This is a genomic window from Photobacterium makurazakiensis (assembly GCF_050336715.1).
Taxonomy (GTDB): Bacteria; Pseudomonadota; Gammaproteobacteria; order Enterobacterales; family Vibrionaceae; genus Photobacterium; species Photobacterium makurazakiensis.
On record NZ_JAKJSJ010000009.1, the window covers coordinates 403,701 to 461,371 of the forward strand.

Annotated in this window: 51 protein-coding genes and 1 other RNA gene (1 of these 52 only partly in view); 24 read left to right on the forward strand and 28 right to left on the reverse strand. The window is 44.7% G+C overall.

Annotation, left to right across the window (positions count from 1 at the left end; all coding sequences use genetic code 11):
• The 5 genes from nagB to asnB all read left to right on the forward strand — a co-directional run bounded on the left by nagB (position 1) and on the right by asnB (position 6,935).
• Complete coding sequence (nagB, locus tag L4D09_RS02130; protein WP_428455836.1) at positions 1 to 801, forward strand: glucosamine-6-phosphate deaminase; 801 nt, start codon at positions 1 to 3, stop codon at positions 799 to 801.
• A 15-nt stretch (positions 802 to 816) separates the two neighbouring features.
• Positions 817 to 1,953, forward strand: coding sequence for an N-acetylglucosamine-6-phosphate deacetylase (gene nagA / locus L4D09_RS02135; protein WP_428455837.1), 1,137 nt, complete (start codon positions 817 to 819; stop codon positions 1,951 to 1,953).
• A 2-nt stretch (positions 1,954 to 1,955) separates the two neighbouring features.
• Entirely contained in the window at positions 1,956 to 3,170 is a 1,215-nt protein-coding gene (gene nagC / locus L4D09_RS02140; protein WP_428455838.1) for a DNA-binding transcriptional regulator NagC, read from the forward strand.
• Between the two features lie 207 nt (positions 3,171 to 3,377).
• Positions 3,378 to 4,964 carry a cation:proton antiporter domain-containing protein gene (locus tag L4D09_RS02145; RefSeq protein WP_428455839.1) on the forward strand — a complete coding sequence of 529 codons (1,587 nt, stop codon included), beginning with the start codon at positions 3,378 to 3,380 and terminating at the stop codon, positions 4,962 to 4,964.
• 300 nt (positions 4,965 to 5,264) lie between these two features.
• The gene (gene asnB, locus L4D09_RS02150; protein WP_428455840.1) at positions 5,265 to 6,935 is read left to right on the forward strand and encodes an asparagine synthase B; all 1,671 of its coding nucleotides are present in this window, start codon (positions 5,265 to 5,267) and stop codon (positions 6,933 to 6,935) included.
• A gap of 64 nt (positions 6,936 to 6,999) precedes the next feature.
• Here the strand turns inward: asnB and L4D09_RS02155 are convergent, their stop codons facing one another.
• The 4 genes from L4D09_RS02155 to htpG all read right to left on the reverse strand — a co-directional run bounded on the left by L4D09_RS02155 (position 7,000) and on the right by htpG (position 12,346).
• Positions 7,000 to 8,304, reverse strand: coding sequence for an inosine/guanosine kinase (locus L4D09_RS02155; RefSeq protein WP_428455841.1), 1,305 nt, complete (start codon positions 8,302 to 8,304; stop codon positions 7,000 to 7,002).
• A gap of 177 nt (positions 8,305 to 8,481) precedes the next feature.
• Positions 8,482 to 9,474 carry a ferrochelatase gene (hemH, locus tag L4D09_RS02160; RefSeq protein WP_428455842.1) on the reverse strand — a complete coding sequence of 331 codons (993 nt, stop codon included), beginning with the start codon at positions 9,472 to 9,474 and terminating at the stop codon, positions 8,482 to 8,484.
• A gap of 155 nt (positions 9,475 to 9,629) precedes the next feature.
• Positions 9,630 to 10,274, reverse strand: coding sequence for an adenylate kinase (gene adk, locus L4D09_RS02165; protein ID WP_428455843.1), 645 nt, complete (start codon positions 10,272 to 10,274; stop codon positions 9,630 to 9,632).
• Between the two features lie 173 nt (positions 10,275 to 10,447).
• The gene (htpG, locus tag L4D09_RS02170) at positions 10,448 to 12,346 is read right to left on the reverse strand and encodes a molecular chaperone HtpG (protein ID WP_428455844.1); all 1,899 of its coding nucleotides are present in this window, start codon (positions 12,344 to 12,346) and stop codon (positions 10,448 to 10,450) included.
• Between the two features lie 258 nt (positions 12,347 to 12,604).
• Here htpG and L4D09_RS02175 point away from each other — a divergent pair, with 258 nt between their 5' ends.
• Both L4D09_RS02175 and L4D09_RS02180 read left to right on the forward strand, forming a co-directional pair.
• Entirely contained in the window at positions 12,605 to 13,465 is an 861-nt protein-coding gene (locus L4D09_RS02175) for a winged helix-turn-helix domain-containing protein (RefSeq protein WP_428455845.1), read from the forward strand.
• Entirely contained in the window at positions 13,456 to 14,001 is a 546-nt protein-coding gene (locus L4D09_RS02180; RefSeq protein ID WP_428455846.1) for a regulatory protein ToxS, read from the forward strand. Before L4D09_RS02175 ends, L4D09_RS02180 begins: the two co-directional genes overlap by 10 nt.
• A 111-nt stretch (positions 14,002 to 14,112) precedes the next feature.
• Here L4D09_RS02180 and recR read toward each other — a convergent pair whose 3' ends face one another.
• The 5 genes from recR to L4D09_RS02205 form a co-directional block, all read right to left on the reverse strand.
• Positions 14,113 to 14,715, reverse strand: coding sequence for a recombination mediator RecR (recR, locus tag L4D09_RS02185; RefSeq protein ID WP_428455847.1), 603 nt, complete (start codon positions 14,713 to 14,715; stop codon positions 14,113 to 14,115).
• A 3-nt stretch (positions 14,716 to 14,718) separates the two neighbouring features.
• Complete coding sequence (locus L4D09_RS02190) at positions 14,719 to 15,048, reverse strand: YbaB/EbfC family nucleoid-associated protein (RefSeq protein WP_428455848.1); 330 nt, start codon at positions 15,046 to 15,048, stop codon at positions 14,719 to 14,721.
• 28 nt (positions 15,049 to 15,076) lie between these two features.
• The gene (dnaX, locus tag L4D09_RS02195; protein ID WP_428455849.1) at positions 15,077 to 17,338 is read right to left on the reverse strand and encodes a DNA polymerase III subunit gamma/tau; all 2,262 of its coding nucleotides are present in this window, start codon (positions 17,336 to 17,338) and stop codon (positions 15,077 to 15,079) included.
• A gap of 125 nt (positions 17,339 to 17,463) precedes the next feature.
• Entirely contained in the window at positions 17,464 to 18,009 is a 546-nt protein-coding gene (gene apt / locus L4D09_RS02200; RefSeq protein WP_428455850.1) for an adenine phosphoribosyltransferase, read from the reverse strand.
• A gap of 177 nt (positions 18,010 to 18,186) precedes the next feature.
• On the reverse strand, positions 18,187 to 18,564 hold the full coding sequence (locus L4D09_RS02205; protein WP_428455909.1) for a YbaN family protein: 378 nt from the start codon (positions 18,562 to 18,564) through the stop codon (positions 18,187 to 18,189).
• 459 nt (positions 18,565 to 19,023) lie between these two features.
• Between L4D09_RS02205 and L4D09_RS02210 the strand changes: the two genes are divergently transcribed.
• Complete coding sequence (locus L4D09_RS02210) at positions 19,024 to 19,389, forward strand: conjugal transfer protein TraR (protein WP_428455851.1); 366 nt, start codon at positions 19,024 to 19,026, stop codon at positions 19,387 to 19,389.
• A gap of 100 nt (positions 19,390 to 19,489) precedes the next feature.
• On the opposite strand, the gene L4D09_RS02215 is transcribed toward L4D09_RS02210, so the two are convergent.
• Positions 19,490 to 20,131 carry a YccT family protein gene (locus tag L4D09_RS02215; protein ID WP_428455852.1) on the reverse strand — a complete coding sequence of 214 codons (642 nt, stop codon included), beginning with the start codon at positions 20,129 to 20,131 and terminating at the stop codon, positions 19,490 to 19,492.
• 96 nt (positions 20,132 to 20,227) lie between these two features.
• Complete coding sequence (locus L4D09_RS02220) at positions 20,228 to 21,202, reverse strand: porin (protein ID WP_428455853.1); 975 nt, start codon at positions 21,200 to 21,202, stop codon at positions 20,228 to 20,230.
• A gap of 540 nt (positions 21,203 to 21,742) precedes the next feature.
• On the opposite strand from L4D09_RS02220, the gene dinG reads away from it, so the two are divergent.
• The 5 genes from dinG to L4D09_RS02245 all read left to right on the forward strand — a co-directional run bounded on the left by dinG (position 21,743) and on the right by L4D09_RS02245 (position 27,169).
• Positions 21,743 to 23,824 (forward strand): ATP-dependent DNA helicase DinG, encoded by a 2,082-nt coding sequence (gene dinG / locus L4D09_RS02225; RefSeq protein ID WP_428455854.1) that lies wholly within the window; start codon positions 21,743 to 21,745, stop codon positions 23,822 to 23,824.
• Positions 23,825 to 23,875: 51 nt separating this feature from the next.
• On the forward strand, positions 23,876 to 24,427 hold the full coding sequence (gene priC / locus L4D09_RS02230) for a primosomal replication protein PriC (protein ID WP_428455855.1): 552 nt from the start codon (positions 23,876 to 23,878) through the stop codon (positions 24,425 to 24,427).
• Positions 24,427 to 25,344: a histone deacetylase family protein gene (locus L4D09_RS02235; protein WP_428455856.1), complete on the forward strand. Its 918-nt coding sequence runs from the start codon at positions 24,427 to 24,429 to the stop codon at positions 25,342 to 25,344. Before priC ends, L4D09_RS02235 begins: the two co-directional genes overlap by 1 nt.
• Before the next feature lie 79 nt (positions 25,345 to 25,423).
• The gene (rsmS, locus tag L4D09_RS02240) at positions 25,424 to 25,591 is read left to right on the forward strand and encodes a pleiotropic regulatory protein RsmS (RefSeq protein WP_428455857.1); all 168 of its coding nucleotides are present in this window, start codon (positions 25,424 to 25,426) and stop codon (positions 25,589 to 25,591) included.
• A gap of 261 nt (positions 25,592 to 25,852) precedes the next feature.
• Positions 25,853 to 27,169: a hypothetical protein gene (locus L4D09_RS02245; protein WP_428455858.1), complete on the forward strand. Its 1,317-nt coding sequence runs from the start codon at positions 25,853 to 25,855 to the stop codon at positions 27,167 to 27,169.
• Between the two features lie 85 nt (positions 27,170 to 27,254).
• On the opposite strand, the gene L4D09_RS02250 is transcribed toward L4D09_RS02245, so the two are convergent.
• The 4 genes from L4D09_RS02250 to L4D09_RS02265 all read right to left on the reverse strand — a co-directional run bounded on the left by L4D09_RS02250 (position 27,255) and on the right by L4D09_RS02265 (position 31,720).
• The gene (locus L4D09_RS02250) at positions 27,255 to 27,758 is read right to left on the reverse strand and encodes a glycine cleavage system transcriptional repressor (RefSeq protein WP_428455859.1); all 504 of its coding nucleotides are present in this window, start codon (positions 27,756 to 27,758) and stop codon (positions 27,255 to 27,257) included.
• A 184-nt stretch (positions 27,759 to 27,942) separates the two neighbouring features.
• Entirely contained in the window at positions 27,943 to 29,406 is a 1,464-nt protein-coding gene (locus tag L4D09_RS02255) for a methyl-accepting chemotaxis protein (protein ID WP_428455860.1), read from the reverse strand.
• Positions 29,407 to 29,680: 274 nt separating this feature from the next.
• The gene (locus tag L4D09_RS02260; RefSeq protein WP_428455861.1) at positions 29,681 to 30,169 is read right to left on the reverse strand and encodes a hypothetical protein; all 489 of its coding nucleotides are present in this window, start codon (positions 30,167 to 30,169) and stop codon (positions 29,681 to 29,683) included.
• Positions 30,170 to 30,484: 315 nt separating this feature from the next.
• The gene (locus tag L4D09_RS02265) at positions 30,485 to 31,720 is read right to left on the reverse strand and encodes a Zn-dependent hydrolase (RefSeq protein ID WP_428455862.1); all 1,236 of its coding nucleotides are present in this window, start codon (positions 31,718 to 31,720) and stop codon (positions 30,485 to 30,487) included.
• A gap of 377 nt (positions 31,721 to 32,097) precedes the next feature.
• Here L4D09_RS02265 and L4D09_RS02270 point away from each other — a divergent pair, with 377 nt between their 5' ends.
• The gene (locus L4D09_RS02270; RefSeq protein WP_428455863.1) at positions 32,098 to 32,469 is read left to right on the forward strand and encodes a hypothetical protein; all 372 of its coding nucleotides are present in this window, start codon (positions 32,098 to 32,100) and stop codon (positions 32,467 to 32,469) included.
• Between the two features lie 181 nt (positions 32,470 to 32,650).
• Here the strand turns inward: L4D09_RS02270 and ahpF are convergent, their stop codons facing one another.
• The 4 genes from ahpF to L4D09_RS02290 form a co-directional block, all read right to left on the reverse strand.
• Positions 32,651 to 34,243, reverse strand: coding sequence for an alkyl hydroperoxide reductase subunit F (gene ahpF, locus L4D09_RS02275; protein ID WP_428455864.1), 1,593 nt, complete (start codon positions 34,241 to 34,243; stop codon positions 32,651 to 32,653).
• 219 nt (positions 34,244 to 34,462) lie between these two features.
• Positions 34,463 to 35,020, reverse strand: coding sequence for an alkyl hydroperoxide reductase subunit C (ahpC, locus tag L4D09_RS02280; RefSeq protein WP_428455865.1), 558 nt, complete (start codon positions 35,018 to 35,020; stop codon positions 34,463 to 34,465).
• Positions 35,021 to 35,411: 391 nt separating this feature from the next.
• An RNA gene (ffs, locus tag L4D09_RS02285) (signal recognition particle sRNA small type) lies at positions 35,412 to 35,508 on the reverse strand.
• A 173-nt stretch (positions 35,509 to 35,681) separates the two neighbouring features.
• A complete protein-coding gene (locus L4D09_RS02290; protein WP_428455866.1) occupies positions 35,682 to 36,416 on the reverse strand; it encodes a VP0952 family biofilm-associated protein in 735 nt (244 codons plus the stop codon).
• Between the two features lie 96 nt (positions 36,417 to 36,512).
• Between L4D09_RS02290 and L4D09_RS02295 the strand changes: the two genes are divergently transcribed.
• Positions 36,513 to 36,818, forward strand: a complete 306-nt coding sequence (locus L4D09_RS02295) for an MGMT family protein (RefSeq protein ID WP_428455867.1) — start codon at positions 36,513 to 36,515, stop codon at positions 36,816 to 36,818.
• Between the two features lie 31 nt (positions 36,819 to 36,849).
• Here L4D09_RS02295 and L4D09_RS02300 read toward each other — a convergent pair whose 3' ends face one another.
• Positions 36,850 to 37,269 (reverse strand): YbaY family lipoprotein, encoded by a 420-nt coding sequence (locus tag L4D09_RS02300; RefSeq protein ID WP_428455868.1) that lies wholly within the window; start codon positions 37,267 to 37,269, stop codon positions 36,850 to 36,852.
• Between the two features lie 140 nt (positions 37,270 to 37,409).
• Here L4D09_RS02300 and tesB point away from each other — a divergent pair, with 140 nt between their 5' ends.
• Positions 37,410 to 38,288, forward strand: a complete 879-nt coding sequence (gene tesB / locus L4D09_RS02305; protein WP_428455869.1) for an acyl-CoA thioesterase II — start codon at positions 37,410 to 37,412, stop codon at positions 38,286 to 38,288.
• Positions 38,289 to 38,345: 57 nt separating this feature from the next.
• Here tesB and L4D09_RS02310 read toward each other — a convergent pair whose 3' ends face one another.
• The 3 genes from L4D09_RS02310 to L4D09_RS02320 form a co-directional block, all read right to left on the reverse strand.
• Entirely contained in the window at positions 38,346 to 40,133 is a 1,788-nt protein-coding gene (locus L4D09_RS02310; RefSeq protein ID WP_428455870.1) for an ABC transporter transmembrane domain-containing protein, read from the reverse strand.
• A complete protein-coding gene (locus L4D09_RS02315) occupies positions 40,130 to 41,872 on the reverse strand; it encodes an ABC transporter transmembrane domain-containing protein (RefSeq protein WP_428455871.1) in 1,743 nt (580 codons plus the stop codon). The genes L4D09_RS02310 and L4D09_RS02315 overlap by 4 nt, the downstream gene beginning before the upstream one ends.
• 172 nt (positions 41,873 to 42,044) lie before the next feature.
• Entirely contained in the window at positions 42,045 to 42,518 is a 474-nt protein-coding gene (locus L4D09_RS02320) for an Lrp/AsnC family transcriptional regulator (RefSeq protein WP_428455872.1), read from the reverse strand.
• Between the two features lie 143 nt (positions 42,519 to 42,661).
• Here L4D09_RS02320 and L4D09_RS02325 point away from each other — a divergent pair, with 143 nt between their 5' ends.
• The 4 genes from L4D09_RS02325 to L4D09_RS02340 all read left to right on the forward strand — a co-directional run bounded on the left by L4D09_RS02325 (position 42,662) and on the right by L4D09_RS02340 (position 47,191).
• Entirely contained in the window at positions 42,662 to 43,735 is a 1,074-nt protein-coding gene (locus L4D09_RS02325; protein ID WP_428455873.1) for a PLP-dependent cysteine synthase family protein, read from the forward strand.
• Positions 43,736 to 43,964: 229 nt separating this feature from the next.
• Complete coding sequence (gene queC / locus L4D09_RS02330) at positions 43,965 to 44,663, forward strand: 7-cyano-7-deazaguanine synthase QueC (protein ID WP_428455874.1); 699 nt, start codon at positions 43,965 to 43,967, stop codon at positions 44,661 to 44,663.
• Between the two features lie 246 nt (positions 44,664 to 44,909).
• Positions 44,910 to 46,154 (forward strand): BamA/TamA family outer membrane protein, encoded by a 1,245-nt coding sequence (locus tag L4D09_RS02335; RefSeq protein WP_428455875.1) that lies wholly within the window; start codon positions 44,910 to 44,912, stop codon positions 46,152 to 46,154.
• Between the two features lie 14 nt (positions 46,155 to 46,168).
• Positions 46,169 to 47,191 carry a hypothetical protein gene (locus L4D09_RS02340; RefSeq protein WP_428455876.1) on the forward strand — a complete coding sequence of 341 codons (1,023 nt, stop codon included), beginning with the start codon at positions 46,169 to 46,171 and terminating at the stop codon, positions 47,189 to 47,191.
• A gap of 58 nt (positions 47,192 to 47,249) precedes the next feature.
• On the opposite strand, the gene prmB is transcribed toward L4D09_RS02340, so the two are convergent.
• Complete coding sequence (prmB, locus tag L4D09_RS02345) at positions 47,250 to 48,182, reverse strand: 50S ribosomal protein L3 N(5)-glutamine methyltransferase (protein WP_428455877.1); 933 nt, start codon at positions 48,180 to 48,182, stop codon at positions 47,250 to 47,252.
• A gap of 53 nt (positions 48,183 to 48,235) precedes the next feature.
• Between prmB and smrB the strand changes: the two genes are divergently transcribed.
• Positions 48,236 to 48,766, forward strand: a complete 531-nt coding sequence (gene smrB / locus L4D09_RS02350; protein ID WP_428455878.1) for an endonuclease SmrB — start codon at positions 48,236 to 48,238, stop codon at positions 48,764 to 48,766.
• Positions 48,767 to 48,853: 87 nt separating this feature from the next.
• Here smrB and L4D09_RS02355 read toward each other — a convergent pair whose 3' ends face one another.
• Positions 48,854 to 49,216, reverse strand: a complete 363-nt coding sequence (locus L4D09_RS02355) for a hypothetical protein (RefSeq protein WP_428455879.1) — start codon at positions 49,214 to 49,216, stop codon at positions 48,854 to 48,856.
• Between the two features lie 113 nt (positions 49,217 to 49,329).
• The gene (gene sixA / locus L4D09_RS02360; protein WP_428455880.1) at positions 49,330 to 49,803 is read right to left on the reverse strand and encodes a phosphohistidine phosphatase SixA; all 474 of its coding nucleotides are present in this window, start codon (positions 49,801 to 49,803) and stop codon (positions 49,330 to 49,332) included.
• 311 nt (positions 49,804 to 50,114) lie between these two features.
• Here sixA and L4D09_RS02365 point away from each other — a divergent pair, with 311 nt between their 5' ends.
• Together L4D09_RS02365 and L4D09_RS02370 are read left to right on the forward strand one after the other, a co-directional pair.
• Positions 50,115 to 52,880 (forward strand): insulinase family protein, encoded by a 2,766-nt coding sequence (locus tag L4D09_RS02365; RefSeq protein WP_428455881.1) that lies wholly within the window; start codon positions 50,115 to 50,117, stop codon positions 52,878 to 52,880.
• Between the two features lie 317 nt (positions 52,881 to 53,197).
• Positions 53,198 to 53,497 carry a hypothetical protein gene (locus tag L4D09_RS02370; RefSeq protein WP_428455882.1) on the forward strand — a complete coding sequence of 100 codons (300 nt, stop codon included), beginning with the start codon at positions 53,198 to 53,200 and terminating at the stop codon, positions 53,495 to 53,497.
• Between the two features lie 53 nt (positions 53,498 to 53,550).
• Here the strand turns inward: L4D09_RS02370 and fadJ are convergent, their stop codons facing one another.
• Positions 53,551 to 55,659: a fatty acid oxidation complex subunit alpha FadJ gene (fadJ, locus tag L4D09_RS02375; protein WP_428455883.1), complete on the reverse strand. Its 2,109-nt coding sequence runs from the start codon at positions 55,657 to 55,659 to the stop codon at positions 53,551 to 53,553.
• Positions 55,659 to 56,969 (reverse strand): acetyl-CoA C-acyltransferase FadI, encoded by a 1,311-nt coding sequence (gene fadI, locus L4D09_RS02380; protein ID WP_428455884.1) that lies wholly within the window; start codon positions 56,967 to 56,969, stop codon positions 55,659 to 55,661. Before fadI ends, fadJ begins: the two co-directional genes overlap by 1 nt.
• A gap of 636 nt (positions 56,970 to 57,605) precedes the next feature.
• Here fadI and L4D09_RS02385 point away from each other — a divergent pair.
• Positions 57,606 to 57,671, forward strand: the beginning of a protein-coding gene (locus L4D09_RS02385; protein ID WP_428455885.1) for a sigma-70 family RNA polymerase sigma factor. 501 nt of this gene lie beyond the right edge of the window; the window shows 66 of its 567 coding nt (coding positions 1-66); its start codon is at positions 57,606 to 57,608; its stop codon lies off the right edge, out of view.

The window sequence follows — 57,671 nt, forward strand, 5'->3', positions numbered from 1 at the left end:
GTGAGACTAATCCCACTGAATAAAGCGAAAGAAGTAGGTTTGTGGTCAGCACGCTATATTGCTGATCGTATTAACAAATTTGAGCCAACAGCGGAACGTCCTTTCGTGCTAGGCCTGCCAACAGGTGGCACCCCCCTCGCAACTTACAAACGCCTTATTGAGCTTTATGAGGCTGGAGAAGTAAGTTTCAAGCATGTCGTAACGTTTAACATGGATGAATATATCGGTATCCCATCGGATCACCCAGAATCATACCACAGCTTCATGTTCAACAATTTCTTCAAGCACGTTGATATCCAAGAAGAAAACATCAACTTACTTAACGGTAATACTGATGACCATGACGCTGAATGCCAGCGTTACGAAGATAAAATTAAGTCTTATGGCCGTATTAACCTGTTCATGGGTGGCGTTGGTAACGATGGCCATATCGCATTTAACGAGCCAGCATCTTCTCTAGCATCGCGCACTCGTATCAAAACGTTAACAGAAGATACTCGTATCGCTAATTCACGTTTCTTCGATGGTGACATGAACCAAGTACCAAAGTACGCACTAACAATTGGTGTGGGTACTCTATTAGATTCTGCTGAAATCATGGTTCTGGTTACAGGCCATAACAAAGCCCTTGCACTAGAGGCTGCTGTTGAAGGTTCAGTAAACCACCTATGGACAGTTTCAGCACTTCAACTTCACCCTAAATCATTGATTGTTTGTGATGAGCCTTCAACGCAAGAACTGAAAGTGAAGACTGTTAAGTACTTCAAAGAACTAGAAGCTAATAACATCAATAACCTGTAATAAAAGGATTTGTTCATGTACGCGCTAACCAATTGCCGCATTTATACCGGTAGCGATGTGCTGAATAACCACGCCGTCATTATTGACGGCGTGAACATTCACGCTGTCTGCCCAATTGCAGAATTACCCGCTGATATTGAAACCCGTGATCTTAATGGTGCAAATCTAACAGCAGGCTTTATCGATCTACAGCTAAATGGCTGTGGTGGTGTCATGCTTAATGATGAAATTAACGCAGATACCATCCATACCATGCACCGTGCCAACCTGAAATCAGGTTGTACAAGCTTCTTACCGACACTGATTACATCGTCTGACGAAGACATGAAAGCAGTCATTGCTGCCGAGCGTGAGTACCAAAGCCAATACCAGAATCATTCATTAGGTCTGCACCTTGAAGGTCCTTACCTTAATGTCATGAAAAAAGGTATTCACTCTGTTGACCATATCCGCCGCTCTGACGACGCGATGATCGATACAATCTGCGCTAATGCTGATGTTGTCACTAAAGTGACGCTCGCACCCGAGCTAAACTCGCACGAACATATCGAAAAACTGGTCGATGCCGGTGTTGTTGTATCGGCAGGACATACCAACGCAACTTATGTTGAAGCACGTAAAGGCTTTGCATCTGGTATTAGCTTTGCCACCCACCTGTTCAATGCCATGACCCCTATTGCTGGTCGCGAACCGGGAATGGTTGGTGCGATTTACGATACGCCAGACGTCTATACAGGCATTATTGCCGACGGTTTTCATGTCGATTATGCCAATATTCGCATGGCCCACCGCATGAAAGGCGAGAAGCTTGTTTTAGTTACCGATGCAACTGCACCTGCAGGAGCAGACATGGATCACTTTATTTTTGTCGGTAAGAAAGTATATTATCGTGATGGGAAGTGTGTTGATGAAAATGGCACACTCGGTGGTTCAGCACTAACAATGATTGAAGCAATTCAAAATAGTGTCGAACATGCAGGTATCGCCTTGGACGAAGCGATTAGAATGGCCACTCTGTATCCTGCTCGCGCGATTAGCGTTGACAAGAAGTTGGGTGCCATCAAAAAAGGTATGGTTGCAAACCTTGCTATTTTTGATCGTGATTATAATGTTCGGGCGACTGTAGTTAACGGTGAATACGAGCAGAACTAACTATGACAGGCGGACAAATTGGTAATGTAGATCTGGTAAAACAGCTGAATAGTGCAGCTGTTTACAGACTAATTGACTTGCAAGGCCCTATTTCACGCATTCAGGTGGCTGACGTTAGTCAACTCGCGCCTGCAAGTGTTACTAAAATCACCCGCCAATTGCTTGAGCGCGGCCTGATCAAAGAGGTCGCGCAGCAGGCTTCTACTGGAGGTCGGCGTGCGATATCGCTGACGACAGAATCAGCCCCTTTTCATTCAATTGCAATACGCCTAGGGCGTAATTATATTGAATTAACCCTCTACGATTTAAGCGGTAAACACGTAGCGGGCTCGGCACATCCATTCCATTATGGTAACCAGCAAGAGTTGACCGACGGCTTATTTGAGCATATTCGTCAATTCATGGCTGATAATCAAAATACCATGCGTGAACTTGTCGCATTTGGTATCACGCTTCCGGGATTAATTGACCCAGAGAGCGGTGTTGTTGAGTATATGCCGCATATCGATGTCGAAAACCTTCCACTCGCCGATATCATTAGTGAAAAGTATGGTGTTGCTTGTTTTGTCGGTAATGATATCCGTGGCTTAGCCTTGGCAGAGCATTACTTTGGCTCAAGCAAAGATTGTAAAGACTCCATTTTAGTCAGTGTCCATCACGGTACTGGCGCTGGAATTATTGTAAATGGCCAAGTCTTCCTGGGCTTTAACCGTAATGTGGGCGAAATTGGCCATATTCAAATAGATCCTCTTGGGGACAAGTGCCAATGTGGTAATTTTGGCTGCCTTGAAACCGTTGCAGCCGATCCTGCGATTGTTAAGCATGTCCAGAACCTACTCGATCAAGGCTACCCAAGTACTCTACGCGAGCTAGAAGACGTTACAATGCCAGCAATTTGTGAAGCTGCGAATAAAGGTGATGAGCTGGCAACCCAAGCGTTGATTAAAGTGGGAAACCAGTTAGGTAAAGCGCTCGCAATGACCATAAACCTGTTTAACCCACAAAAAATCGTGGTTGCAGGTAATATTACTCAAGCGAAAGATGTCATTTTCCCGGCAATCCGTCGCTGTGTCGAAACACAATCGCTGTCGACGTTTAATAAAGATCTACCGATCGTAACGTCTGAACTTTACACTCAACCGACGATTGGTGCTTTCTCGATGATCAAGCGTGCAATGCTCAACGGTGTACTGCTGCAACGTTTGCTGGAAGACTAAAATACCGATTACCTTAGCCAGTGTTACGTGGCTAATTTGTAACAATACCAAAGGGCGTGTTCCAGACAGGAATACGCCCTTTGTGTTATATTTCACAAATAATTATTACTATTACTTCCAAATTCAGCCCCCTTAGTGCCATAGGCCATGCTCAAAACGCCCTAGCACTTTAAACAGGGACAAGTAAAAAGGATTGTCAGTCTAACCATGGAACTCATCTTTATTATTGCCGCCTTTCTCGCAGGCTACATTGCGTTGAGGTGCAAACTCCCCCCGCTTGTTGGCTTTCTTGTTGCCGGCTTTGCACTGAATACTGCGGGTTATGAATCCACAAATATACTCAGTAGTCTTGCCGATCTCGGCGTAACGTTATTACTCTTTACCATCGGCCTTAAGCTCGATGTTAAAACACTGCTTTCCAAAGAAATTTGGGGCGGGGCAACGCTGCACAACATACTCACCACTGGCCTTTTCACCCTTTGCTTATTAGTTCTAAAGCAATTAGGGATCGGTATGATGGCAGAGTTGGATATCATGCAACTTGCACTCATGGGGTTTGCGCTCTCATTTTCCAGTACTGTTTTTGCCATCAAAGCATTACAAGAAAAAGGTGAGCTCAATGCGACCTATGGTACGTTGGCTATCGGTATCTTGGTTATGCAAGATATCTTTGCGGTTCTCTTCCTAACCGTTTCAACCGGGAAAGTACCTGAAATTACCGCACTTGCGTTATTTGCCCTACCGCTGTTACGCCCTTCATTGTTTAAGATTTTAGACCGAGCAGGCCATGGTGAGATGCTGGTCTTGTACGGGGTATTTCTTGCCCTTGTTGCAGGCGCAGGACTTTTTGAAGCCGTTGGTCTAAAAGCCGACCTTGGCGCATTGATAATGGGTATGATGCTTGCCGCTCACCCTAAATCATCAGAACTCTCGAAGTCGTTATTCAATTTCAAAGAATTGCTACTCGTCTGTTTCTTCCTCAATATAGGACTGTCAGAAGAACCCACCATAGATGGTTTTCTGATGGCGCTGCTACTACTCGTGCTCTTGCCTATCAAAGGCATTCTGTACTACGTCATATTCAACCTGTTTAAATATCGCGTACGTACTTCGCTACTTGGCACCCTCACCCTATTTAACTACAGTGAGTTCGGCCTAATTGTCGGTGGACTTGCTTACAGCATGGACATGTTACCAGGAAGCTTTTTGGTTGCTATTGCCATTGCAGTATCACTCTCTTTCTTGATTGCTGCCCCACTCAACAGCATGGGGCACAAACTCTATAAAGATGCCTCTAAATGGCTGAAAGAATTTGAACCGGAGCAACTGAACGCAAGTGATCAGCTTATTGATCTTGGCGACAAACAAATCATGATCCTGGGTATGGGCCGAATTGGTAGTGGTGCCTATGATGAACTTGTTAGCCGCTACGGTGAACAGGTTATTGGGGTTGAAGCCAGAGAGGATTCGGTCGAATATCACCAAGAGCAAGGCCGAAATGTCATCCATGGCGATGCCACTGACTCCGATTTTTGGGCGAGGGTAATATCCAAGCGTAATACAAAGCTTATTTTGCTCGCTATGCCGCACAGCCATGCGAACACCTTTGCGTTAGAGCAAATAAAAGAACGTAACTATCAAGGTCAAATCGCCGCCATCGCTAAATACAGTGACGACGAAGAGCAGTTACAAGCACTTGGCATTGATGCCGCGTTCAATATTTACAACGAAGCTGGTAGCGGTTTTGCTCGTCATGTTTGTGACCATTTATCGCCTCAAATAGACCAGAAATAAATATCGCCCCTTTCCTTACTAATGGCAGCTTCGGCTGCCATTTTTTTTCGAGCTCAAAATATCATCGCGCATTAGAAAATATTCACTTAAAGTGAGTTAAATTAAATAATATTCAGCACATGGCCTTTTTGTGTATTGATCTGAAATTAGTTGTTGCTTTTAATTGTTGAATACGCAATTTTAACATTAACGAAGGGATAACAGTTTCATAGCTTGAGTTACGTAACATTCAACATCATAGCTAAAACTGGCTCCCAAGATTTATGGATAGCAACAATGTTTTAATTTGGGGTAAGAAGTATGTGTTCAGTATTCGGTATCTTAGACATTAAAGGTGATGCATCAGCATTACGTCAAACCGCATTAGAAATGTCTAAAAAAATGCGCCATCGTGGACCAGACTGGTCAGGAATTTACTCATCGGACAAAGCCATTTTAGTTCATGAGCGTCTGGCTATTGTCGATTTAAACAGCGGTGAGCAACCACTGTATAACCAAGACAAAACACATGCCCTTGCCGTCAATGGTGAAATTTACAACCATAAAGAATTACGTGCAGAACTTGCCGCAGACTACCCATTCCAAACAGAGTCTGACTGTGAAATCATCTTGGCACTTTATAAAGAAAAAGGCCCAGAGCTACTCGATTACCTAAACGGTATTTTTGGCTTCATTCTTTATGATGAGCAAGAAGATGCTTACCTGATCGGTCGTGACCACATCGGTATTATCCCGCTTTATCACGGCTATGATGAGCATGGTAACTACTATGTGGCTTCTGAAATGAAGTCATTGGTACCCGTTTGTAAGAGCATTAGCGAATTCCCTCCTGGCCACTACCTATGGAGTAAGAAAGGTGAGCCAGTTCGCTATTACAAGCGTGATTGGATGGAGTTTGATGCCGTTGCTGATGCAAAAACAGATAAAGTGGCACTAACTGATGCATTGGAAAGTGCTGTTAAGCGTCAACTAATGACTGACGTTCCTTATGGCGTATTACTGTCTGGTGGTTTAGATTCTTCGGTAATCTCAGCCATTACTAAAAAGTTTGCCGCAAAGCGAATTGAAGATGATGAACAGTCTCAAGCTTGGTGGCCAACGCTTCACTCTTTTGCTGTTGGCCTTGAAGGTGCGCCTGATCTAAAAGCCGCGAAGATTGTTGCAGACAGCATTGGCACCGTTCACCATGAGCTTACTTATACGGTTCAGGAAGGCTTAGATGCAATTCGCGATGTGATCTATCACATTGAAACCTATGATGTGACAACTATTCGAGCATCAACGCCAATGTACCTAATGTCGCGTAAAATCCGCGCCATGGGCATCAAAATGGTATTGTCAGGTGAAGGGGCAGATGAAGTCTTTGGTGGCTACCTGTACTTCCATAAGGCACCTAATGCAAAAGAATTCCACGAAGAAACCGTACGCAAGCTGCTTGCCCTTAACATGTTTGATTGTGCGAGAGCGAACAAATCTATGGCTGCTTGGGGTATTGAAGCCCGAGTACCATTCCTAGATAAAGATTTCCTAGAAGTCGCAATGCGCATTAACCCAGAAGATAAAATGTGCGGCAACGGGAAAATGGAAAAACACATTCTTCGTGAGTGTTTTGAGCATTACCTACCAGAATCTGTTGCTTGGCGTCAAAAAGAGCAGTTCTCAGATGGTGTTGGTTATAGCTGGATTGACTCACTTCGCGACGTTGCAGAAGAGAAAGTCTCTGATCAACAACTAGAAACGGCTAAATTCCGCTTCCCATACAATACGCCAACAACCAAAGAAGCGTACGTTTACCGTGAGATTTTTGAAGAGCTATTCCCACTAGAAGATGCGGCTAAATGTGTCCCTGGTGGCCCATCAATTGCCTGCTCAAGTGCAAAAGCAATCGAGTGGGATGAAAGCTTCAAGAACAGTGCAGATCCATCAGGCCGAGCGGTTGCAGCAATTCACAATGAAGCATACAAGAAATAGTTTTTCTTATAGATAACAAAAAACCGCCAAATGGCGGTTTTTTTATAAGCAAAACTTAAAACAATTAACGTTCCCAGTATGCTTCTTCCAAGCTATCTTCACGCTCTGGTAAACCGCGAGATAAACGAGGCGAGTGCTGAGCCAATACTTCATAACTTACACGGTTTGAGTATAGGCACACCTGTGAGAACGAAGAGTACGTTAAGAAGCTAAACTGATGCTTACTCGACTTAGGTACATTTTCTTTATGGTAACGGTTAGCTGACATGTCATGCAGTAATGCCGATAGCGCACCATCACCCGCACCATTGGTATTTTTAATGCGCTCAGGACCACCCATATAAGGGGCAATATGAGAGTACACTTTGATCGGATTAGTACAATCGTCTTTTAGCATCGGGCGGCTGAATTCATAACGGTTGAACTCAGGAATTTCACCGGGTAGTAGCGGTAAGCTTGTTTCTCGCTTCGCTTCATCTTCAGTGTAACCCGCAGTATACAAACCAACAGGGCCTGCAGTACAAAGAATAAGATCAACCCACTCAAGCGTCTTCTCAGAAGCCATTAAAGGATCAGACTCACCCGTTAACGCTTCTGCTTCATCTTCGTTCATCGCCACAACAGTGACATGTTCACGTAAGAAGTCACGCCACCACTGCGGATCATCTTGGATCACAAATTTTGTACCAAGCGTCAATACAACTGGCACATCATGCTTTTTCGCATACTCAATCGCACGCATTGTTGCTTCAGGCATTGGATCGCCCTCTTTACAACGAACCAAATACGCCGTAAGTACCAATGCAGAAGCATTTTCAAAGACTGACTCAGGAATGCTATCAGGGTGAAGCTGATTCATCTTGCCTTCGTTGATTGCAAAAGTACGTTCGCCGTCTTTTGAAATCAAAGCAAAACAACGCCCTATAGGCCCATCAACTGGCTGTAAATAGTTCATGTCCATGCGGCTAGATGTATTACACAGATAGCGATAAGCGTAGCTGCCGATCTCGATATCTTTACTCATTACACCTAGCAATACTGATTTATCATCAGCCAGTACCGAATAGTTGTGTAATGTATTACCAATTGTGCCACCAGCAAACTCATGGCTGATCAAATTTTTATCTTTCAGCTCTTTATACAAGGCTTCAGCCTGTTCGTCAGTAATAACCAACGAGTGGCCCTTGCTCAGCTCATAGCGTTCCAGGAATTCATCTTCAACACACGCTTCGATATCAACCAGAGTCTGATCAATACCCACAGCATGTGTGCGTGTTAGTCGTTTTTCTTGTTTCGCTTGACTAAGAAGGGGATCCCGCGCATGTACAGGAAAGTAATGCTTAGATTTACGTTGGCCTGGAAATTTCATGTCAATGAGCTGTCTGTTGAGAAATTTTTGCGAATTCTATCACAGAATATAGAACATAAAAGAAAAAGCTCTCATAGAAAATGAGAGCTTTTATGCCATAAAGGCAAGTTCTGACTACACGTGTCTACTTAATTAAACACTTAGGTTATTTCTTTTCCGCCATGACTTAATCGTAACCTATGCCCAGCCTTGGCTATGCTGTTGCACAAGGTTCGCCATTAACTTGATATGTGCAGGATTGTCATTCAAACATGGGATAAGGTTAAATTCTTTTCCCCCCGCTTTGATAAACGTCTCTTTACACCCTTCAGCAATCTCTTCCAGTGTTTCTAAGCAATCAACGGAAAAAGCTGGGCACATCACATCCAAACGCTGGACCCCTTTTTTGGCCAGTGCTTCAATGGTGCCTTCAGTATAAGGTGTCAGCCACTCTTCTCGTCCAAAAATAGACTGGTAGCTCATGCTCATTTTTTCACGCGGCATATCCAGTGCCATCGCCAGTTGAGCGGTTGTGCCATTACAATGCTCAGGATACGGATCACCATTATCAGCAAAACGCTTAGGAATGCCATGATAAGAACATAATAGGTAATCTGGCTGGCCGTGTTCCTGCCAGAATGAGGTCGCCGAATCTGCCAGCGCAGAGATATAATCCGGATGTTCGTAATAATCGTTCACGAATCGAAGTTCAGGAATTTCAGCTTGGTTTTTGAGTACCTTAGCAACTTTATCAAACACCGCAGCAGTGGTAGTACGCGAATACTGCGGATAAAGCGGCAAGACCAAGACACGCTGACAACCTTGTTGCTTCAACGATTCTAGGCCAGAACTAATACTCGGGCTGCCATAGGTCATCCCAAGCTCAACGGGGACATTCAGCAATTGTGCTAATGATTGCTGCTGCCGCTGTGAGTAAACCAATAGCGGTGAGCCATCGTCCATCCAGACCGATTGATACAACTTCGCCACCTTCGGTGCACGGATCGGCAAAATCACCCCATGAAGGATTGGACACCATAACCAGCGGGTCATATCAACCACACGCTTGTCATGCAAAAATTCAGATAAAAACCGCTTCACGCCTTGAGGCGTTGGCTCTTCAGGGGTGCCTAGGTTAACCAGCAACACGCCATATTTTTTGTTGTTCTTGTCTGCCGTTAATTCGCTCATGCTGTCCTTCATGATTTAGTCGTTCAGGTTGACGGTAACAGTTTTCGTTTCAGCAAGTTATACCACAATAATCCACATTACGATCACTGCCATTATTTTACACATAAAAAAACGGGCTGGCACAAGGCCAGCCCGTTTTAAAAAAGCAAAATAGATTAAGAAAGTGCTTTTTCTAGTTCTGCGCTTACAGCAGCAACAGGCTGAGTACCGTCAAATTTCAGGTACTTAGTGTTACCTGCTTCCGCTTCTTTGCTGTAGTAAGCAATTAGCGGTGCAGTTTGGTTGTGGTAAACACCTAGACGAGCACGAACAGTCTCTTCTTTGTCGTCTTCACGAATAACAAGGTCTTCACCAGTAACGTCATCTTTACCTTCAACCTTTGGTGGGTTGTAGATGTTATGGTAAGTACGACCTGATGCTAGGTGAGCACGACGGCCCGCCATACGCTCAACAATAACACTGTCAGCTACGTCAAATTCAATAACGTAATCAACTTCAACACCGATTTCTTTCAGACCATCAGCCTGAGGAATCGTGCGAGGGAAACCATCTAGTAGGAAGCCTTTTGCACAATCGTCTTCAGCAATACGCTCTTTAACCAAGCCTAGGATGATGTCGTCAGACACTAGTTGACCAGCATCAATGACGGATTTCGCTTGTTTACCTAGCTCTGTACCTGCCTTGATTGCTGCACGTAGCATGTCACCAGTAGAAATTTGAGGAATACCAAATTTTTCCATGATGAATTGTGCCTGAGTACCTTTACCAGCACCTGGAGCGCCCAGAAGAATGATGCGCATCTTGATCCCCTTTAAATTTTGGAGTTTTCAAAAAAAAGAAAAAATACACTGATTAGCACAGACTCGCAAGCCCAGTACAGGCCACAAGCCGTGATTACATGCTGTATCAGAATACAATTAGACATAGACAAAGCGCGATTAGACCTTAGTCATATCGCGCTATGCCTAAAAAATTAAGCCAATAATTTGTTTACTGCGGCTAGGAACTGAGAAGGATCATCCATCGAACCCTTCTCTGCCAGCATTGCTTGACCTAGCAACATTTCAACCCAACGGCCAAACGCTTCTTCGTCAGCTTCATCTGCCATCTTATTGACTAGCGGGTGTTGTGGGTTCAGCTCAAAGATGTAATTAACTTCAGGCGCATCGTGACCAGCAGCCGCAAGCAGCTTAGCCATTTGCGTGCCCATCTCATGCTCATCAGTAACCACTACCGCTGGTGTACCTTGTAGCTTAAACGTAGGGCGAACATCTTTAACACGATCGCCCAAGTACGTTTTAGTACGTTCAACCACAGACTGGAACGCTTCTTCTGTTTCTTTCTGCTTCTCTTTATCCGCTTCGTCTTCAAACTTTGATAGGTCAAGATCGGCTTTAGTAATCGCTTGGAATTGCTTGCCGTCAAAGTCAGCTAGGTGACCCATCAACCACTCGTCAATGCGGTCGTGCATTAGGATAACTTCCAGACCTTTAGTGCGGAACTGCTCTAGGTGAGGGCTGTTCTTCGCCGCCGTGAAAGTATCAGCAGTAATAAAGAAGATTTTATCTTGCTCTTCTTTCATGCGTGAAACGTAATCAGACAGCGATACCGTTTGTTCAACTGTTTCTGCATGCGTTGAGCTAAAGCGTAATAGCTTCGCGACTTTCTCGCGGTTAGCCATGTCTTCAGCCGGGCCTTCTTTTAGTACCTGACCAAATTCATTCCACAGGCTCTGATATTTTTCGGCATCATTGTTTGCCAAGCGCTCCATCATCGTCAGTGCACGTTTAGTACATGCCTTACGTAATGACTGAGTCACTTTGTTATCCTGCAGGATTTCACGCGACACGTTTAGCGGTAAATCATTCGAATCAATCAAGCCACGCATAAAGCGCAAGTACGAAGGCATAAATTGCTGCGCATCATCCATAATAAACACACGCTGTACGTATAGCTTCAAGCCATGCTTACTATCACGGTTGTTCATATCCCAAGGTGCTTTTGACGGGATATAAAGCAAGCTAGTGTAATCTTGCTTACCTTCAACACGGTTATGGCTCCATGTCAGCGGCTCAGCAAAATCGTGCGATACATGATTGTAGAATTCTTTGTATTCTTCTTCGCTAATATCAGATTTATTGCGGGTCCATAACGCTTGCGCCTTATTGATTTGCTCCCACTTGCGACCAGTTTCATTACCTTCGTCATCACGCTCAACCGTTTGGATATGAACGGGAATACCAATGTGATCAGAATATTTTCCGATAATGTCACGCAGGCGGTGCTCGCTTAAGAACTCTTTTTCATCTTCACGTAAATGAAGAACGATATCTGTACCACGGCTTGCTTTCTCGATATCTTCGACGCTGTAGTCACCTTCACCACCAGACTGCCAAGATACGGCTTGATCAGCCGCAGCACCTGCTGCTCGTGTATTAACCGTAACCGAATCAGCCACAATAAATGCAGAGTAGAAACCCACACCGAATTGGCCAATTAGCTGAGAGTCTTTTGACTCATCGTCATTTAGTTTGGCAAAAAAATCTTTCGTGCCCGATTTTGCAATTGTGCCTAAGTGCTCAATCACGTCATCACGGCTCATACCAATACCATTATCACTAATCGTTAGTGTGCCAGCTTGCTCATTGAACGACAGCTTAACCCCTAACGTTGCATCATCTTCGAATAAATCAGGTTGAGACAACGCACGAAAGCGCAATTTATCTGCAGCATCCGACGCATTTGAAATTAACTCTCGTAAGAAAATCTCTTTATTTGAATACAGAGAGTGAATCATCAGGTGCAGAAGTTGCTTTACTTCAGACTGAAAACCACGTGTTTCCTTGTTTTTATGGATAGTTTGATCGCTCATCTCAACTCCAAAGCTCATACATTTGTAACTAATTAAGGACTGCCTTTTTAGGCAGAAAGTAGTTCAAGTAAAAAAGTTCATCTTTACCATGAAGATTTATCTAAATAGATATGGTCAAAGTTACCGTTTTCAACCTAAAATACCCGCTTTTATATTCTTTATGTTTTTTCAGTGCCTTTTTTTATGTTTTTTATGTTCAGAGATGATTAAGGGGCGACATGCTATATATGCTTGTAGGTTGTACCGTTGGTGCTAAAAATGAATAAAATTGAAAATAAATTCCTAATTGGGCAACGTTTTTTGTTTGACCCATATGATAACAGCTTGCTCGATCAGCAAGAAAACGATGAACTCACTCGACTTGGTAGTAATGAAAGCCGAGCGTTGAGCCTGCTGATTGAAGATCCTGGGGCGATTATTACCCGTAATCGCCTTCATGATTATGTCTGGCGTGAACAAGGTTTTGAAGTTGATGACTCAAGCCTAACGCAAGCTATTTCGACTCTTCGCAAGGCCCTGAAAGACTCGACAAAATCACCTGAATTTATTAAAACCGTGCCTAAGCGTGGCTACCAAATGATCGCGAATGTCGACTCGTTATCTGACCAAGTGAATGTCAGTGACGCCGAGTTACATGAAGCTCAAGATATCGACGCCGATACTCACACCGTCACAGAGAGTGAGTTAGACGAACAAGAACAGCCAAAAACGCCAGTAAGTCGTACCCAGCCGGCACAAAGTAAAAAAACTAAAAAATTATCATGGCCATTGATTAATGGCTTGGCTGTACTCTTCGCCCTCTTGCTGCCTATTTTAGTTAACATTAGTGTGCCGCCTAAATCAGAAGCCTTTGAACAATTAAAAACGGTCGAGGGCGTAAGGGTACTCGTACCTAAAAATCACCCAAATGTCTCACAATGGCACGCGATGATCACACAATGTGTTGAGTCTTACTTAAAGCACCATGAAGGTGACAAGCACCCTGTGGAAGTCATTGCGACAGGGGGGCAAAGTAACCAGATTTGGCTTAACTATATACATAGCAGTGATACACCTAGCGAAAACGTGACACTTCGTTTGCTTACAAGCCAAAAGGACAGTACTAAGTTATGCCAGTAACGACTACGCACAACCCAGCGCTCGCGCAAATGAAAAAGTACTGGGCAATTATTTTATTAGCACTGTCTACGGTCTTTAGCGTCTGGCTTTATTACTCGAGTAATTACAAGCAAGAACAACTTCTAATGTCTCGTGAGTGGCAGTCAGTATCCGTCAGCCGTATTGAAACAGAAATCGATGAACTTGGTATGCTTCGTCGTGTCGAACAAAACAGCCATGTCGTTTATCTGCCTAATAAAACCTATTCACGCATTACGTTGGTAAAGCTATTTAGTGATAGTGAACAGCCACTAACGCTACACATCTCGGAATCCGGTGAGTGGAGTGTTAGCGGTGGCTACTTACTAACAGAGCCTAAAGAGTTTAAAGACATTACTTCAGGCCAAAACAATGACTTTAAAAATAGTCATTTAGAGATCGTAAAACAGCTTATTCGAATGGATGCCCAACAGAGCCGCCGTATCGATGTAATGAACGAAAAATCGATTTTATTGACTAGCTTGAGCTATGGTTCGAGTATTTTATACTCGCTCTAGTTCAGCCTGCTATACCAATCTGGATAGTTGCAAGTACGAAAAAGCCGACATGTGAAATTCACAATGTCGGCTTTTTAATAACTTATTGAGTACAATATCGGTCTATATCTATCAATATAGACGTTGTCGCCCTGCTAGTGAGTGAGACAAGGTTGTCCCGTCGACTAATTCAAGCTCTCCACCAACCGGTACGCCATGAGCAATACGTGTCGCTGGAATATCATATTCACTGCATAGCTCAGCAATATAGTGAGCTGTTGCTTCACCTTCTACCGTCGGGTTCGTTGCCAAAATCAATTCCGCAATGGATTCATTCTGCATTCGAAACTCAAGGCTATCTAAACCGATATCTGAAGGACCAATACCGTCTAATGGTGACAAATGCCCCATTAATACAAAGTATCGCCCTGAAAACTGACCAGTAGATTCAACCGCGACAATGTCAGCAGGACTTTCAACGACACAAATCTGGCCATTTTCCTGACGACGAGGATTAGCGCATATAGCACACACTTCTTCTTCAGTGAAGGTGCGGCAATCGCGACAATGACCGATATCTGTCATTGCACGACTCAGAGCATCTGCTAGCTGCAAACCACCCTGACGATTTCGCTGTAACAAATTGAAGGCCATACGCTGCGCCGACTTGGGGCCAACCCCAGGCAGGCAACGTAAGGCCTCCATTAATTGTTCCAGTAAGTGACTGGTACGCATTAATTAGAATGGCATTTTAAAGCCAGCAGGCAAGTTCATGCCGCCAGTTACACCAGCCATCTTTTCTTTTTGAGTTTCTTCAACACGACGTGCAGCATCGTTAAATGCCGCCGCAATGAGATCTTCAAGCATGTCTTTGTCGTCTTCCATTAGGCTGTCATCCAACTCAACGCGACGTACACTGTGGCTACCAGTAATGGTTACTTTCACAAGGCCAGCACCAGACTCGCCAGTGACTTCCATATTTGCGATCTCTTCTTGCATCTCTTGCATGCGCTCTTGCATTTGCTGCGCCTGCTTCATCATGTTAGCCATACCGCCTTTACCAAACATATTATCTCTCTCTATTGGTCTGGTTGATCTATAAGGGTCTTACGCTCTCTTCATCTAGAACAGCGGCAAACCGCTGACAAATAAAGTTCACGTTCGGATCAGACTGCAAGCTGTGCTTGGCCTGTTCCAATTTCTGCTGATAAATTGCTTCTCGCCACTCAAGCGGCGAATGCCCTTCATCACTCAATTCAATGTTTAATGATACAGGCTCTTCAAACAACACCGATAGCGCTTGCGCTAACTGTTCGCGAGCCTTTGGTGTATCAAGGTGCTTCTGCGCCGGTCGCAGCAATAATGTCGCTGCATTACCATCACGAGTAAATGCAGAATTAAGGGCAAGTTGCTGTACTAACCGACCTACATTAAGTTTAGTCACCCAATCCGACCAACTATCCTTATTTGCTGCTTCCTTGACAAGCAATTTTGCCATTTCAGGCGTTTTTTCATGCTCCAACGCCTGCTTTAAGGCCGTTGGTGCAACCTCTAGCACCGCTTCTTGGGTGTCTTCTACGTTTATCGTTGCTCGCCATTGATACTCATCGCTTTGCGCGGGTTCAAGTATCGGTGCCGTTGACACGCCCGGTACAGGCATCGCTTGAGCGGTAGATACCGCTTGGCCATTTTGCTTATTGGCGATGCGCTCTAGCACGCCTGATGTGCTTTTTTTCGCCCGTACCGGTTCACCCTTTTTTGAGGTGGTTGGTGCTTGTGGATCACGTTTCGCTTGGCTACGCAACTTATTGCGTGCAGCCATTAAGCCTGATGCTGCAGAAGTAGCAGGACGGGCTGCTGGCGCCGTTTGCTGCATCGGTTGTTGCTGCATCGGCGGTGGTTGTAGCGGCTCTTGCGGCGCTACATCATAAGCTTGAGCCGGATGTTGTGGCTCATAACCTTGGGGAGCAGCATCATACGATGGCGGCGGTGTCTGTTGAGGCTCAGCCGCTCTGCTAGGTTGGTACTGCCCATGCTGAGGCATATTTTGCGCCTGCGTACCTTGTGGTTGAGGCGTTAGGGGCTGGTTTAGCATCTGTTGCGGTGATGGCAAAGGAGCCTGAGCCGAAGCTTGACCACCATTCATTTGCGCTTTCAGTGCTTGCACCCGCTGCATGCCCTGACCTTGCGGTTGAGTTGCAGCCGTTTGCGAAACCACAGCCGCTGGCTGAGAGCTCGGGATAGCAATCGGTTGTGGCGTAACAGCCGAAACCGAAACCGGTCGAAAAGCCAGCATTCGTAGCAGAACCATCTCAAGCCCTGTACGGCCATCAGGTGCAAAAGACAGATCTTGTCGGCCTTGTAGTGCAATTTGATAGCATAGCTGCACTTCCTGTGGTGAAACAGATTTACTTAATATTTCGATTCGCTCAGCATCTGGTGCTGCGCTATCAAGCGAAGCCGGTAATGCTTGATGCATCGCGACACGGTGCAGTTGAGTTGCTAATTCACGTAATAGGCTATCCCATTCAACACCCACACCGGCAAGCTCTTCAAGACAAGCCATTGCAGGCTGCGCTTCACCTTTCGCAACAGCTTCTAGCAAATACAATGCTTGCTCGGTATTTAGCGTACCCAGCATTTCAGATACCGACTGGGCGACAACTTGACCATTACCAAGAGCAATGGCCTGATCGGTCAAACTCAATGCGTCTCGCATACTGCCTTCTGCAGCTCGTGCTAGTAAACCTAACGCACGCGGTTCGAATTCAACTTGCTCTTGTGTCAGTACATTTTCAAGCTGAGATTGAATTTGGGTATTATCGAGATGTTTAAGGTGGAACTGTAAACAGCGCGATAGGATCGTAACGGGTAGTTTTTGAGGATCAGTCGTCGCCAGAATAAATTTTACATATTCTGGTGGCTCTTCCAATGTCTTCAGCAAGGCGTTAAAACTGTGACGAGATAGCATGTGCACCTCATCAATCAGGTAAACCTTAAAGCGTCCACGTGCCGGCTTATACTGAACATTGTCCAGTAGCTCACGGGTATCTTCTACCTTGGTACGAGAAGCGGCATCAATCTCTAACAGATCAACAAAACGCCCTTCATCGATTTCACGGCATGTTTCACACTGCCCGCAAGGTGATGATGTCACGCCCTGCTCACAGTTCAAGCCCTTGGCAAAAATACGGGCGATGGTCGTTTTACCAACTCCGCGTGTTCCGCTAAACAAATAAGCGTGGTGAAGACGGTTATGGGCAAGTGCGTTAGCCAGTGCCGTTAAGACATGGGACTGACCGACCACATCATCAAATTGGTGTGGACGCCATTTGCGTGCCAGAACCTGATAACTCATGTTTACTAACCTTACAGAATCAAGAACTCAATGCTAGCACAGGGAGGATTTTTGAGCGAGAGGGCGCGTCATCGAGCGCCCAATGATTAGCCAGCTAAACACCGCTAATTGAAGTATAAACGGTATTAGTGGCCGTCAAAGTCACAAATACTGAACACGTTCAGGCCAATGCCCTTCAAACGTTCTGCACCACCGATATCAGGCAGGTTAATAACGAATGCGGCGTCTTCAACAGTACCACCCAGACGACGTACTAACTTGGTTGTTGCTTCAATCGTACCGCCTGTTGCGAGTAAATCATCAACTAACAATACCTTGTCACCGTCGTTAATCGCATCAACATGGATTTCAAGGGTATCTTGGCCATATTCAAGTTCATAGCTTTCACCAATCACTTCACGCGGTAATTTACCCGGCTTACGAACAGGTACAAAACCTACGCCCAATTCAAGTGCGAGTGGCGCACCAAATAAGAAACCACGCGCTTCAGTACCAATAATTTTCGTGATCCCCTGATCTTGATACTTCTCGATCAGTACCTGCATTGTTGCTTGGTAAGCCGCAGGATCTTCCATTAGGCTGGTCACATCACGAAATAAGATCCCCGGTTTTGGGTAATCAGGGATCGACTTGATACTGTTTTTGATTAACGTGAGCTTGTCTTGAGTCATAATCATTTTCCATGCCCTACCGTTGTGAAGGGCTAACGAACTAAGTAAAACGGTGCATACCTTCTATGTATACACTGATAAATTCCGCTCAAATAGTAGTGACTTTAACTACAAGGGGCAAGGACTGGCGAGAAAACAACGCAAAGAGGGAGAGATACCTCTCTTATTTACCAAGCGCTATTCACCTGGGCTAGCATCACGAACAGGTAAACGGTTAAACCATACTAATAAGACAGAAAGAAAAACCAATAGCATCACCTTATGCCATAGCAAAGGCACAAGATAAATCGACAGCGCAAAGCTTAGCACAATCATGATATTGGCACGCCGTTTAACATTGCTTGAAACAGCTCGGTGTTGATGCCAATTGTGTAAAATAGGGCCAAAATGCGGGTGCTGCATTAACCAATGATTCAGACGTGGTGACCCCCGCATAAAACACGCGCTGGCTAACAATAAAAACGGGGTTGTGGGCAGCAGAGGTAAAATAACGCCAAGTATACCTAATCCGACACAGAGCCAACCACATAACAACAATAACGCACGTTTTACCATTTCCTTCACATCAATCCCTGTTTCGAAACACCTATGTTGAGTCTACAGCAGACAGCCCCAAACAAAAATACCAGCAACACTTAGTCACTGGTATTCATTAATTACGGCTAAAGACCATTATCTTTATCGTGAAAAAATCTCAATCAGGGTTAAACTTGCAGGCAATGTTGGTATTCCCATTACAAGTAAAAAGCCCAAAAAGTACTTAATGCTGTAGGGGTCTTTGAAATCCTGTTCCATGGTACACGTCCTTTATTTACTGAGCTTTCTGTTTATAATTAGGCTCTGTTGGCCTATGATTTTGAGCGAGGTCAATATAGCGAATATTGCTTGTTACAAAAACCGATAGAAAATACGGTTATTCCAACATTAACCCATAAACATTTGATTCAAATCACAATCAAACTCTTCATTCGTCTTAGACTAATTTTAACTACTCACAATAATAATGATGATCATATGGCAACGTCAGATATCACTTTCGATCAGCTAAAACAGCGCCTTGAGCACGAGCACGGCTCACTCGCAAGAGAGCTAAAAAATGAAATGCTGCTCAACACACTCGTACCATCTGCTACATCAATCGAGAACGCAGAGTTGAGTGATCTTATTTTGATGGCAAAGTCATCATTCATTCCCAATCTATTTGATTTAGCCAGCAGAATGGAAAAAGTCGATGCGGCAGTATGCTCGACTAAATTAGGTATGTATGGTTTGTGCGTGGATTGTGAAGAGGAAATTGAGCTTGTAGATCTACAGCAAGACCCGGCACAGCCTCGTTGCCGTAGCTGCCGAGAACATAGCCGTTACCACCACGACGCATAATAATAGCGTCGCGATAAAATAAGAGACATAAAGCCTTAAAGCAGCCACATAAAGCGGGACCATGCCCCGCCTTTATGAAACCGTCAGCTAAGTGTGAGCATTATTGGCTTTTTTGCGAGTCAACCCATTGTGAGAATGCCGCTTTTTCTTCAGTATTTGCTTTGCTATACCAAAGTTTAAGTTGTGCCAGTGCATCACCAGAAATCTTAACTTCGCCTTTATCGCTGACTTCAACCGTTGCTTGCTCTAAATCTACCGCGTAACCTTGCTCGAAGGTGATCCCTTGTTCGCGGTTATAATCAGCCACTAACGCTTCCATATCGCTATAAGCGGCAAATCCCTTACCTTGCAATGGCACATAATCAAGATCGCGCGTTGTTCCGTTAGCGATTTCTAATTGCCACTCTGGTCCACGTTGAAAATGCGCTTTTGCCTGCGACATCGTGGTTAAACGTGGCAGCACAATGGCCGCATCTTCTTTAGGTACATCAAGCTCAAACAAATACGGACGGGTGGTATAAATCGTGGTTTTCGAACCATCTTTTACCTCACCGTCAAAACGCACCACGACTTGGTGTTTGCCTTCTGGCAGTTCAATGCTTTCGGCTTCTGACCAAAATGATGATTCGACTTTCTTACCATCAACCACCAACAATTTAATATTCTTGCCAGTACTCAGCGTGGCGGCTTGCAAGCCTAATGGAAAAGCCAGTAACCCTGCAACAACAAGCCAATTTTTCATTCTATTTATCCTTAAATTGTTTCACCTTACGCCAACATAGCAAAAAGCCGCCATGACGGCGGCTTTTTTCGAAGTATTTCTAAACGAGGATCTCGATTAGAATTTAACTTCCATACCGACTAGGTAACCAACATCTAGATCTTGGTTATCAGCATCAGCCCAACCTAGCTCACCGTATACTTTCACGTTGCTGTGAAGCTGGTGAGTTACGTTTGCATAAACGTTATCGATAGTATCGTTATCGCCGTCAGCGCGGTTGTAACCTAGAGCAAATGTGTTTTTACCCATAGTGTAAGAACCGTTTAGCTCGATTACGTCAACGTCATCTTCAACTACATTTGTTGCTGAATCAGTGTACTCAACTTGGCCGTAAGACGCTGCTAATGCAAATGCACCCATCACGTACTCACCTTCAAGGTTGAAACCTTCAACATCAGTACCAGTGTTAATGCTTGTACCATTGTCACGAGCAATATCGTCTGCAGTGTAGTAGTAACCACGAACATCGAAGTCAGCAAAACGTGCACCTAAACGTACGTCTGTAACAGTACCATCAGAACCGCGGAAATCAGTTGCAGGGCTTGAAGCTTCTGCATCTAGATCGTGAGTGAAACCGAAGTAGAACTGACCGTTGTCAAATACGTACTTAATCGCTTCATTACCTTCAGTTTGAACAAAGTCCATTTGCTCAAAACCTAGCTCGTAATCTTTACCGATACCCATGTCATCAGAGATGTATAGTTGACGACCGAAAGTCAGTGTACCGAAATCGCCACCTAGACCAACCCAAAGCTCATCGTTAGTAACATCGCGCTTTTCAAAAGCAAAACCGATACCTGCAACAGCGTTAAGCTGGCTTGTAACTGCTACAGTTGTGTTTAGTTGTAGGTCACCATCATCTAGGTGAAGACCAGCATCATCGTTGCTGTCTTTGTCTTGGATAGGCTGAAGGTATTGAACCTCAGCAGCACCAGATAGGTCGACAACAACGCCGTTTGCGTCATAAAGGTTGATGCCAGCTTGTGCTGAACCTGCTGCTAGTACTGATAGTGCTAGAAGAGTCTTTTTCATGATATCCACTGCCTTTTCTTATTTAGACTGGAATTCCTGTTTCCAGAATCCCTTTTCTTATAACCCTTCGGTTTATTATCCCTTACAAACATAAAGAACAATAAAAAAACCCAAGAGCAAGTAATTTGTGGGATTCATCCTGACAGAACATTCAACTTCATGTCAAATGTTCTAAATCAAAGCTAAAAAAACATCAAACAATTAGACAATCAATAACTTAGCGTTAAAGCCGAGTGAGTTTTAAACACTAAATTTACGCCATATGGAACTTATATACTTTTTTAACCTCCACAAATATCGACATTTAAAACCAAACGATACAGCAAAAAAATACCATTAGTAGCACAAAACACCACATATATAGGGTAATGGCAGTTTATTAGCATTAGCAAAACAATACTTTACTCTTCAAATATTAGGTTCAATTTAAATTCGTGAAGGAAGTCTCACTTTTCCAATTAAATACACAGAAACTTGCTTCCGCTCACAATTAGATGTTCGTGCTATAATGCTTGCCCCAACCCTTACGAAGTTTCAGTTATGTTACACAAGCAGGTAAAAAGTGATATCAAGCAATGCTATGAGAACCTTGGAAATCAGTTAGATAACTTTATACCTAGAAGGGCTCAAAACTATCTTGTTGCTGAGATCGCCAAAACGTTAGCAGGTGAATACCATGACAAACACCGAATGCTGGTTGCAGAGGCTGGTACGGGTATTGGTAAGTCGCTTGCATATTTGTTGGGCGCTATCCCATTTGCTTTGTTTAACAATAAAAAAATACTGATCTCAACGGCGACCGTGGCGCTTCAAGAACAACTAATCAATAAAGATCTGCCACTTTTTAACCGTATTTTCCCGAAAGAATTCAGCTTTATCCTCGCAAAAGGCCGCCAGCGCTATTGCTGCAGCCATAAACTAGAGGCGAGTTGCAATTCAGATACAGAACAACAAGTTACGCTATGGGAAGAAAAACCTAAAAAGTCAGATTTAGATCTTTTGAGGCGCATGTTAACCGCTCGTGAGAGTAATAAGTGGGATGGCGACCGAGATAGCTGGCCAACCACTATCCCTGATAGGGTATGGCAGCAAATTGTCGCTGATAAACACAGTTGTCACTCGGGTCTACCCAAGCACCGGGACTGCCCTTTTGCCAAAGCTCGCGAGCACCTTGAAAAAGCCGATGTCATCATTGCCAACCACGCATTGCTAATGGCTGACATCGAATTAGGTGGCGGGGTTATTTTACCTGAACCCGAAAAAACCATTTATGTGGTTGATGAAGCCCATCACTTGCCACAAGTTGCGCGTGACTTTTCATCGGCCGCTGCCAGCTTAAAAGGCGCAGCAAGCTGGCTCGAAAAACTCAATCAATCGGTTGGTAAGTTTGCCGAACTGGCTGACTATAAGAAATCAGGCCGTTTTCAAACCGCATTGAGTGAAAACATTGCCGTTTTGATCCCGAGCTTACGTCAAATCGCCAATAACATCGATCCAACCCACTTTAGCAAAGATGGTATCTACCGTTTTGAACACGGTGAACTCCCCGACTGGCTATTGGAAGAAGCAAAAGGCTGTAAAAATGCGAGTAAAAAAGCCTTGCAGTCATTAGGAAAAATCCATGATTTGATTTCCGAGCGAACCAAAGACAATGAAATATTGCCGCGTTTAGGTGAACAGGCACTAGCAGAATCTGGCTTCTACCTTCAACGCCTAGAAAACCTAGAAAAGGTATGGTCACTGATGTCTCTGCCTAAAAAAGACAAAGGGGCACCACTGGCAATATGGATAGAAAAGAGCTCCGACCGTGAAGATGACTACATTATAGAAGTCTCACCGCTAGAAGTTGGGCATCGACTCGACCAGCTATTATGGAGCCGCGCAGTGGGTTCTATTTTGGTGTCGGCAACCCTTCGAGCACTGAATAAGTTTGATTACTTCTGTCGTCAAGCCGGCATATTTGAAAAAGACGCGACTCGCTTTCTCGCTTTAGCATCGCCTTTTGATTATGAAAACAATGCCCGCTTAGTGGTTCCTGCGATGCCATTAGAGCCTCAAGCCGAGAAGTTTACTGAGTTGCTGATCAAAACATTGCCCGAATACCTTGAAGGCGAGACCGCCAGCCTTGTGCTGTTTTCATCTTATTGGCAAATGAACCAAGTCGCAGACAAACTTCGCCCACTTGCGAAAAAAAATAAGTGGGATCTGCTTATTCAAGGTGAAGAAGCACGCCATATCACGCTAAAAAAGCACAAAGAAAATTGTAAGAACGGCAAAACAAGCATTATGTTTGGTACGGGAAGTTTTTCCGAAGGGCTAGATTTACCGGGTAACTTGCTTACAAACCTAATCATAACCAAAATACCATTTGCTGTACCGACCTCACCCGTAGAAGAAGCACATGCCGAATACATTGAAAGCAAAGGCGGTAATCCGTTCTTGCAAATATCGGTACCTGAAGCGAGTAAAAAGCTGATTCAGTCTGCTGGGCGTTTACTGCGCAAAGAGGACGATTCAGGTAGAGTGGTATTACTCGACAGGCGCGTTATCAATCGTCGTTATGGCAAAGCGCTACTTGATTCTCTGCCACCATTTAAACGCATTATTGAGCATTCATCATAACTACAATCACAAAATGCTAAAGCCAAGCTTGAATCCAATAAAGAGAGCCCAATGCCAGATCTTCAACGTTTAGACGCTATTGTTTCACAACTTGCGGTTGACGCAGCCAATGCCGACCGCCAACGCGGCGAAGCTTACCGCCCGCTTTTTGATGAACAACTCTTTTTATGTCGAAGTAAATTGCTAACGCCTTGCGTCAATGAAATCCGCAGTGAAATTAGTGCATTAAAAAATGAGCAGCGGGCGGGAAGACTACTCCCTTCTCGAACTCAGCACATTTGCGAGAAAATTGTCGCTCAAATTCAAGCAATACAACGTGAATTAGCCACGCAACAAATCCGTAAAAATGAGCCCAAACGCGGACGAGGCTGGCGCAAACCTATTCATGAACTCCACCAAGATTTAGCTCAGCATCGAGAATGGGAGCGCCGTTTATCTGCCATGCGACGCGATAAAGAATCGATGCTAAACCGATGCTCAACCTTGGCAGAGCAGCAAGCCCTGCAAAAAGAGGTACTTGCCCTTGAAGGACGTTTAACACGTTGCCAAACCGCCTTAGCCAAACTTGAAAAAGACATTAATCAACGGGAGCGTAAAGGATAATGGCCCTACCGCTGGTTTACCACCCAATATACTCCCAACTTGAATTACCACCAGAACATCGCTACCCAATCAGTAAATACCAGCGATTGTTCGAACACCTCAATGGGTTATTGGAGATAGATAAACGTAGTGACATTATTTTGCACCAACCCAGCCCTATCGGTGTCGAGGAAATAAAAGCGCTGCACGCGCCAGACTATATCGATGCCCTGCTCTGCAATACCCTGCCTGCAGCTAAAATGCGCCGGATTGGATTCCCATGGAGTCAGCAATTAATCGACCGTACCCTAATGTCATCGGGTGGGACAAAACTCACTGTCGAGCTTGCCTTAGACTACGGTGTTGGCATCCATTTAAGCGGTGGCTATCATCATGCCCATAAAGACTTCGGCAGTGGATTTTGTCTAATCAACGATCTAGCATTAGCGGCCAATCATGCGCTCACATTGGATAATATTGATACCGTGTTAATTATCGACTGTGATGTCCACCACGGCGATGGTACAGCGACGCTCATGGCTGATAATCCTAATATCATTACTTTCTCAGTCCATTGCGATAAAAACTTTCCCGCTAGAAAGCCTGACTCCGATGTTGATCTCGCTCTACCCAAGCACACAGCAACCCAAGAATACCTTGCTGCATTTTCAAGTATTTTGAATCTAACGCTAGCACAATACCAGCCAGATTTAGTGATCTACGATGCGGGGGTTGATATCCACCAACACGATGAGTTGGGCTACTTTAATGTGTGCACCCAAGGTATTTACCAGCGAGATCACTTTGTTTTAAGCCAATGTAAAAAAGCCGGCATCCCAATCGCTGCTGTCGTTGGGGGTGGATACCGACACGACCATCAACTCTTGGTTAACCTACACGCCCAGTTGATCCATTCAGCAATTGATGTGTATCTGTAATGGCGACAAACAGAAAGTCGCAGAGCTCAGTACATCAATGGTAAACTGCCGTTAACTTTCATCAGCAACTGACAATATAATGACAGATCAACCGAAGTCCCCACTTGATGATGCACCTGCTGATATTAAACTGGCCGTCGATCTCATCTATCTTTTAGAAAGCAATGAAATTGCCCCAGAGATTGCACTCTCAGCACTTAAGATCGTCGCTAACGATCTAGAAGCTAAAATTGCAGAGCAAGATTAACGTATCAAATGCAGGGTATAAGTAACCAATACCCTGCTATCCAACTCAGCTGTTGCTCCCCAACTATTGACTCTTCTTTTCTTTATATGACCGTCAATTAAATGACAAGTATTTAATCATAGAAATCAACTATCGATATTATAAATAATTGTCAGAGTAATTTAACTTCTGAACATTAATAGCTAGAATATGGATATAAGCTTTCTATTAATAAAAATAATTCTATTACTCAAATATTGTATTTTCAGCACGGAGCTAAACATGAAAAAGGAATTTAAAGTTACGGTCCTCTCGGCAGCGATTATTCTAGCTGGTTGTGCGTCAGACTCTGACTCAACAGCTAGCCTTCCATTAGAGACCAACTATTCTGAAACGGCAATTCAAACGGAAACATTAGCCCAAAGCATTGATAGTGCTAAACAAAAGCTAAATGACAGCCAAAACATAGAACTGGCTTGGTTTGCTACAGCATCCGTTAAAGATGCTCAATCCGCTTTAAAAGAAGCGAAAGAATATTATTCTGTATTTGAAACAGATCCATCAAAAGCAAATGATAGCAGTGGCTTCTTTAGTTCAAAAACAAATATTCAAGCAGCAGAAGATGCTATTGTAAAATTCAATCTCCATATAACAAAAGCAATGAAAATTCGCGAACAGTCATTGTCTTTACTGGATGAAGCTTTTTCATTCCGAGCACAATTAGATGAAATCGACGCTGAAAGCTATTACCCAAAAACAGCAGCGCAATTAGAAAATGAACTAAAACGATTGGTCGATTATGTCGCAACAGAAAAACCAGATCGCGCAACGAAAGGCCAGCCAGCTTTAGTGACCAAGCAGCGTGCTTTAGAAGTGAAAACCGTCACCAATATCTACCTATCACCAGCAGAAAATGAATTTGCGCGCTTAAAAAATACCAATGTAAAACTTCATGCACCAGAAACATTGGCTGCGGCAGCAGCAAGCCTAACAGCAGCAAAAGCCTTTATTGCGTCAGAGCCTCGTGCCACCATCAAAATTCAAGACAAAGCTGATGAAGCAATGTTTTCTTTAAAACATGCTGGCAATATTGGTGATGTGGTCAAAAAGCTAAAAGCCATGCCAGAAAGTAGCTACGAGCGCCATGTGTTAAGCTTCGAAAAAATGCTACTCAATATCTCTTTAGCATTAGGCGCGAAGGATATGCGCGATCTACCAATCGGTACACATGGTAAAAACCTTGTGGCACACATCAAACAGCAGCAGTTAAATGAAACCAATAGCGGTCAAGCAGACCAACAGCTTATTGCCAAATTAAAGCAAGAAGTTGAAACGCTTACGCTCGAAGTTGAAAAAGTGGTTAGCCTTGAAGCAACGATTGCTCAACTTAATGCCCAACAACTCGCTGCTGAACCAAATAACACCGTACCAGGCATTCCAGTAAAAACGACCGAAGAAAAAGTTGTTATCGCCCCAGCGACAGATGTTGAAGCAGCAACCTCACAGCCAGTTCAGGAAAAACGTTCAACAACGACTGAACCAGTACTGTCTAATCCAGAGTCTGTACAGGCAGAGAGCGCTTCAGCAACAGCCAGCTAATACGCTTTATCACGTTATATAAACAATAAAAAAGAGGTGAACGTTTCACCTCTTTTTTATATTAGATACCTATCATTCATGTTAACTAAACAACATTCACCCTCATTCCATCTTCAACCTGTTGAACGACGTCGATTAACTGATCAGTATTCAAACTATGGGGGACATCTACTGTTAACTCGGCAAAAAACACCGTCTGCCCGAGATCAGGGACACCAATACGGTGGTTTTCTATTTTGATAATCGAGATACCGATGTCATCAAGGATCTGAGTTATATCATGAACAATGCCAGGACGATCGCTTGATTCGACTTTTAAGGTGAGAAGATCGGTCTTGATCGGTTCAAGTGACTGCGGGTTTTCGACAATACGAACATTAAGATCTTGCTGTTCAGTAAAAGCCTTCCTTAATGACTCGACCGATTCAGATGAAATATCAATTTTCAATATACCCACTACCTGAAAATCAAGCCGGTTTATTTTACTTACCAACCATTTACCGCCCAGCTCATGGGTCTTTGCTGCGAGTTGGTTGATTAATTGAGGATGATCTTGGCCTGCTAGTGTGACCGTTAACTGAGTATTCATACGCTCCCCCTCTACACCAAATAACATAACAAGAAAACTTGTTATATACCCAGCCTAGCAAGGTGGTGCAAAAACTGCCGTGATTCGGCTCTATAAAGCGCCGAGATTTATGTTTGTTTCATGTCTACATTCACAAACTGAGTAAAAAGAGCCAGCCTCTCAACTGGCGCTTTATTTCACTTATTTACTGTGCTGTTTGATATTTTTCTAATATTTGACCGAGCGTACGTGACGTACTGCTTAGCACTTGGCTATTGGTCACAGATTGCTCTGTCGCCAATTGGAGTTGTTCTGATTGATTACGGATGTCATGAAGTTCAGAGGATATATCATTCGATACGCACGTTTGCTGCTGTGCGGCTGTCGCTATTTGCATACTCATGTCCATCACTAACCGAGCCGAGTCTGCAATTGCCTCTACATCACTGCCTATTTCGGTAATCATGTCCCTACTTTGATGAGCCTGTTCTAAGGTACCTGTGGTGATCTGAGAAATACTGGCCGTTTCAGATTGTAATTTATCTATCATGGCCTTAATTTCAACTGTTGCTTGCTGCGTACGTCCCGCTAGGGTTCTAACTTCGTCAGCAACAACGGCAAAGCCACGCCCTTGTTCACCCGCTCTCGCAGCTTCAATTGCGGCGTTCAATGCAAGTAAATTCGTTTGCTCTGAAATTGCGTTAATCGTGGTGATCACAGCATTAATTTCTTCCGCTTTCTCGTTTAAACTATTCACAGTACGAGAAGCTTCATCTGTTTGTTCCGAAAGTTGCATTACAACTTGTATAGCGTTCTGGACTTTCTGGTTACTTTGGTCAATTTTCTGCATATCCGCATCAGACTGACCTGATGTTTTCTGAGCAAGGCCAGAGATATCATTGGCAGAGGCTGTCATTTCTTCCATTGCCGTCGCCACAGAGTCGACAGATGTATATTGCTGCTGTATCTGCTGCTGAGACGCTTTTATTTCCGCTGAAGAAGCCTCTGTCGCTTGTGCCAAAGTGTCTGAACTGTCTTTCACGGTATTAACCAAATCGCTCAACGTATCCATTGTTCGATCAAGCTCAAAGCCAATAATCCCAAATTCATCGCGGCCAACATGGAAACCTAATCGTGATGTTAGATCACCATCAGCAATACGACGGGTTGCTTGGTGCATAACCCACAAGGCTCCGCCAAGGAATGTTGCAAGCCAGTAAGAAAGCAATCCAATAGGTAGAAGTACGAGTAAAGAATAGAAAAAATCAGCCCGAGCCTGACTTTTTAAGGTATCAAAACGAGTATCAAACGAGAGAGTAAGCTGGGCATTACCTTGCTGGTTTTGCAGAGCCATAATCGCGGTGCTCTGAGTGTCAGTTTGGCCTACTTGCGCATAGGTAGAAACCAGTGTTACTCCCTGCTTAGATAGTAATGAACGTTGTGCTTGATTATCTAGGTTGGAGGCCTGAACGGTATTCACAATAGCGCTCAACTGTGATTGAACCTCTTGGAGGTGGCTCGCCTTGTATTGCGCAATCTTGTCGACATAGTGACTAGCAGAAATGCTGACAACCAATACACTTATTAAGCCAAAAAATAACCAAAACTTATCGTTAATCGACATCTTTACAAATAGCCGATCGATTGTTCTAAATTCAACTTCTCTCATTATTATCCAGTCTGCATCTCATTTTATTTGAGAATAATAACAAGATTCACACTAAAAACGTGACAACAGATCACACCGAACAATCATAACCCACAATAATATTCATCAAAGGTCGATATTGGTCACACCTATAGGTTCAATACTAAAGCTTTCTCTGTTAAAGATTCGAAATTCTACCTATCAGGCAGAAAAGCAAATAGAAGTGTCAGACATAAAAAAACGGCATCTATGTCAGATGCCGTTTTTATATCTATAAACAGTCAGGTAATAGCGCTTAGATACCTGCGCGCTTTAGTAGACCATTCATCAAGTTAGAACTCGATTTAACTTGCTTCGATTTGTTCTTAAGTTCACGAACTAACGACGCATCATTCATTTCGTTCGCGATATAAATCATTGATTGATACATGTCGCGAGGTGTTTTAATACGCTTAGTATCGTTTAGCGGACTGATGATCTTAACCACATCACCACCCGTTTTATTATTCTTCGTTGCATACTCTAAAACAGAGTCCAGCAATCGGTCTAAATCAACCGCAAATTCATTGTTTTCAATGCCTTGCTTTTTCATTTCTTTGCGGTTTTTCTTACGAACCTGATTGATAATAAATGCAGGTTTGTTGATTTTCTTATAGCCGAAATAACCAGCTAAAATCAATAAGGCCACACCACCAGCTACATAACCCCAAATCGAACCAGAAGATTCAGCAACAGGCTGGATAACTTCAGCGGCATTCGTAACAGATACTGGTACATCAGACATATTGGTAACCTTTAAATTCTTTGTCGTAACGGAACACTGAGACATTATGCACTCTGCTGTTGCAGAACTATGCGATTTATCAATTTTTCATTCGAATAGGGTGATCGAGTTCAAAAAATTGAACATTTTATGGTCGATTTAACCCACGAGAAACACACTATCGATAGTAAAAAGGCCTGCTATTCATCCTAGCCGACCTTTATCCTTTGCATAATATCAGCTCAAAGTATGCAACGTCTTCCTCTTACAAACAACAATCAACTTGTCAGCCAGCGTCGCTTTTTTCTCTAACTCTTGGGTTAGCATGTAACGTCCCTATTGATCTTCCATGTTAATAACAAACTGTGTCAGTACCTCGGCACCGGCTTCTAAGTGCTCATTGGCGGTATGCTCTTGCGGGTTATGACTAAACCCTTTTTCACTTGGCAAGAACACCATGCCAACCGGGCAAACAGCGGCAAAAATACCGGCATCATGACCTGCACCGCTATGGATAGGCACCGCCTGATGGCCCGCTTGTTCTGCTGCGGCCCCCAATTGAAGCTGCAACACATCATCCATTGCCACAGCAGGCCCCTCGCCCATGATTTCGGTCTCAAACCGCAAACCTTCTTTTTCAGCCAGTGACTCGCAATAACATATGATTTGGTGATGAAGGGCATCAAGCTCACTGTCGCTCACATCACGAACATCAATTTCTAGGTGGGCGATAGCCGGAATAATATTGGCGCGATTTGGCAAACAAGTGATACGGCCAGCGGTAATGGTGGCGCTGTCGGTGGTGTGAGACTCAAGCAAAGCCGGGATCTGATGGATGAAACCTGCTGCTGCTACCATTGCATCACGGCGCTGATCCATCGGTGTCGCACCGGCATGGTTAGCCTGACCATAAAACGACAACCGCACCCGTCTCAGAGCACTGATGGCACTGACAATCCCCAAAGAGATACCAATATTATCGAGCTTGGCTGCTTGCTCGATATGAAGTTCGATAAACGCTGCAGTATTTCCGGCATGATATTGCTGAGTAGCGATAACTTCTGGTGACAAGCCGTTCTGTTGGCAAGCAGTGAAATAATCGACCCCTTCGGTATTTTTCAGCTGCTTGAGATCATCAAGAGTAAACTGGCCTGTCACCGCCTTGCTACCAATGAACGGGCTTTTAAAATCACACCCTTCCTCAGCTTCAAGGGCGATAACTTCAATAGGGAATTCAGTCTGCACTTGGCGACGGTTCAAATCGTCAATCATCTTCAAGCTACAGGCTATACCCGCCAAGCCATCGTATTTGCCAGCATTACGAACTGAGTCATAGTGGGAGCCAAAAACCACGGCCTTGTCTTGATTTTTTACCCCTTGACGGCGGCCTCGCACATTACCGACATGATCAACATAGGCTTCTAGGCCCAGCCTGTTCATTGTCGTGACAAGGTACTCCCGGGCCTGTAGTGATTCTAGGGTACAAGGAAAACGTGTAACCCCATCAGTGGTGGTCGAAAAGCTCGCCATATCCTCGAGGAAGGAAGCGATTGAAAACGAATAATCATCCATGATTAGCACAACAAAGTAATTAATATGTTAAATAGGTACTATAGTATGCCCTAACTACATGTAACTTGTTAAGTTGTTAATTGCATTAAAATTCAATTCTCGTGACTAAAACCTCTTGCTCCGCTATAGCGAATATGCCTCCGTTTTCCGTCTTGATCTGATGACGTCTCTTTTTTGGAGCATACATATAGAGTCTAATTTGTTCTTATATTGCCTCTACTGCTCGCTAAACAATGCGTGATGCGGCTTGTTGCAGGATAAATGTTAATATGACCAATGCATTACCTCACATTAACGCTAAAGTTGATGCTGAAACATGAGCTAGAGCGTAAACTTGAGCCAGTGATTAAATCCCAGCTAGAACAGGAGAACCAATAATGACTCATGAGACTAAAACAATGGAAGTGCCTGTTGCTATCGCCGAGAGAGTGCAAGCTCTGATTGATGGCTATAAAGCCAAAGAGAAGTTCAATGCTGAGCGTAAGGTGGTGGTGAACAACTTACTTGCCATGGATGGTCTTAGTTGTGAGATGGCCGTTTATAGTTTGCCCCAGGGAGAGTTGCTAGACACTCTCCGGTTTGTGTATGAACTTTCCGGTACTAACAGCAAGTTCGTCAAAAACATACTTACCCAATCTAGAGAGAATCCGAAGAAGGTCTTATCCGATGCTCAGAGATCATCAGCAAAGAGCCTGCTATTTAATCTGATCAATGATCCTTCGGTCGTTTCAGCCATGAAGGAGATTTAGTCCCCCCATGTTAGATGGCGCGACTTTCAGGGCAGATCGAATAGATCCGCTATCAGAAACTGCGCGCCCTAAGCTGCATGTAGAACAGTGACATAAAAAAGCCACTCCTAATTCCTTAGGAGTGGCGTCGAATTTCCGACAAAGCAGTAAACAATAACGTTTAGGACAGTAGACAAAAATCTTAAGCGGTTTCTGCGATCTTAGCTGGTGCAGGGTTACGGATTAGGTAATCAAAGGCTCCTAGACTGGCTTTTGCACCCTCGCCCATTGCAATGATAATTTGTTTGTAAGGAACCGTCGTGACATCACCCGCAGCAAATACACCTTTCATAGACGTTGCGCCGTGTGCATTGATCTCAATTTCACCGCGTGGTGATAGCTCAACGTTAGTACCTTTCAACCATTCACTGTTTGGCATCAGGCCAATTTGAACAAAAATCCCCGCGAGTTCAATTTGCTTTAGCTCATCGGTATTACGGTCTTTGTACTCAAGGCCTGTTACTCGGTTACCATCACCCAGAACTTGCGTAGTTTGAGCCATCTTGATGATTTCGATGTTTGCTGTTGAGTTCGCTTTATCAATCAGTACTTGGTCTGCTCGAAGTGTATCAGCGAATTCAAGAACCGTTACGTGCTCAACGATACCTGCTAGGTCGATAGCCGCTTCAATACCAGAGTTACCACCACCGATTACCGCAGTTTTCTTACCTTTGAACAAAGGACCATCACAGTGTGGGCAATACGCAACACCTTTGTTACGGTACTCTTGTTCACCCGGTACGTTCATTTCACGCCAGCGTGCACCTGTGCTCGTGATGACGGTACGAGCACGTAGTACCGCACCACTTTCTAGCTCAACATGAATATAACCATCGTTTGTATTTTCTGCATCGATGATGTTGGCAGCGCGCTGCTCCGTCATCACCTCTACGCCGTATTCTTTTACATGCTCTTCTAGGCTCGCAACCAGCTTAGGACCTGTGGTCGCTTTTACTGAGATAAAGTTCTCGATTGCCATGGTGTCCATCACTTGACCACCAAATCGGTCAGCAACAACACCAGTGCGAATACCTTTACGAGCAGCGTAAATTGCCGCTGATGAACCCGCAGGGCCGCCACCTACAACCAGCACATCAAATGCTTCTTGTTTATTAAGGTTCGCCGCTTTCTTCTCTGCAGCACCTGTATCTACTTTGTTTAAGATTTCAGCCAGAGACATACGCCCTTGACCAAATAGCTCACCGTTAATAAATACACTTGGTACAGCCATGATGTCGCGAGATTTTACTTCGTCCTGAAATGCTGCGCCGTCAATCATGGTTGTTTTAATTAGTGGATTGATTGCAGACATCATGTTGAATGATTGAACTACTTCTGGGCAGTTCTGGCACGACAGTGAAATAAAGATTTCAACGTTTAGCGGCTGACTAAGCGCTTTGATTTGCTCAATCATTTCCGCTTCAAGTTTAATTGGGTGACCACCGCTATGAAGTAGTGCTAGCACTAGAGAGGTAAACTCATGCCCCATAGGTAGGCCGGCAAAGCCAATTGCTGTGTCTTTTTCTTTGTTCACAACCTGCATGATTGGCTGACGCGTACTGGCGCTGTCATCACGGGTTACTTTAATTTTGTCTGTTAGGGATGCGATATCATCTGCCAACGCTTGAAGCTTATTCGCGGTTTCGCTGCTATCAAGGCTAAGTACTAGCTGTACATCTGTTTTAAGGTTTTCTAAGTATGCTTTAAGCTGCTGCTTCATTGCTTGATCTAACATAATCGTGCCTATTCTTAAATTCTGTTTTTGGTATTGACCAATACCTTCTTGCTTTAAAGGAAAATAAAAAGGGGGCGCAAGTCGGCAAACATTTTACGGGTGTATATCCAAGTAACTTGGGTGATAGTCTATTTGGGGGCGGCACGCCCAGCCCTTTAGGAGGTAGGCCAAAGCGTGCCTATCAAACCGAATAGTGTCCGCTATTCAGCTGATTCTTTTTTAGATTTTACCAACTAGGTCTAGAGATGGTGCTAGAGTCTCTTCGCCTTCTTTCCATTTTGCTGGGCAAACTTCACCTGGGTTAGCTGCTACGTATTGTGCTGCTTTAACCTTGCGTAGTAGATCTTCAGCATCACGACCAATACCTTCAGCAGTGATTTCCATTGCTTGGATAACACCTTCTGGGTCGATTAGGAAAGTAGCGCGGTCTGCAAGGCCTTGACCTTCACGCATAACGTTGAAGTTGTTTGTGATAGTGCCAGTCTGGTCACCGACCATGAAGTACTCGATAGTACCGATTTTGTCTGAAGTATCGTGCCACGCTTTGTGAGAGAAGTGCGTGTCAGTCGATACTGAGTAAACTTCTACGCCACGAGATTGTAGTTCTGCGTACTTATCTTGAAGGTCAACAAGCTCTGTTGGACATACAAACGTGAAATCTGCTGGGTAGAAGAAGAATACTGCCCACTTACCTTTTACGTCTTGCTCAGTAATTTCTACGAACTCGCCGTTTTTGAATGCTGTTGCTTGGAATGGTTTGATTTCTGTGTTGATCATGCTTTTACTCTCTTTCTAATTTATCGTTGTTGACGCTGTACCGCGTCGATGGAGCTATATTGCATCCCAACCGAAAAATTGTGAAATTGGACATTTCTATTGATTTGATAGGTGAAATCTATCTCAAAGAAAAATGAACCATAGAAAATAACTATTAAGCCTAAGTCGTTTGATAGATGTAAGCTTTCGCATGCTGATCGTGATAAGAAAAGTGTGTTAAGAAGCAGATAGATCTTTAGAGGGCTATTTGAGCTATTAGATTTACGAAGTGAGGGTATATCAATGAGTAAGGATAGAGATAGAGTCTGGGTGTTTTAAAGGGATTGAGTATAAAAGAAGTGCTATAGATATGGGAAATGGTGCAAACATCAAACGCTAGATGGGTGGAAGCCCCCACCAGCCACATCCCGGCACACACGACGCCTGCTGCGGTTGCTCCCTTCCGGGCCTGGCCGAGTTCACAGGTTAGTGTTGCGGGAGGACCAATGGGGGCCTCCATAGATTCTTTGTCTCGCTAAGAGAACGAGGTGGATTATCCGTTAAGCCTGAACATATTGCAAGGCTTGTTATCCCTTGAAACAACCGAATGCCGATTTATTGGTCAGTAATCGATATTTGGATGCATCTTCAAACAATCGCCGTTAAATAAGCAGGTTACCCGCTAAATTTCTTCTTCAGGATCTTCTAACAGATACTCACCCAATAGCGCCCCTCCCAGTACCAGTAACCATGCGACTAGCACAGGGCTTGGTACTTCAAACCAAGGGACGAGCACGAGTGTGGCAAAGCCTATCGCGGGTAAAATCCAGCCCATTCTTGGTACCCACTCGGCAATTTTGCTATTTAGCATCCCTTGCAATGCCGCGATAATCCCCGTTATGCATAGCGCAACGAGTGCAGCATGCCCCATCCCACCGACCCATAATGGTACGACTAAGAATAACGGCCACCATGTATTACCTTCGACGGGACGCCAACTACGCGCTGCGATCCAAATAATACCAACCGCGATGATTTGAATTACCGTATAAACCGGCGAGCCGGAAAGTTTGCCCTCCCCTTGCAGGGCCATTAGTCCGACATCCATAGCCAGTACGATAGCAACCAATAAAGCCGCTAGCTGCCATGAACCTTTCGGCGAGAAGCAAACAGCAAAAACTGGTAACATCATAAAGATACTTATAGACAGTGCGAGCGGTTGCTCGGGTAGAACCAACCCGAATGAGCCGAGCCCAACAAGCAATAACCAAGCACTGACACCCCCTTGTGGCAGCAACCATAAGGCAGGTATTGCAAGGGCAAGGGCTGGCAGATCTCCTTGGCTTTGACCCAATGCACCAATACCAACAATCGTCAGCAAAATACTGACCATAACGAGTAACGCGGCATACAACATGGCAGCACCTCCTTGCGTTATTCAGATAGCAGCAAAAAATAACAATACCAGTGGGTATTACAGCCCTATCCGTTTTTGTTTGATACAGGTATAAATATGGACGATTTCGCGAGTCAAATCTACACCCAAGTTCACCAAATTCCGATTGGAAAAGTAGCAACTTATGGTGATATCGCAAAATTTTCAGGCTTTCCCGGGTATGCACGGCAAGTTGGACGGTTAATGGCAACACTCCCAGAGGGGTCGAGTATTCCATGGCATCGCGTTATAAATGCGAAAGGAATGATATCGCTGACAGGACATGATCTTACGCGGCAACGTAAAAAACTGGAAGCTGAAGGGATAGAAGTATCAGAGGTGGGTCGTATTCGTTTAGTAAAATATCGCTGGGACGGTTATTAAACACCCCAGCGATATTCATGCTAAGAAGGTTTTATTTTACTTTAATTAATACCAAATTTTTCTGTATGGTATTTGCAGGATCGGTAATCACATGATTTGCCGTGTCGGTAATGAACATTAATTTACCATCGACCTCTATACGCGCACTCACCGCATAGGTTTGCTGGGGCTTAATATCATCACGTAAAAAGTTTAGCTGATAAGCAAACGGAACTTGGTTGCCGTCGGCCAAAAACGCCTGATGACTAATCACTTCGGCTGCCACATCCATTTTCGATACATCAGACAAAGTAACGGTAATTCGTGCATTATCAGGTAAAGCCACTCGCTCACGGTACGTCAATGTACCGGTTACCTGCTCTAAACTTGTATCTTCTTCAACCAAGTTGGTACATGCTGATACCACTAGCGCCGCAAAAAGCGCTGAAATCAGTAGTAAAACCCGTTTCATTTTCTCTCCTCGTGTATTCAGCATGAGTTGTACTTGAACTAAATTGCAAACTGAATGATTATCAGAGCACTCGTGATCGAATAATCATCACAATCGCAGTCATTTATATCCGTAATGATATCATTATTTATGGAGCGCCAATGAGCAAAGAACTGAATGAACTTCTCACTCTGCTACATTTAGAACAGCTTGAGCAGGGCTTATTTCGCGGGCAAAGTGAGCATTTAGGCTTGCCACAAGTTTACGGTGGTCAAGTGCTCGGCCAATCGCTTTCTGCCGCAAAAGAAACCGTAGAAGAAAATCGCCAAGTACACTCTTTTCATAGTTACTTCCTACGGCCGGGCGACCCACATAAGCCCATTATTTATGATGTCGAAAAACTCAGAGATGGCATGAGCTTTAGCACTCGGCGAGTAAAAGCGATTCAATTTGGTCGCCCTATCTTTTATCTCACCGCGTCTTACCAAGCCGAGGAAGATGGTTATAATCATCAATCAGTTATGCCAGCTGCTCCCGCGCCTGAAACACTCAAATCAGAACAAGAGCTGGTTAAAGCCATAGCTCACGGCTTGCCCAAGGCTGCTGTTCGCACCTTTGGTCAAGAGCGGCCAATCGAAGTTCGTCCCGTTAACATTGTTAATCCATTAAACCCTAAAGCGATAGAAGCCAAGCAATACTTGTGGATCAAAGCTAATGGCGAGATGCCAGACGACCCGCGCATTCATCAATATTTGTTGGCTTATGCTTCTGATTGGGGGTTTCTCGTTACAGCCTTGCACCCGCATGGCGTTAGCTTGTTATCACCCAAGATGAAAGTCGCGACCATTGACCACTCAATGTGGTTCCATCGCCCATTTAGAATGGACGAGTGGCTGCTGTATGTTATTGAAAGTCCATCGGCCAGTGGGGCGAGAGGATTTGTTCGAGGTGAGATCTACAACCAAAAAGGTGAATTGGTCGCGTCGGCAACTCAAGAAGGTTTGATGCGCCATACAGCCTCAAGCAATAAGCCTTCATAGCCACTGCAGTTAAATAATCCTGCGAATAAAAATAAAGCCGCTACTGCGGCTTTATTTTTACATTTCTGTCTCTAGTTGCTGAATGTGCTCACCAGCCTGCTGCAACTGGTACATCTGCCAATAATGATCTTGATGAGAGAGTAACTCTCCATGGGTTCCGCGTTCTAATATTCCACCTTGGCTTAGTACCAAGATTTCATCAGCATCGACAATCGTCGATAAGCGATGAGCTATCACGACAATACTCATATCTTTACGCAATGCCGCTAACGCCTGTTGAATGTGCTGCTCTGTGCCGGAATCAATATTTGCCGTTGCTTCATCCAATATTAAGATTTTGGGCTTTGCAACGAAGACTCTCGCCAAGGCTAAAAGCTGCTTCTGTCCGGCAGAAAGGCTCGCTCCACCGCCGCCAAGAGTGGTGTCGAGCCCTTTATCATATTGTTTAATTTGCTCAGTCAGCCCGACTTTATCGAGTGCTTGCCATATTTGTGCATCATCAATCGGTTGGTTTATATGTCGCTGCTGCCGACCAAGGGTAATATTCTCTCTCACAGAAGCACTCAACACATGCGGGTCTTGCTGCACCATCGCAATACCATCGCGTATAACAGAATGTGACAATGCAGATAAAGGTCGGCCATCAAGCCTAACCTCCCCTTCACTAGTCGGATAGAACCCCACCATCAGCGACGCGAGGGTACTTTTTCCACTTCCGGTATGACCAACCAAAGCTAAAAACCCGCAATGAGGCACCGTTACATTGATCGCATTAAGTACAGGTTGCTTACCGTCGTAGCTAAAACTCACATTACGGCATTCAAGCTTTCCAGATTGCATCTCAACCAGATCATCGCCGTAAGCTTGTTGCCTAGCATCGATAAGGCCAAATATCCGTTCACTGGCAACAAGCGCCTGCTGCAATAGCGACAACTGTTGGGTCAACTCGATTAATGGCTCCGTCACCCGCCCTAGATAACTGATAAAAGCATAGAGTACCCCAACACCAATAAGCTCAACACCGCTCACGCCAAACAAAGCGACCAACGATAACAGCGCAACACCAGACAGGAAATCAATCAATGGCCGCAATAAAATGCCATTCATTTTCGTCACACTGATCTGTGCCTGGAGATGATCCTCGGTCAGCGATGAGAACTGCTTGTAAAATGCTTTTTCCTGCCGCATCAGTTGTATTAGGCTCATCCCCTGAATTGACTCGCTCATCGATGCATTAATATCAGCCAACAAATCACGCATGCGCCGGTAAGCTGCCGCACTGCGACGTTGATAAAGCACCATAATCGCCACCACGACTGGCAACAGTACCAATACCACCAACGTTAACCGCCAGCTAATAATGCTCATCACGACCAGCATCACTATGACTAGCGTGACATTTTTCAATACGGTGGCGATAACATAGACATAAAAGTCTTTCAGCGACTCGGTATCGTTAGTTACCCGAGAGATCAGCTTGCCTGTCGGCATGTAATCAAACGCAGATAATGGTTGATTAATTACACGACTAAACAGCTGCTTACGCACAGTCTGCACAACACTAATCGCGATTTCATTAAAGCGGAGTGATTGCAAATATCGCAACCACGCTGTTGCGATCATTAACCCAACGTACGCAATCGCCAACAGCGCAATGTCTATTTCTGGGAAGCTATTTGTCGCAATATTTTTATCAATAAAGTGCTGGATAAGCCAAGGGCCTGAAACATCGGTTACTGAAGCAACCAATAGCAAAGCGATGGCAATCGCTAGCTTTTTTTTATCCGCTAAGGCATAGCTTAGTAAGCGCTTTAAGATAGGTGTATTCAATGTCTTTGGGCTCATGAACCACCCTCCACTGCCTGTTCCAATTTTTGATAGCGGTACATTTCTGCATACCAATTATCTTCGGCTAACAAGGCCCTGTGGTTGCCACGTTCGGTCACTTTACCTTGTTGGAGCACCAAAATTGAGTCGGCATCTTCCAACGCGGTTAAACGATGGGCTATCACAATCACCGTTTGCCTTTTTTGCCGTTTTAGGTTCGCAAGTATTTGATGCTCAGTTTTCCCATCAACCGCTGATAAAGCATCATCTAATACCAAAATTTCAGCGTTAAGTAGCAATGCACGAGCAATTGCAATTCGCTGTTTTTGGCCCCCCGAGAGGGTGATCCCTTTTTCACCGACCAAGGTTTGATAGCCCTCTGGGAACTGCATGATATCGCTATCAATGCAGGCCGCTTTCGCGGCTTTTCGCACCAACTCTAAAGAAGCCTCTGGCCGGCCTAGTGCAATATTCTCGGCAATAGAGCGTGAAAATAAAAACGGACTTTGGCTCACCACAGCAAACAGGCTACGCCACTGGTCAAGGTTTGCATGGCGAATAGCTACATCGCCATAATAAATGCTGCCTTGTTCTAGTTCCTGTTGACGTAATAACAGGGCTAACAGCGTTGATTTACCACTGCCTATTGGCCCAGCAATGCCTAACATGTGTCCATTCATTAAACTGATGTGGAGATCTGACAGAGCGGGATGCTGTTGACCATTCCAACAAAAGCGTTCAATCGCAATCTGTAACGGCTGCTGGGTGTCATGTAATGGTTGCTTACCACTGAGAATATCTGGCTGCTCGTTAAAAATAGATTCAAGCCTATTCCATGCAGCAGAGCCCCGTTCAAGAATGTTGAACAGCCATGCCATCGCCAGCATCGGCCATATCATTAACCCTTGATATAGCGTAAACGCCGTCAAATCCCCCAGCGTCAACCGTCCGTTGTGCACCATATAGGCTCCCCCAGCAATACTGAGGAAAAAAGACATGCCTATCGCAATTTGGATCACGGGATCGAATTTCGCATCAACCTTTTCAACCGCCAGATTCTTTTCGCCAACCGCATCTACAACGCCAGCAAAATCGGACTGCTGCCGTTGCTCTAAACCGAAAGCACGGATCATCCTAACGCCATTAAGGCTTTCTTGTGTTTTATCGGTGAGATCGGAAAAAGCCGCTTGCGACGCAGAAAAACGATGGTGCAATTGGCGGCCGAGGAAAAAAACCGCAACTGCCATAAATGGCATTGGCAGTAAAGCCAATAAGGTAAGCTCCCAACTTAACATCGTGGTCATAATGAAGAGCACAGCAATGCCCGTGATCAAAGAATCAGCGGCAGTTAACACCCCTTCGCCAGCAGTCATAACCACAGCATTCACATCATTACTTGAACGTGCCATTAAATCACCGGTTTTATAACGCTCGAAGAAAACCGGGGGATGAGAAGAGAAATGTTTATACAGCCGGTTACGTAGCACAGTGCCGAGCTCTGCTGCTGCACCAAACAACCAAACCCGCCAGACAATCCGTAATAAATAAACAATGAACCAAAGCGCTACCAACCCACCAAGCCATAAAAGCATGGTGCGTTGATCAATATCGCCACTGACAACGCCATCCACGATCCAGCCAATGGCACGCGGGGGCAATAACTCAAAAAGAGAAACAACCACGAGGATCATAATAGCCCCGGTATATCGCCGCCATTGCTGGCGGAAATACCATCTTAGCTGCCAGAATATTCGCATCGCCCCTCCATACATATGCCTTAACTAATTCTTTTAATTATGAAAAAGAAACAGCAACACGATCAACATGAAAAGTGCCTACAGCTAAAAAAACACACGATTAACTATAGCTTTGCGAAACAGTACTCAATATTCAGAAGAGTTGATAAAAATATAACCGCATTTAAATGCTTTATACTGGTAATGCCGTCGTGTACTTCAGTGGCTCCATCGCAAATGTGGAGGTTACATTAGTCAGACCTTCAATGCTGTTTACTAGCTTCTTGTAAAACAAATCGAACGCGGCCATATCAGCAACTTGTACTTTCATCATGTAGTCGTATTCACCCGCCATACGATAGAACTCCATGACTTCAGGAAACTCTGAAACTGTATCGACAAAGCAGCGGTACCACTCTTTTGAGTGATTACTTGTTTTAATTTGCACAAATGCCGTGAAAGCCAAACCCAGTTTTACCGGATCAAGTAAAGCAACTCGCTGACGCAGCACACCACTTTCTTCTAGCCGCTTCAGCCGCTTCCAACACGGTGTCGTGGTCAGGTTGACGGCTTCAGCCAGTTCTGCCAACGACAATGTACCGTCCTGTTGTAACAAACGTAAAAGTATTCTGTCATTCTTATCTAATTCTGCGACTGAATTACCCATAAAAACCACCTTGGAGTAAAATTTTCTCCATTATATGTATTACGCAGTAAATAAGATAAAGATTTTTTCTTCATTCCAGATTACATTATTGACATAGCATAAAAACACTTACTAAAAACTACCGAACACAACAAGGAACAGCCATGAGCCATGACCCACAATGGATAAACAACGCTATCCGTAAGATTGAAGCAGACTTTCAACGCTCTGCAGATACTCACTTAATTAAGCTTGATATTCCCGTGCTCGATGGCATTGATATCTACCTGAAAGATGAGAGTACCCATCCAACAGGTAGCTTAAAACACCGCTTGGCTCGTTCATTGTTCTTATATGGATTGTGTAATGGCTGGATTGGCGAAGATACCACCATTATTGAATCATCATCTGGTAGTACTGCGGTTTCAGAGGCGTACTTCGCTCGACTGCTCGGTGTACCTTTTGTTGCTGTCGTACCACGTAAAACCGCGCAGAAAAAAATCGAACAAATTGAATTCTACGGTGGCCGCGCTCACTTCGTCGATTGCCCTCGTGAAATCTATGCCGAGTCTCGCCGTCTTGCGAAAGAGCTGAATGGTCATTATATGGATCAATTCACCTTTGCCGAACGTGCTACCGACTGGCGTGGTAACAACAACATCGCAAACAGCATCTTTGAACAAATGCAGCTGGAAGAGCACCCGATCCCGAGCTGGATTGTCATGAGCCCTGGAACTGGCGGTACATCAGCGACCATTGGCCGCTATATTCGCTACCAAATGCAACCAACAAAGTTATGTGTCGTCGATCCTGAGAACTCAGTCTTTCACGACTACTACAAAAGCCGAGATTTATCCCTGACAGGCACGGTCGGCAGCCGCATTGAAGGGATTGGCCGCCCAAGAGTTGAGCCTAGTTTTATTCCTGATGTTGTCGATGAAATGCGGACTATTCCCGATGCTGCCAGCATTGCGACGGTTCACTGGCTTGAAAAGCTACTGGGACGAAAAGCTGGCGCATCAACAGGCACCAATTTATACGGGGTACTCCAACTGGCATGTGAGATGAAAGCCCGCGGTGAAAATGGCTCAATCGTCACTTTATTGTGTGATAGCGGTGAACGCTACCTCGATACCTATTTCAATACTGATTGGATCAGCAACAACATTGGTGATATTTCGGGTTACCTTCGCCAATTAGAGCAATTTGAGCAAACAGGTAAATTGATGTCTCACTAAGTCACTTAAGCTGTAGCCTCCGACTCTTTTACTTTGTCGCCAAGCCGCAATACTTTGTTGCGGCTTTTTTGATTGTTTAACACTCCTTCGCGTTCAATACCTTTTCTCTTAATCCATGCTGCGGTAGCATTGCCATGCCAATAGAGAACCTGCTGTTGGTCTATCTTTTATATCAGATAGTTCCCTACCGACTGTTTTTCGGTACGAATACAATTTAGGACGAAAATACATGCGCAAAGCTGTTGTTGTTTTTAGTGGCGGTCAAGATTCCACTACTTGCCTGATCCAAGCCATGGCAAATTTTGATGAAGTTCACTGTATTACTTTTGATTATGGCCAACGCCATAAGCTTGAAATCGAAGTGGCTCAATCCATTTGTAAAGAGCTCAAAGTGACCGCTCATAAAGTCATGGATGTCGGCTTACTAAACGAACTTGCTATCAGCTCTCTAACTCGAGATAACATTGAGGTATCTCACGAGCTACAAGCGAATGGCTTACCAAACTCATTTGTACCAGGCCGCAATATCCTATTCCTCACTCTTGCTGGCATTTATGCTTACCAAATTGGTGCTGAGGCGGTGATCACTGGAGTGTGTGAAACCGATTTTTCTGGCTACCCAGACTGCCGTGATGAGTTTGTGAAATCTCTGAACCAATCACTGGTACTGGGTATGGATCGCCCGTTGAATATTGAAACCCCACTAATGTGGCTCAATAAAGCAGAAACATGGGCACTGGCTGATCAATATAACCAGCTGGATTTTGTTCGCCAGAAAACCTTGACCTGCTATAACGGCATCATTGGTGACGGCTGTGGTGACTGCCCTTCTTGCGATCTGCGCAAAGCGGGCCTTGATGAATACCTTGCAGATAAAGATGCCATTATGGCGGAATTGAAAACCAAGCAAAATGCAGGCCGCGCTTAACTTAAAAGCGCTATTTGGGGTCAATGCACATATCTAAGGGTGAACCATTTTCACCCTTTTTTTACCTTTCCTAATTTACAATACGCCATCTTATAAGTTCGCTTTTCACCAAATCACGACGAATACCTTGCTGCCCATGAACTGTTGCTGCAGCCAACTCTCACTATAAAGTACGACTAAGTAGCTATAACGATGACAGCTTATCGATATTTAATACTGCCATTATATGGTGTGTCATTCTATATAATGGCAGATAAATCACAACAAACGACGAGTTTGCCACCAACCGACCGGGCCGAGATCCCTTTTTATGTCGACCAGACAGAGGCAGAAGTGGGGCTTGAGCGATACCAGCATGCTATCGACCAGCTAAAGCGCCAGCCTGACAGCCAAGCAACCAATAAGCTTATTGATGATCTGGAATATGCAGAAAAAGATTACCTTGAGATAAATGGATTGCCCAAATTCACTTTTCTCGGCGGCCCTGCATACACACCAGAACAAGGGATATTAGTCGCAGTCGGTGGACTCTATTCCTTTAAAACAGATCGGCAGCTGCATGGACTGCAGCGCTCAAGCGTATCCATGTTTTTAGTTGGCAACTATGTTGATAACGATGTCGGCTACGGGCTTCGTGCTAAACACAATATTTTTTGGAATAACAATGACATCCAGTTTATTGGCGAATGGAATGCGGGCGTACAAAGCAAACATTACTGGGGAATTGGTTATGAGCAGGCACAACGTTTTGACCTCGGTGATGACACCAAACAAACCGTATTAAGTAACAATTACCGCGCAAACCTGAATTTTAGGCTGCATGGAGATTGGTTTGTCGGGCCAGCGATCGCCATCGAATACTATTCCCCTCAAGGTGATGAAGCACCAGCTGCTGCGCAAGATGATACTAACTACCACCAATTTGAAGATAAGCCATTTACACTCGGGCTTGGTGGCAGCCTCACCTATGACTCTCGTGATGTCGCAGTCAATGCTTGGCAGGGGCAATACGCCAAAGCCCAATACTTAATCTTCAATAGCGCCTTTGGCAGCCAAGCCGACTTTCAATTACTTAATCTTGAGCATCGCTATTACTACAGTCTGAATCCAGGACAAGTTGTCGCGACGCTCGTTAACTTTCAGCATAGCTTTGGGGATACGCCCTATTACGCCATACCAACCCTTGGTGGCCCTACATCATTGCGGGGGTACTACAAAGGCCAATACCGAGATAACGCCGTCGCTGAATTTACTACCGAATACCGGCATACCTTCCGCCGCTCTAGCGGTGCGCTATCCAAGCACGGCATGACACTTTGGAGTGGTATTGGCTCTATTGCTGAAGAGGCTTCAGCCCTTGGTCAAGACAGCTTATTTAGCTATGGCATCGGCTATCGCTACGAAGTTCAGCCGCGAATGAATGTCCGGCTCGATTTGGGCTTTAGCGAACATGGCGCCGCGTTTTACTTTAATTTCACCGAAGCATTTTGATCAGAGGCATGATCTTGAAACACCAATCGTCCATTTTTACCCTGAGTTTACTGGCAAGTTCGCTTTCGATTCACGACGCTACAGCCAATGAATACACACCAGCACAAGCGCAAGCGCAGCAAGAAATAGATAACCTTCACTGGAGCGGCTTACCTGTCTTTGGTGAGCAGGCCAGAGCTCTGGGGTACGATCTACCGATACCGGTCGGGTTCGGGATCTATATGAATACTCAGGAAGTCGAGTACATTGCTGAAAATGACTTCGGGATCTTAGCCAAAGGCGGCACGCTAGGTCGCCTATGCGGGTTTGGCGGCAGTAGTTCATCGTCACGAATTCCATCCAAGCCAAGTAAACCTCAGCCAGGTAGCGGCGAATGTGCCATGAGTATTCCTGCAGAAAATGTCAGCATTACTGGTAAAGATGAGAGTATCCAGCTCCGCCTTGATGCATGGATTTTTCCCTTTATGAATGTCTATGGTCTTGCGGGTTATACCCGAGGCTCGAAAAACATTCTGGCAGATTTATCTAATGTCACTATCAATGGCCGCCAGACCAACGGGATCAATGCAACTTTACCGCTTAATCTGGAGTATGAAGCCTATAACCTTGGATTAGGCACAGTACTCGCGACCCAATTTACCCCTATCAACGGTATGCGCCCAATCATAGTAACCGCTGTCGGGGCAATGACCAACTCATGGACAACAACCACTGATAGCACCATCAAAACCTACATTGGCGCCTTACGAGTTGGCCAACGCTATGATTTGCCCCATGGGAAACTGACCCTGATGGGAGGCTATACCTATCAGATGATCCAACAAAATGTCAGTGGTACCATTGATTTAGCAGGAACGGAACTAGATAACCTTGCAGATACCATCGATTTTGATGTTGATTTAAAGAGTAAAGAAAGCAATAACATGGCTGTGACTGCCGTTTATGACTTTGGCGATAACAATGAATGGATGATCTTCGCCGAATACGGTTTTCTTAACTGGAACCAGCTAACCTTTTCAGTTGGGCGTCGTTTTTAAGCACAGAAACAAAAAACCGAAGCCTAGGCTTCGGTTTTTTATTATTCAGCGTATCAGATTAGTCGCGGTATAACGCAAACTCATCTTGGCACTCAACAAGTTGCTCACGGGTCATCATAAACACGCCGTGGCCACCGTTGTCGAATTCAATCCAAGTGAAAGGAATATGTGGATATTGCTCTTCCATATGGATCATCGAGTTGCCAACCTCACAAATTAAGATACCGTTTTCTTTCAGGTAATCCGGTGCATTGGCAAGAATACGACGAACTAGCTTCAAGCCATCAGTACCTGCAGCAAGACCAAGCTCCGGCTCATGTCGGAACTCATCCGGTAGGCTGTCCATGTCTTCTTGGTCAACATACGGTGGGTTTGTCACGATCAGATCGTATTGGTCTTTTGGCACATCACGTAGCAAGTCTGAACGCAGTGGGATCACCTGCTGCTCTAAGCCGTGATCTTGAATGTTTTGCTCGGCAACAGCCAATGCATCAACTGAAATATCAACAATATCGACTTCAGCTTCTGGGAAAGCAGTTGCACAAGCAATACCAATACAACCAGAGCCAGTACACAAGTCCATAATACGCGTTGGACGCTCAGCAAAGAACGGTTCAAAGCTATTTTCAATCAGCTCACCAATTGGAGAACGAGGCACAAGCACACGCTCATCAACAAAGAATTCCAAACCACAGAACCATGCTTTGTTGGTTAGGTATGAAACTGGTGTACGTTCATTGATGCGACGGATCACTCGCTCAACAATGCGTAAACGCTCACTGCTGGTCAGGCGCGAGAAGCGAACTTCTGACGGAATATCCAGTGGCAAATACAGAGTTGGTAGTACAAGCTGAACAGCTTCATCCCACGCATTATCTGTGCCGTGGCCATAAAATAGTCCAGCAGCATTGAAACGGCTGACCGTCCAACGTAGCATGTCCTGTAATGTATGAAGTTCGTTAACAGCTTCGTCGACAAAAATCTTATCCAAAATAGCCTCCGGATGGCGCTACAATACCGCTATAGAGTTGTTGGAATTTCACTATGAGTAAAAAAGAACTTAACCTGAAAGATGAACTAGCACTCTTTCAGGATGCGGTTAAGGGCGTAAAAAAGATTTCGAATGATACCATAATCACGCCGCGCCGACAGAGCCCAAAGGCTGATAAGCCTAAAGTCTCGACAAAAGAAGCACTAAATCATGAATTTTACTTCTCGGATGAATTCGAGCCGCACCTAAATGAAAACGGGCCTACACAGTATGCGCGTACGGGCGTCTCTAAGTATGAAGTAAAAAAACTGCGTCGTGGTGTTTATGTGCCAGATATGTACCTTGATATGCACGGTATGACACAGAAGGAAGCAAAGCGGGAGCTTGCAGCCATGATAGCGGCGTGTATCAAAGAGAATGTTTCATGCTGCTGTGTTATGCACGGTATTGGCAAGCATATTCTCAAGCAAAAAGCCCCGATGTGGTTAGCCCAACACCCCGATGTTATGGCCTTCCACCAAGCACCGCTCGAATTCGGGGGTAATGGTGCATTGCTGGTATTGATCGAAATCCCTGAGCGCTAGCCTCAAAAAAAACCATGCGTACCCAAAACACAAAGGGCAGGAATTTTCATTCCTGCCCTTCTTATATGCTAACTCTAAATTAAATAATCAGTATACGTAGCGCGCTAATGCACCGACGTTAATCACTCGGCCTTCAACAATTAGGGTAACTTCCCCACTATCACAAATTTGCATACGCGTTTTTATTGCCTGCTCACTGTAATAGTGTTCACAATTGCCGTTTCGAGCACTGTCGATACGAGAAAATATGGTAATACCGCCGCCCGTACTAAGCATGTTTTGCGGCGCTGCAAAAGTCAACGTACCGCCAGAGGCCGAAATATGCATTTCTTCACTGATACCATTGGCCCATTTGATTGCACCATTTGCATTAATGCTTGGTGACATTGGTGCCTGCACACACCCAGCCAACAAAGCGGCTCCCATCAGCAGTAACAATTTGCCTTTCATCGTAATATCTTTTGAATAGTCGTTAACAACAATACCTACTAAGGTATCGACCAGCCGCCTGAAAACCTGAGTGTTTTTTATCACTACTCGTACATTTCAGGGTGTAATGTGTATTAGCCTTCCGGCGTTGCCTGCCACAACAGCTCGCTAGCCTCACTATCAGGGTTATATTCAATCGCTGCAATGGATGAGGTAATAAACATCGGTGGCTGCAAACCGGCGACAAGTTCAGCGGTTAAATACCCCACTAACGGTAAATGTGACACCACCAGCAATGTGTCTGGCCGTTCAAGGTTAACAACCGCTTTAATGTAGGCTGCAACATCTTCAGCATCCCCGTATGGCGTTATATCTTCCATCGTCACCAAACGTTTTGGCTCTGGTAAATGCTCAGCCATTGACTGCCATGTTTGTTGGGCGCGTAAATATGGGCTAACCCATACGGTATCTAACTCACCATTGAGCTGCGGTGAGAGTTGCAACGCCATTTGAGATGAAAGCGCTTCTCCCCGAGGGGTTAATGGTCGCTCTGCATCACTTGGCGCAAAGTTATGGGCTTCACCGTGACGCATGATATAAATTCGCATAATTCTTCCAATTACTGCCGTCGAAGATTCACTCGTGCGCTTTTTATTTTTACTATCAGCACTGATGAAATGATCAAATCTAACGTTATTATTCTTGCTGCATGGGCGTTCCTTGCTTAAATACAGCGAGAGCAAAAGCCATGCTAGCAAGTAACCTCCAACGAAGACAGCCATTCAACCAACTCAATCACTTTTCCGTGACCCCGGTAGGATCTCACTTTTTCTTGCTATAACGAGAAAGCTTATTATTTGCCACCCTTTGTAATGAGCGTCATAATTAGTCTAATTCCTTTTGAAAATAGGCGCTTCCCGTGCATACAAGTCCTAATGACCTAAAGCAGTACCGTTACCTGACTCTCCCTAATGAGCTAAAAGTACTGCTGGTACATGATGCTGATGCGCCTCGCTCTGCTGCTGCATTGACGGTAAATGTCGGCCATTTTAACGATCCCCTAGATCGCCAAGGCATGGCGCACTTTCTTGAGCATATGCTGTTCTTAGGCACGGAAAAGTATCCACGGGTAGGTGAATTCCAGACCTTTATTAACCAAAGTGGCGGCAGCAATAATGCGTGGACCGGGACAGAAAATACCACCTACTTTTTTGACGTTAGCCCACATGCTTTCAGTGAAGGTTTAGACCGCTTTGGTCAATTTTTCACGGCGCCACTCTTTAATGAAGAAGCGGTAGATAAAGAGCGAAATGCGGTTGATTCTGAATATAAACTCAAGATCAAAGATGATGTTCGCCGTCTTTACCAAGTACACAAAGAAACAGTTAATCCTGAACACCCTTTTGCGAAGTTTTCAGTCGGTGATCTCACCACCCTTGAAGATCGCCAAGATAAATCGGTTCGTGATGAACTCATAGAGTTCTACCAAACCCATTATTCTGCCAACCTTATGGGGCTCGTATTGCTTGGCCCTCAATCATTGGAAGAACTTGAAGCTTACGCTGTTACATTTTTCCAAGACATTCCCAATACAGGTCAAGCTCAGCCCGATATCCCCGTGTCTTTGGTTACTGATAATGAAAAAGCCAAATTTATTACCATTGAGCCAATCAAAGAAGTTCGCAAACTAACACTGTCGTTTACCCTTCCCTCCGTCGACCAATATTATCGAGAGAAACCCCTTTCTTATATCGCCCACTTATTGGGTAATGAAGGTAGCGGCAGCCTAATGTCGTTACTGAAAAAGGAAGGGTATATTAATACCTTAACAGCGGGTGGCGGTGTAAATGGCAGTAACTTCCGTGAGTTTACTATCGGGCTAAGTCTGACTCCCAAAGGGCTTAAGCACGTCGATAACATTGTTGAAATCGTCTTTCAGTATATTGCTTTAATCAAGCAACAAGGTCTGAACGAATGGCGCTATAAAGAGAAGCGCTCAGTATTGGAAATGGCTTTCCGCTATCAAGAAAAAAGTCGCCCACTCGATACCGCAAGTTACCTCGTGATGAACCTGCTGCATTATACGCCAGAGGATATTATCTATGGCGACTACATGATGGATGGCTATGATGAGCCCTTGATCAAACAGCTTTTGGCCGAACTATCCCCAGAAAACATGCGGCTTGTTTTAGTTGCTCAAGAACAAGAGTACGACCAAGTTGCCCAGTGGTATCACACGCCTTATCGTGTTACATCGTTTACCCTGCAACAACTTGATCGCTGGAGCAACCCAGACATTCACCCCGATCTGGCACTACCAGAGCCGAACCCTTATTTATGTGAGCAGCTTGACCCTCTTGAATTAAACGCAGGGGCTGAGCTACCACCGCGATTAATTCAAGATTTACCCGGCTTCCGTTTATGGTTCAAACAAGAGCATGAATTCAGAGTGCCAAAAGGGATCATGTATATCGCCATCGACAGCCCACATGCCGTAAGCTCTGCGCGAAATATTGTAAAAACACGGCTATGTGTTGAGATGCTCTTAGAAGCGACTAACGAAGTCGCTTACCCCGCAGAAATTGCAGGTATGTCATATAACCTGTATGCACACCAAGGGGGCGTGACACTTCAACTTTCAGGCTTTAGTGAAAAACAGCCCTTGCTGTTAAAGCTATTATTGGAGTGCTTTGCCAACCGTGATTTTGCCCCCGAGCGCTTTCATAATATTAAAGCGCAAATGCTACGTAGTTGGCGCAATGCCGCGCAAGATAAGCCAATATCACAGCTTTTCAATCAATTAACGGGAGTATTGCAACCCAATAATCCCCCGTATCCAATATTAATTGAAGCACTAGAATCCATTGAGCTTGATGAACTGCCTGCCTTTGTTGAAGCCATGTTTGCTGAGCTGCACATTGATACGTTCATTTATGGTAATTGGCATGAAGCCGACGCATTGGCGATTGCTGAAACACTAAAAGATGCTTTCCGCGTGACCGACCAACTGTATGGTGAAGCTCAACGACCGCTTGTTCGGCTCAATCAATCAGGCACATTAAGCCATGAAATCCACTGCGAACATGCTGATTCAGCGATTTTAATGTACTACCAGTCGCGCGAGACAACACCACATAAGATTGCCATTTACACCTTGGCCAATCACCTTATGTCGACCACGTTTTTCCATGAACTACGCACTCGGCAACAACTGGGCTACATGGTGGGAACAGCAAACCTGCCGCTTAACCGCCACCCGGGATTGATCCTTTATATTCAATCGCCTGTTGCCGGTCCGACGCAATTGCTCGAAGCCATTGATGAATTTACCAATGCCTTTGCATTAGTCTTACTCGAACTCAGTGAAGCGCAGTGGCAAGCCAGTAAACAAGGTTTAATCGCCCAAATATCAGAACCAGATACTAACCTACGTGCAAGAGCGCAACGCTTTTGGGTAAGTATCGGTAATAAAGACTCTGAGTTTAACCAGCGCCAGAAAGTCATTGAAGCGCTGTCATCACTCAGCCGTGCAGACATGATTAAGTTCATAGTGAATATCATCAAACCTCGCACCGCAAACCGCGTCGTTATGCATTACCACGGGCAAGTGCATGACAAATTACCGCCACTAACCATTGGAACGCCCATTGGTCCGATAGATGACTTTCAAAAAGATGCACATTAAGCCTTTCGCCATATAAAACAGCCACGCAGCCCTCTGCAACACTGGAGGGCTGTAGCATCAACGACTTAACAGCCTTCCTTTCAGATTTTTTTATTTTTAATTATGTCTATTTTATATGAAGACATAATCCCTAACATATTATCAAAACTATTCAGTGGCCAATCGCCCGACTATCGGTAATTATTCAATTTAAGACACGTTCCAATCAGGTCGCTTTACTGAACCAAGTATCAATATGGCAGTCAAAAGTGTCTGTTAGGATCTGAAAATTAATACGGCAGGATGCCTACTTTTGACTTTCATGAAGAGGTTAATACATGAGCCATATCTGCCCCCATTGCCAGCTATCGGTGACTGCGCCAGCGGTTAAAGATTACGATGAGTTTTTTGTATGTAAGCACTGCCACAGCGCGCTCTCTCATCATGAGCAAGATATCTTGCTTTATGCGCTGGTGTTTATCGTCGCAATAACGGCACCGCTCGCTTTTATACTGAAAGTAAATATTTTCGTGGCATTGAGTATTGCTATGCTGGCCTATCACTTTATGCGTCAGCGCTTTATTGAACCTTTTTTCCGCTTGCGCTTAGTCGACCTATATCCACGCCAAGTTAACTAAAAAAGGCCTACAATGCAGGCCTTTCGTGCTTATCGGTTAGCTCAGTTCATGGCTTATGAATAAAAAGTTTCCCCTTCATTCACCATTGCAATCAGCTTATCGCACGGTTTAAAACGCTCACCGTATTTATCAGCATGGGCATTCAACATCTCGACAACCTGTTCAATACCCAGTTGATCCATGTAGCGGAATGGCCCCCCTAAGAACGGCGGGAAACCAATACCGAAAATAGCCCCAATATCGCCATCCCGAGCTGAGCGTATTACGCCTTCATCTAAACAACGCGCCGCTTCATTAAGCATCATCAAGCTACAGCGTATTGCCAATACCGAGGCTTCTTCTTTTCGTTCTGGCTTAAGGTTAAGCAGCTTATAAACACTCTTATCGACTGCTTTCTTTTTGCTGTCGTATCGATAGAAACCTTTACCGCTTTTACGCCCTTTACGGCCATCATTGAGTAGCGTCTCGAAGACATCTGGTCCTTGAAAACGGTCACCCAGTTCAGCCACCAGAATTGGCATGATCTTCGCGCCAATATCGACACCCACTTCATCCAATAAGGTAATTGGACCAACAGGGAAGCCAAAATCAAGCAATGCATTATCTAGGTGCTCGATTGGCTCACCGCTTAACAGTACATTCGCCGCTTCATTCATATAAGGCGCGAGGATACGATTAACATAGAAACCCGCACTATCACCCACCACTATCGGTGTCTTACCCTGCTTTTTAGCCAGAGCAACCACTGTGGCGACGGTTTCTTCAGATGTGCCTTTATGCGGGATCACTTCAACAAGAGGCATTTTCTCGACTGGACTAAAGTAATGCAGCCCCACGACATTCTCTGATCGTTGCGCATTTTCTGCTATTTGGTGAATCGGTAACGACGACGTATTGGTAGCAAAGATAGTGTCTGATTTAGCATTATCTTCAACCTCTTTCACCATTTGATGCTTCAGCTTAAGATCTTCAAATACAGCCTCAACAACCACATCGAGACGATCAAAGCCGGTATAATCCGTTCCACCGACAATCGACATCATCTGCTTTTGCAGCTCAGCCTTACTAATGATGCGACGCTTGCGCTTCTTATCGAGTAATTTGTAGTTGTAAGCCATGGCATTCAAAATACCATCGTTCGCAATGTCTTTAATTCGAACCGCATAGCCCTTTGTTGCTGTCACATGGCTAATACCACCACCCATCAAACCACCACCTAATACGCCAACCTGTGTGATTTTTCTAGGCTGCGTATCTGCACCGGTTTCTTTTTTCATTGCAGTGGTCGCAAAGAAGATACTCCGTAGTGCAGCTGACTCTGATGACATCACTAAATCACCAAATAACTTCGCTTCACGTGCCAAGCCTTTGGTTATACCTTCTTGCAAGCCATATTTGATCACATCCAAAATAGCTTCCGTCGCAGGGTAATTACCGCGGGTTTTATCACGGGTTTTCTTCGCCGCTTGGTCAAATACCAACGAACGTCCTAACGAGTTGCCCCCCATCGCCCTATCTTGCATAGAAAGCTGACGCTTAGGCTTAGGTTTTAGTGCTTGTTTCTCTGCAACATCGAGCAAAATACTCAACGGCACAGATTCATCAACCACGCCCAATTTTTTTGCTTTCTTGGCACGGAGTTGTTTGCCCGTCAAAATCAGATCTAATGCATTCGCTACACCAATCAAGCGAGGTAGACGCTGCGTACCACCTGAGCCAGGTAGCAAACCAAGTTGTACTTCTGGTAACCCCAGACGGGTTTTGTCGTCGTCAGAGCACACACGACTATGACAAGCCAGCGCTAATTCCATGCCCCCGCCTAAACAAGGGCCATGGATCGCGGCAACCACATGAAACGGTAGGTTTTCTAGTTCAGCGAACAATTGCTGACCTTGCGTTGCTAACTCACACGCTTCTTCTGCAGTATTACAGGCTGCCAGCATGCGAATATCGGCACCGGCAATAAAGTTATCTGGCTTTCCTGAATACACCACCATGCCTTTTACATCAGACTTGGCTTTCAATTCATCCAGCACAATTGAAACCTGTTCGCCGAATGCTGCCTGTAGCGTATTCATTTTTTCTTCTGGCACATCAATCTTTAGCCAAGCAATGCCATTATCAGCATAAGATAGCGAGAATGCGGATTGTTGTTGAGTCATTATTCAGCCTCCAAAATCATTGCAGCACCCAGCCCACCAGCGGCACAGGCTGTATTTAACGCAAAACCACCACCACGACGCTGAAGCTCTCTCAACGTTTGAGTGATCATTCTTGCACCTGTTGCGGCAAATGGGTGTCCATATGCAAGAGAGCCACCAAGCACATTGAATTTATCCATATCGATTTCACCAATGGCTTCACTGCGACCCAACTTTTCTTGTGCAAATTGCTTAGAACCAAACATTTTCACATTGGCTAATGTCTGTGCTGCAAATGCTTCATGCATATCAATCAAGGTTAAATCAGACAACTGAAGACCTGCGCGAGCTAACGCAAGAGGGGTCGCATAAGACGGCCCCATCAGCATATCCGTCTCAACGCCAATAGCTGAAAATGCATAAGAGCGGATATAACCCAACGGTTTCAAACCAAGCTCTTTCGCTCGCCCTTCTCGCATAAGCATGACAGCGGCTGCACCATCAGTTAATGGTGTCGCATTTGCGGCTGTCACCGAACCAAATTTACGGTCAAAAGCAGGACGTAGTTTGGCATAAGATTCAAGGCTAGAATCTTCACGAATATTGTTATCTTTATCGATCCACTGGCGGTAAGGTTCAGGGAATGCGGTGATCACTTCACCTTGGATCAAACCATCACGCCATGCTTGAGCAGCAAGGGTGTGCGAACGGTGCGCCAACGCATCTTGCTCTGCACGCGTAATGCCATGCGTTTTAGCCATCTGCTCGGCCGTTTGTCCCATACTGATACCCGTTGAGTATTCAGCAACCGCAGGCGGTACTGGCATTAGATCTTTTACACTCAACTTACTCAGCAATTTTAAACGCTTGCTCATGGTTCTGGCTTTGCTTAGCGCCAGTAAGGTTGCGGCGAAATGCTTTGATACACCAATGGGCAAAACAGAAGATGAGTCGGCACCACCAGCAATACCAATATCAACAGTACCAGAGATAATACTCTCGGCCACATTGGCGGCGGCTTGAAAACTGGTCGCACAGGCGCGAGTCACACTATAGGCATCAGTGCCTACATCCATCCCAGTACCTAAGACAATTTCACGTGCAATATTTGGGGCTTCTGGCATTTGAACCACTTGGCCAAACACTACTTGATCAATCAATGCCGGCTCGATATCAACCTGCTGCAGCATCTGGTTAACAACCATTTTCCCCATGTCCAATGCCGGCACACCATCAAAAGCGGTTGCTTGGCGAGCAAACGGGGTACGTAATCCACTTACAACGGCGATGCGCTCACCTTGACGGGTGGTGAGATTCTGGAGACGTGACATCGCTACTCCTTAATTATTGTTTGTCGGGCACGTGGGTAACGGGAGCCAATTGGCAACATTCCCAACAGTGCATTAGAGGTCAGACCACAACCAATTGTAATGCACTTGTTATCAATATCAAACAATTGTTTAAAATATGAGAGGAAGATACGTATCTAGAATATAATTTGATGCAATAAGCCCTTCACTCGGGGTGAATTAACCATGCTTAACGCAGATAGATGATTAATCTGAATTTTGTTCAGGAAAGAATATGTGCGGGTAAGAATGCTAAGATAAAAAAAAACCACACCGAAAGGTATGGTCTGAGTCGACACGGAAGTTAATCCATGTAGTAGTATAAATCAATTAACATAAAGCCAATTGCAAATCAGGCAAGCCTGATAGGAGAAAGTAAAGTCAGCCTTCAAAAGGAAGTTGTCATCTTGCTCAACAGATATTAAGCCTTAATTAACGTTCCTAATCCTCGGAACCTCAACCAACACTTAGTATCAGATGACAGGGGTTACTATAGCGTTCTTACCAAGAGACAATTTGAACCAGATCAATTTTAGTGCTGATTATTGGATGAATCGTTAGAACATTGCATAAAACAGTCAAAAAAAGCCAATGTTCACTCAATTGATAGGCAATTTTATGATTAAGCAATTTTTTCGTAAGAAAACCCCAGAGTCCTCGGTCTCTGTAAATATGAATAAGCAA

Bases quoted from the DNA above. Each gene is read 5' to 3' on its own strand.
- L4D09_RS02210 (WP_428455851.1), top strand. From the start codon at position 19,024: ATGGCAACGTCAGATATCACTTTCGATCAGCTAAAACAGCGCCTTGAG.
- L4D09_RS02310 (WP_428455870.1), bottom strand. From the start codon at position 40,133: ATGAGCCCAAAGACATTGAATACACCTATCTTAAAGCGCTTACTAAGC.
- nagC (WP_428455838.1), top strand. From the start codon at position 1,956: ATGACAGGCGGACAAATTGGTAATGTAGATCTGGTAAAACAGCTGAAT.
- L4D09_RS02235 (WP_428455856.1), top strand. From the start codon at position 24,427: ATGGCCCTACCGCTGGTTTACCACCCAATATACTCCCAACTTGAATTA.
- L4D09_RS02190 (WP_428455848.1), bottom strand. From the start codon at position 15,048: ATGTTTGGTAAAGGCGGTATGGCTAACATGATGAAGCAGGCGCAGCAA.
- priC (WP_428455855.1), top strand. From the start codon at position 23,876: ATGCCAGATCTTCAACGTTTAGACGCTATTGTTTCACAACTTGCGGTT.
- fadI (WP_428455884.1), bottom strand. From the start codon at position 56,969: ATGTCACGTCTCCAGAATCTCACCACCCGTCAAGGTGAGCGCATCGCC.
- L4D09_RS02300 (WP_428455868.1), bottom strand. From the start codon at position 37,269: ATGAAACGGGTTTTACTACTGATTTCAGCGCTTTTTGCGGCGCTAGTG.
- L4D09_RS02155 (WP_428455841.1), bottom strand. From the start codon at position 8,304: ATGAAATTTCCAGGCCAACGTAAATCTAAGCATTACTTTCCTGTACAT.
- L4D09_RS02215 (WP_428455852.1), bottom strand. From the start codon at position 20,131: ATGAAAAATTGGCTTGTTGTTGCAGGGTTACTGGCTTTTCCATTAGGC.
- apt (WP_428455850.1), bottom strand. From the start codon at position 18,009: ATGACTCAAGACAAGCTCACGTTAATCAAAAACAGTATCAAGTCGATC.
- L4D09_RS02175 (WP_428455845.1), top strand. From the start codon at position 12,605: ATGAATAAAATTGAAAATAAATTCCTAATTGGGCAACGTTTTTTGTTT.
- ahpF (WP_428455864.1), bottom strand. From the start codon at position 34,243: ATGTTAGATCAAGCAATGAAGCAGCAGCTTAAAGCATACTTAGAAAAC.
- L4D09_RS02220 (WP_428455853.1), bottom strand. From the start codon at position 21,202: ATGAAAAAGACTCTTCTAGCACTATCAGTACTAGCAGCAGGTTCAGCA.
- L4D09_RS02255 (WP_428455860.1), bottom strand. From the start codon at position 29,406: ATGAGAGAAGTTGAATTTAGAACAATCGATCGGCTATTTGTAAAGATG.
- htpG (WP_428455844.1), bottom strand. From the start codon at position 12,346: ATGAGCGATCAAACTATCCATAAAAACAAGGAAACACGTGGTTTTCAG.
- L4D09_RS02290 (WP_428455866.1), bottom strand. From the start codon at position 36,416: ATGTTGTATGCCGCGTTACTCGTTATGGTCAGTATTTTGCTGACGATT.
- adk (WP_428455843.1), bottom strand. From the start codon at position 10,274: ATGCGCATCATTCTTCTGGGCGCTCCAGGTGCTGGTAAAGGTACTCAG.
- L4D09_RS02325 (WP_428455873.1), top strand. From the start codon at position 42,662: ATGAGCCATGACCCACAATGGATAAACAACGCTATCCGTAAGATTGAA.
- L4D09_RS02250 (WP_428455859.1), bottom strand. From the start codon at position 27,758: ATGAATACTCAGTTAACGGTCACACTAGCAGGCCAAGATCATCCTCAA.
- ahpC (WP_428455865.1), bottom strand. From the start codon at position 35,020: ATGATCAACACAGAAATCAAACCATTCCAAGCAACAGCATTCAAAAAC.
- smrB (WP_428455878.1), top strand. From the start codon at position 48,236: ATGAGTAAAAAAGAACTTAACCTGAAAGATGAACTAGCACTCTTTCAG.
- L4D09_RS02180 (WP_428455846.1), top strand. From the start codon at position 13,456: ATGCCAGTAACGACTACGCACAACCCAGCGCTCGCGCAAATGAAAAAG.
- queC (WP_428455874.1), top strand. From the start codon at position 43,965: ATGCGCAAAGCTGTTGTTGTTTTTAGTGGCGGTCAAGATTCCACTACT.
- nagA (WP_428455837.1), top strand. From the start codon at position 817: ATGTACGCGCTAACCAATTGCCGCATTTATACCGGTAGCGATGTGCTG.
- L4D09_RS02145 (WP_428455839.1), top strand. From the start codon at position 3,378: ATGGAACTCATCTTTATTATTGCCGCCTTTCTCGCAGGCTACATTGCG.
- L4D09_RS02295 (WP_428455867.1), top strand. From the start codon at position 36,513: ATGGACGATTTCGCGAGTCAAATCTACACCCAAGTTCACCAAATTCCG.
- L4D09_RS02205 (WP_428455909.1), bottom strand. From the start codon at position 18,564: ATGGTAAAACGTGCGTTATTGTTGTTATGTGGTTGGCTCTGTGTCGGA.
- L4D09_RS02260 (WP_428455861.1), bottom strand. From the start codon at position 30,169: ATGTCTGATGTACCAGTATCTGTTACGAATGCCGCTGAAGTTATCCAG.
- L4D09_RS02315 (WP_428455871.1), bottom strand. From the start codon at position 41,872: ATGCGAATATTCTGGCAGCTAAGATGGTATTTCCGCCAGCAATGGCGG.
- L4D09_RS02355 (WP_428455879.1), bottom strand. From the start codon at position 49,216: ATGAAAGGCAAATTGTTACTGCTGATGGGAGCCGCTTTGTTGGCTGGG.
- L4D09_RS02270 (WP_428455863.1), top strand. From the start codon at position 32,098: ATGACTCATGAGACTAAAACAATGGAAGTGCCTGTTGCTATCGCCGAG.
- recR (WP_428455847.1), bottom strand. From the start codon at position 14,715: ATGCGTACCAGTCACTTACTGGAACAATTAATGGAGGCCTTACGTTGC.
- L4D09_RS02265 (WP_428455862.1), bottom strand. From the start codon at position 31,720: ATGGATGATTATTCGTTTTCAATCGCTTCCTTCCTCGAGGATATGGCG.
- fadJ (WP_428455883.1), bottom strand. From the start codon at position 55,659: ATGACTCAACAACAATCCGCATTCTCGCTATCTTATGCTGATAATGGC.
- hemH (WP_428455842.1), bottom strand. From the start codon at position 9,474: ATGAGCGAATTAACGGCAGACAAGAACAACAAAAAATATGGCGTGTTG.
- tesB (WP_428455869.1), top strand. From the start codon at position 37,410: ATGAGCAAAGAACTGAATGAACTTCTCACTCTGCTACATTTAGAACAG.
- L4D09_RS02370 (WP_428455882.1), top strand. From the start codon at position 53,198: ATGAGCCATATCTGCCCCCATTGCCAGCTATCGGTGACTGCGCCAGCG.
- L4D09_RS02245 (WP_428455858.1), top strand. From the start codon at position 25,853: ATGAAAAAGGAATTTAAAGTTACGGTCCTCTCGGCAGCGATTATTCTA.
- L4D09_RS02335 (WP_428455875.1), top strand. From the start codon at position 44,910: ATGGCAGATAAATCACAACAAACGACGAGTTTGCCACCAACCGACCGG.
- dnaX (WP_428455849.1), bottom strand. From the start codon at position 17,338: ATGAGTTATCAGGTTCTGGCACGCAAATGGCGTCCACACCAATTTGAT.
- sixA (WP_428455880.1), bottom strand. From the start codon at position 49,803: ATGCGAATTTATATCATGCGTCACGGTGAAGCCCATAACTTTGCGCCA.
- asnB (WP_428455840.1), top strand. From the start codon at position 5,265: ATGTGTTCAGTATTCGGTATCTTAGACATTAAAGGTGATGCATCAGCA.
- dinG (WP_428455854.1), top strand. From the start codon at position 21,743: ATGTTACACAAGCAGGTAAAAAGTGATATCAAGCAATGCTATGAGAAC.
- rsmS (WP_428455857.1), top strand. From the start codon at position 25,424: ATGACAGATCAACCGAAGTCCCCACTTGATGATGCACCTGCTGATATT.
- L4D09_RS02320 (WP_428455872.1), bottom strand. From the start codon at position 42,518: ATGGGTAATTCAGTCGCAGAATTAGATAAGAATGACAGAATACTTTTA.